The 57,671-nt window shown below is 54.3% G+C and carries 47 protein-coding genes, 1 pseudogene and 1 riboswitch (2 of these 49 only partly in view); of the genes and pseudogenes, 12 read left to right on the top strand and 36 right to left on the bottom strand.

Going from position 1 to position 57,671, the window contains the following annotated elements:
• Positions 1-446, bottom strand: the 5' portion of a protein-coding gene (locus NST44_RS07250) for a molybdopterin-containing oxidoreductase family protein (RefSeq protein ID WP_340898589.1). It extends 1,618 nt beyond the left edge of the window; only the first 446 of its 2,064 coding nucleotides appear in the window; it begins with the start codon at positions 444-446; its stop codon lies beyond the left edge, outside the window.
• Positions 447-1,020: 574 nt separating this feature from the next.
• Positions 1,021-1,203, top strand: a riboswitch (cyclic di-AMP (ydaO/yuaA leader).
• Positions 1,204-1,371: 168 nt separating this feature from the next.
• On the opposite strand from NST44_RS07250, the pseudogene NST44_RS07245 reads away from it, so the two are divergent.
• Positions 1,372-3,199: pseudogene (locus tag NST44_RS07245) on the top strand (APC family permease).
• Positions 3,200-3,493: 294 nt separating this feature from the next.
• On the top strand, positions 3,494-4,909 hold the full coding sequence (locus tag NST44_RS07240) for an amino acid permease (protein ID WP_245255799.1): 1,416 nt from the start codon (positions 3,494-3,496) through the stop codon (positions 4,907-4,909).
• Positions 4,910-5,057: 148 nt separating this feature from the next.
• On the opposite strand, the gene NST44_RS07235 is transcribed toward NST44_RS07240, so the two are convergent.
• From NST44_RS07235 to NST44_RS07215, 5 genes are all read right to left on the bottom strand, one after another.
• A complete protein-coding gene (locus tag NST44_RS07235) occupies positions 5,058-6,311 on the bottom strand; it encodes an MFS transporter (protein ID WP_340898586.1) in 1,254 nt (417 codons plus the stop codon).
• A gap of 112 nt (positions 6,312-6,423) precedes the next feature.
• Positions 6,424-7,020, bottom strand: a complete 597-nt coding sequence (locus NST44_RS07230) for a TetR/AcrR family transcriptional regulator (RefSeq protein ID WP_144877945.1) — start codon at positions 7,018-7,020, stop codon at positions 6,424-6,426.
• Between the two features lie 269 nt (positions 7,021-7,289).
• Positions 7,290-7,892, bottom strand: a complete 603-nt coding sequence (locus tag NST44_RS07225) for a DUF4352 domain-containing protein (protein ID WP_007128834.1) — start codon at positions 7,890-7,892, stop codon at positions 7,290-7,292.
• Between the two features lie 139 nt (positions 7,893-8,031).
• Entirely contained in the window at positions 8,032-9,393 is a 1,362-nt protein-coding gene (locus NST44_RS07220; protein ID WP_144877944.1) for an FAD-dependent oxidoreductase, read from the bottom strand.
• A 475-nt stretch (positions 9,394-9,868) separates the two neighbouring features.
• Positions 9,869-10,348: a glutathione peroxidase gene (locus NST44_RS07215; protein WP_007128836.1), complete on the bottom strand. Its 480-nt coding sequence runs from the start codon at positions 10,346-10,348 to the stop codon at positions 9,869-9,871.
• Positions 10,349-10,653: 305 nt separating this feature from the next.
• On the opposite strand from NST44_RS07215, the gene NST44_RS07210 reads away from it, so the two are divergent.
• On the top strand, positions 10,654-11,184 hold the full coding sequence (locus NST44_RS07210) for a hypothetical protein (RefSeq protein WP_144877943.1): 531 nt from the start codon (positions 10,654-10,656) through the stop codon (positions 11,182-11,184).
• Between the two features lie 198 nt (positions 11,185-11,382).
• On the opposite strand, the gene NST44_RS07205 is transcribed toward NST44_RS07210, so the two are convergent.
• From NST44_RS07205 to NST44_RS07195, 3 genes are all read right to left on the bottom strand, one after another.
• Positions 11,383-12,624, bottom strand: coding sequence for a hypothetical protein (locus NST44_RS07205; RefSeq protein ID WP_007128838.1), 1,242 nt, complete (start codon positions 12,622-12,624; stop codon positions 11,383-11,385).
• 224 nt (positions 12,625-12,848) lie between these two features.
• On the bottom strand, positions 12,849-13,190 hold the full coding sequence (locus NST44_RS07200) for a DUF3243 domain-containing protein (RefSeq protein ID WP_007128839.1): 342 nt from the start codon (positions 13,188-13,190) through the stop codon (positions 12,849-12,851).
• A gap of 78 nt (positions 13,191-13,268) precedes the next feature.
• The gene (locus NST44_RS07195; protein ID WP_007128840.1) at positions 13,269-14,843 is read right to left on the bottom strand and encodes a DEAD/DEAH box helicase; all 1,575 of its coding nucleotides are present in this window, start codon (positions 14,841-14,843) and stop codon (positions 13,269-13,271) included.
• Between the two features lie 122 nt (positions 14,844-14,965).
• Between NST44_RS07195 and NST44_RS07190 the strand changes: the two genes are divergently transcribed.
• The gene (locus tag NST44_RS07190) at positions 14,966-15,529 is read left to right on the top strand and encodes a hypothetical protein (RefSeq protein WP_007128841.1); all 564 of its coding nucleotides are present in this window, start codon (positions 14,966-14,968) and stop codon (positions 15,527-15,529) included.
• A 22-nt stretch (positions 15,530-15,551) separates the two neighbouring features.
• Here the strand turns inward: NST44_RS07190 and NST44_RS07185 are convergent, their stop codons facing one another.
• The 12 genes from NST44_RS07185 to NST44_RS07130 all read right to left on the bottom strand — a co-directional run bounded on the left by NST44_RS07185 (position 15,552) and on the right by NST44_RS07130 (position 28,774).
• On the bottom strand, positions 15,552-17,222 hold the full coding sequence (locus NST44_RS07185; RefSeq protein ID WP_028404110.1) for an ABC1 kinase family protein: 1,671 nt from the start codon (positions 17,220-17,222) through the stop codon (positions 15,552-15,554).
• A complete protein-coding gene (locus tag NST44_RS07180) occupies positions 17,223-17,540 on the bottom strand; it encodes a phasin family protein (protein WP_007128843.1) in 318 nt (105 codons plus the stop codon).
• A 365-nt stretch (positions 17,541-17,905) separates the two neighbouring features.
• Positions 17,906-18,613: a PepSY domain-containing protein gene (locus NST44_RS07175; RefSeq protein WP_340898578.1), complete on the bottom strand. Its 708-nt coding sequence runs from the start codon at positions 18,611-18,613 to the stop codon at positions 17,906-17,908.
• A 189-nt stretch (positions 18,614-18,802) separates the two neighbouring features.
• Positions 18,803-19,480, bottom strand: a complete 678-nt coding sequence (locus NST44_RS07170) for a PepSY domain-containing protein (RefSeq protein WP_340898575.1) — start codon at positions 19,478-19,480, stop codon at positions 18,803-18,805.
• 94 nt (positions 19,481-19,574) lie between these two features.
• On the bottom strand, positions 19,575-20,930 hold the full coding sequence (locus tag NST44_RS07165) for a sensor histidine kinase (protein WP_340898573.1): 1,356 nt from the start codon (positions 20,928-20,930) through the stop codon (positions 19,575-19,577).
• Positions 20,927-21,628: a response regulator transcription factor gene (locus tag NST44_RS07160; protein ID WP_340898571.1), complete on the bottom strand. Its 702-nt coding sequence runs from the start codon at positions 21,626-21,628 to the stop codon at positions 20,927-20,929. Before NST44_RS07160 ends, NST44_RS07165 begins: the two co-directional genes overlap by 4 nt.
• Before the next feature lie 32 nt (positions 21,629-21,660).
• On the bottom strand, positions 21,661-22,299 hold the full coding sequence (locus tag NST44_RS07155) for a ThuA domain-containing protein (protein ID WP_340898569.1): 639 nt from the start codon (positions 22,297-22,299) through the stop codon (positions 21,661-21,663).
• A 107-nt stretch (positions 22,300-22,406) separates the two neighbouring features.
• Positions 22,407-23,225, bottom strand: coding sequence for a uroporphyrinogen-III synthase (locus NST44_RS07150; RefSeq protein ID WP_340898567.1), 819 nt, complete (start codon positions 23,223-23,225; stop codon positions 22,407-22,409).
• 201 nt (positions 23,226-23,426) lie between these two features.
• Positions 23,427-25,412 (bottom strand): methyl-accepting chemotaxis protein, encoded by a 1,986-nt coding sequence (locus tag NST44_RS07145; RefSeq protein ID WP_340898565.1) that lies wholly within the window; start codon positions 25,410-25,412, stop codon positions 23,427-23,429.
• Positions 25,413-25,921: 509 nt separating this feature from the next.
• The gene (locus NST44_RS07140) at positions 25,922-27,391 is read right to left on the bottom strand and encodes a catalase (protein WP_340898563.1); all 1,470 of its coding nucleotides are present in this window, start codon (positions 27,389-27,391) and stop codon (positions 25,922-25,924) included.
• Between the two features lie 196 nt (positions 27,392-27,587).
• Positions 27,588-28,403 carry a winged helix family transcriptional regulator gene (locus tag NST44_RS07135; protein ID WP_007128852.1) on the bottom strand — a complete coding sequence of 272 codons (816 nt, stop codon included), beginning with the start codon at positions 28,401-28,403 and terminating at the stop codon, positions 27,588-27,590.
• Positions 28,379-28,774 carry a Fur family transcriptional regulator gene (locus tag NST44_RS07130; protein ID WP_007128853.1) on the bottom strand — a complete coding sequence of 132 codons (396 nt, stop codon included), beginning with the start codon at positions 28,772-28,774 and terminating at the stop codon, positions 28,379-28,381. The genes NST44_RS07135 and NST44_RS07130 overlap by 25 nt, the downstream gene beginning before the upstream one ends.
• A 199-nt stretch (positions 28,775-28,973) precedes the next feature.
• Here NST44_RS07130 and NST44_RS07125 point away from each other — a divergent pair, with 199 nt between their 5' ends.
• The 4 genes from NST44_RS07125 (at position 28,974) to NST44_RS07110 (ending at position 33,133) form a co-directional block, all read left to right on the top strand.
• Positions 28,974-29,984 carry a D-alanyl-D-alanine carboxypeptidase family protein gene (locus NST44_RS07125; RefSeq protein WP_340898561.1) on the top strand — a complete coding sequence of 337 codons (1,011 nt, stop codon included), beginning with the start codon at positions 28,974-28,976 and terminating at the stop codon, positions 29,982-29,984.
• Between the two features lie 129 nt (positions 29,985-30,113).
• Positions 30,114-30,809 carry a response regulator transcription factor gene (locus tag NST44_RS07120; protein ID WP_340898559.1) on the top strand — a complete coding sequence of 232 codons (696 nt, stop codon included), beginning with the start codon at positions 30,114-30,116 and terminating at the stop codon, positions 30,807-30,809.
• The gene (locus tag NST44_RS07115) at positions 30,802-31,899 is read left to right on the top strand and encodes a sensor histidine kinase (protein WP_007128856.1); all 1,098 of its coding nucleotides are present in this window, start codon (positions 30,802-30,804) and stop codon (positions 31,897-31,899) included. The genes NST44_RS07120 and NST44_RS07115 overlap by 8 nt, the downstream gene beginning before the upstream one ends.
• Positions 31,900-32,020: 121 nt before the next feature.
• On the top strand, positions 32,021-33,133 hold the full coding sequence (locus NST44_RS07110; protein ID WP_340898557.1) for a GGDEF domain-containing protein: 1,113 nt from the start codon (positions 32,021-32,023) through the stop codon (positions 33,131-33,133).
• On the opposite strand, the gene NST44_RS07105 is transcribed toward NST44_RS07110, so the two are convergent.
• The 4 genes from NST44_RS07105 to NST44_RS07090 all read right to left on the bottom strand — a co-directional run bounded on the left by NST44_RS07105 (position 33,130) and on the right by NST44_RS07090 (position 37,731).
• Positions 33,130-34,074, bottom strand: coding sequence for an aldo/keto reductase family protein (locus NST44_RS07105; protein WP_007128858.1), 945 nt, complete (start codon positions 34,072-34,074; stop codon positions 33,130-33,132). The two genes, NST44_RS07110 and NST44_RS07105, sit on opposite strands and share 4 nt — an antisense overlap.
• Positions 34,075-34,158: 84 nt before the next feature.
• On the bottom strand, positions 34,159-35,268 hold the full coding sequence (locus NST44_RS07100; protein ID WP_340898554.1) for a Ger(x)C family spore germination protein: 1,110 nt from the start codon (positions 35,266-35,268) through the stop codon (positions 34,159-34,161).
• Positions 35,265-36,377: a GerAB/ArcD/ProY family transporter gene (locus NST44_RS07095; protein ID WP_340898552.1), complete on the bottom strand. Its 1,113-nt coding sequence runs from the start codon at positions 36,375-36,377 to the stop codon at positions 35,265-35,267. The genes NST44_RS07100 and NST44_RS07095 overlap by 4 nt, the downstream gene beginning before the upstream one ends.
• Positions 36,370-37,731 (bottom strand): spore germination protein, encoded by a 1,362-nt coding sequence (locus NST44_RS07090; RefSeq protein WP_340898549.1) that lies wholly within the window; start codon positions 37,729-37,731, stop codon positions 36,370-36,372. Before NST44_RS07090 ends, NST44_RS07095 begins: the two co-directional genes overlap by 8 nt.
• A 241-nt stretch (positions 37,732-37,972) precedes the next feature.
• Between NST44_RS07090 and NST44_RS07085 the strand changes: the two genes are divergently transcribed.
• The gene (locus NST44_RS07085) at positions 37,973-39,526 is read left to right on the top strand and encodes an FAD-dependent oxidoreductase (RefSeq protein ID WP_340898547.1); all 1,554 of its coding nucleotides are present in this window, start codon (positions 37,973-37,975) and stop codon (positions 39,524-39,526) included.
• Positions 39,527-39,730: 204 nt separating this feature from the next.
• On the opposite strand, the gene NST44_RS07080 is transcribed toward NST44_RS07085, so the two are convergent.
• The 10 genes from NST44_RS07080 to cidR all read right to left on the bottom strand — a co-directional run bounded on the left by NST44_RS07080 (position 39,731) and on the right by cidR (position 53,818).
• Entirely contained in the window at positions 39,731-40,183 is a 453-nt protein-coding gene (locus NST44_RS07080; RefSeq protein WP_340898546.1) for a hypothetical protein, read from the bottom strand.
• A gap of 126 nt (positions 40,184-40,309) precedes the next feature.
• Complete coding sequence (locus NST44_RS07075; protein WP_340898544.1) at positions 40,310-42,184, bottom strand: ABC transporter ATP-binding protein; 1,875 nt, start codon at positions 42,182-42,184, stop codon at positions 40,310-40,312.
• Positions 42,181-43,908 (bottom strand): ABC transporter ATP-binding protein, encoded by a 1,728-nt coding sequence (locus tag NST44_RS07070; protein WP_007128865.1) that lies wholly within the window; start codon positions 43,906-43,908, stop codon positions 42,181-42,183. Before NST44_RS07070 ends, NST44_RS07075 begins: the two co-directional genes overlap by 4 nt.
• A gap of 24 nt (positions 43,909-43,932) precedes the next feature.
• Positions 43,933-44,475, bottom strand: a complete 543-nt coding sequence (locus tag NST44_RS07065) for a MarR family winged helix-turn-helix transcriptional regulator (protein WP_007128866.1) — start codon at positions 44,473-44,475, stop codon at positions 43,933-43,935.
• A gap of 174 nt (positions 44,476-44,649) precedes the next feature.
• Complete coding sequence (rsgA, locus tag NST44_RS07060) at positions 44,650-45,777, bottom strand: ribosome small subunit-dependent GTPase A (RefSeq protein WP_034272399.1); 1,128 nt, start codon at positions 45,775-45,777, stop codon at positions 44,650-44,652.
• Positions 45,778-46,214: 437 nt separating this feature from the next.
• Positions 46,215-48,503 carry an ATP-dependent DNA helicase gene (locus tag NST44_RS07055; protein WP_340898536.1) on the bottom strand — a complete coding sequence of 763 codons (2,289 nt, stop codon included), beginning with the start codon at positions 48,501-48,503 and terminating at the stop codon, positions 46,215-46,217.
• Between the two features lie 318 nt (positions 48,504-48,821).
• Entirely contained in the window at positions 48,822-49,625 is an 804-nt protein-coding gene (gene pdaA, locus NST44_RS07050) for a delta-lactam-biosynthetic de-N-acetylase (RefSeq protein ID WP_007128870.1), read from the bottom strand.
• Between the two features lie 167 nt (positions 49,626-49,792).
• Positions 49,793-50,836 (bottom strand): oxidoreductase, encoded by a 1,044-nt coding sequence (locus NST44_RS07045; RefSeq protein ID WP_340898535.1) that lies wholly within the window; start codon positions 50,834-50,836, stop codon positions 49,793-49,795.
• Between the two features lie 207 nt (positions 50,837-51,043).
• The gene (locus NST44_RS07040) at positions 51,044-52,678 is read right to left on the bottom strand and encodes a catalase (RefSeq protein WP_050954007.1); all 1,635 of its coding nucleotides are present in this window, start codon (positions 52,676-52,678) and stop codon (positions 51,044-51,046) included.
• A gap of 249 nt (positions 52,679-52,927) precedes the next feature.
• Positions 52,928-53,818, bottom strand: a complete 891-nt coding sequence (gene cidR, locus NST44_RS07035; RefSeq protein WP_007128873.1) for a cidABC operon transcriptional activator CidR — start codon at positions 53,816-53,818, stop codon at positions 52,928-52,930.
• A 334-nt stretch (positions 53,819-54,152) separates the two neighbouring features.
• Here cidR and NST44_RS07030 point away from each other — a divergent pair, with 334 nt between their 5' ends.
• The 3 genes from NST44_RS07030 (at position 54,153) to NST44_RS07020 (ending at position 57,389) form a co-directional block, all read left to right on the top strand.
• Positions 54,153-54,524 (top strand): CidA/LrgA family protein, encoded by a 372-nt coding sequence (locus tag NST44_RS07030; protein WP_007128874.1) that lies wholly within the window; start codon positions 54,153-54,155, stop codon positions 54,522-54,524.
• The gene (locus NST44_RS07025; protein ID WP_007128875.1) at positions 54,521-55,210 is read left to right on the top strand and encodes a CidB/LrgB family autolysis modulator; all 690 of its coding nucleotides are present in this window, start codon (positions 54,521-54,523) and stop codon (positions 55,208-55,210) included. Before NST44_RS07030 ends, NST44_RS07025 begins: the two co-directional genes overlap by 4 nt.
• A 322-nt stretch (positions 55,211-55,532) precedes the next feature.
• A complete protein-coding gene (locus NST44_RS07020) occupies positions 55,533-57,389 on the top strand; it encodes an LTA synthase family protein (RefSeq protein ID WP_340898530.1) in 1,857 nt (618 codons plus the stop codon).
• A gap of 244 nt (positions 57,390-57,633) precedes the next feature.
• Here NST44_RS07020 and NST44_RS07015 read toward each other — a convergent pair whose 3' ends face one another.
• A protein-coding gene (locus NST44_RS07015; protein ID WP_251535782.1) for a hypothetical protein crosses the window boundary here: on the bottom strand, positions 57,634-57,671 show its 3' portion. 214 nt of this gene lie beyond the right edge of the window; only the last 38 of its 252 coding nucleotides appear in the window; its start codon lies off the right edge, out of view — the gene reads right to left on this strand; its stop codon occupies positions 57,634-57,636.

The raw sequence follows: 57,671 nt of genomic DNA, 5'->3' as shown, positions 1-57,671 counted from the left end.
TCGTTTCCGGCCGAATTGCAGATGGACTGCTTCAGCTTGCTGGCCCCCAGCCTGTTGAAGAAGCGGCGGTCCATGCCGTCTACGCTCAAGATGCCCATGTTCCCGTAGAAGCTGTAAGGCAGGATGCTTTCCGGACCATCCGATGCAATCAGCGCCTTGTACCGGTCCGCGATTTCCCGGATCGCCTCGTCCCAGCTGATCCGCTCAAATGAGCCGGCACCTTTCGGGCCGGTCCGGCGCAGCGGATAGAGCACACGCTCCGGATGGTATACCCGGTGAGCCATATTGCGCACTTTATTGCAGATCGCGCCTTGCGTGATCGGATGGTCGGGGTTGCCTGTAACCTTTACGATTTTCCCGTTCTCTTTATGCAGCAGCAGGCTGCAAGTATCCGGACAATCCAGCGGGCAAACCGCCGGAAATACGCCGTGTTCCTGATGAATCAATTTGTCCTCTCCCCCTTGTGCTCCAGCCTCTTTCGTATCCCCTTATCTTAAAAAAAATCAGCCTTATCGTAAAGTCATACATTTTTTTCTAAAGATGTGATTCACCCCTCGAACTCCCGGGTATATTTCTATCAAGAGCAAGGATGAGAAACCCAGACCCTTTCTCCTCCTCGCCATATCATGGACCACTCCCAAAAATTCGCCATGCATGTATCTCCTCCCCCGAGATACGGCATGGCGAATTTACATTACGGCCGGCTCAAGAAGCGGCCGCGAATGCTCTCTTCGGCTTGCTTCTTCGATAGGAGCATCCTCTTTTATCTGCACGCCTACCTTTTCCCCTCACCGCGTTTTCTGCTTTCCCTACCGCGCTTTCAGTTTCCAAATCTTCGCATTCAGCGATTTATTGCGTAAATCTGCAAAATAATGATCCCGCGAAAGTCCGTATCCCATGTAATCGCTTACTTATGGATCATTCGGTTCCTTACTGCCGAAAATAGCGGCAAAAGGCCGTTTTACAATCGAATGCCGCAGGCGTAATATACTATTCAGATTTCAAATCCAATATAATCTCACAGTTGATTCGCCGAATTTCCAGAGAGGAAAATGGGGGAACCGAAGCGTATGCCTGCCGATGCGGCAGCCATACTATGGGGTGAATCCTGAATAACCGCGGCCGGTCCCGCGCGGCATCAGGTAGGGCGACTCTCGCGCCCGAATCCGACAGCTAACCTCGTAGGCGTTAATGGGAGGGTTGTGAACTTGTGCAAAAAACACAGGCTCTAACCTGTGTTTTTTCTATGCCAAAAATCGAAATGGAGATGCATCCCATGCCCGGCCCTTGACCATTCACCCAAGCCACATAGCTTTATGCTTTTTTGGGGAAAACGACCCAAAATCCAAATCGAATCGGTGGTGAAACACGATGCTATCTTCCATCAAGCGCTTCCTCATCGGAAGACCGCTTAAATCCAATGAATTAGGCGATCAAAAATTGAATAAAACCAAGGCCCTGGCGATTTTGTCATCCGATGCCCTGTCATCCGTCGCCTACGGCCCCGAGCAAATCCTGCTGGTGCTGATGACTGTCGGCGCGGCTGCCTATTGGTATTCCATCCCGATCGCCATCGGCGTTCTCGTCTTATTGCTGGCGCTGATCCTATCGTACAGACAGATCATCTTCTCTTATCCGCAGGGCGGTGGAGCCTATGTCGTGTCGAAACGGAATCTGGGCATGTATCCAGGCCTCGTTGCCGGAGGCTCCTTGCTCGTCGACTATATCCTAACGGTGGCGGTCAGCGTATCGGCCGGTACGGATGCGATTACGTCGGCTTTTCCCGAGCTGCGTCCCTATAATGTCGGAATCGCCGTACTGTTCGTCCTGTTTCTTACCGTGCTGAACTTGCGGGGCGTGACGGAATCCGCCTCGATTCTGGCCTATCCGGTCTACCTGTTCGTACTGGCCTTGTTTATTCTGATTGGCGTCGGTCTCTACGATATTGCAACCGGCCACGCTTCGCCGGAGCTGCACACCAAGATCGGCACGCCCGTCGCCGGACTGAGCCTGTTTCTGCTCCTGCGGGCGTTCGCTTCAGGCAGCTCCGCGCTCACCGGGGGTTGAAGCCATATCCAACGCCATTCCGAACTTCAAGGAGCCTGCACCGAACAACGCCGCCAAAACCCTGGCCGCGATGGGCTCCCTGCTCGCCCTGTTATTTTCGGGAATCGTCTTCCTGGCCTATTATTACGGGGTCAGTCCCAGCGAAGAGGTGACGGTTGTCTCCCAAATCGCCGAGCATACCTTCGGCCGGAACGCGCTGTATTATTTCATCCAGGGGACCACGGCGTTAATTCTGATCCTGGCGGCCAACACGGGGTATTCGGCATTTCCTCTGCTGGCCGTCAACCTGGCGAAGGATAAGTTCATCCCGCGGATGTTCACGGTCCGGGGGGACCGCTTGGGGTATTCCAACGGCATCATTATCCTCGGTCTTCTGTCCATCGTGCTGATCCTGGCCTTCGAGGGCAAGACCGAGCATCTGATCCCGTTGTACGCCGTCGGCGTATTCATTCCGTTTACCTTGTCGCAGACGGGGATGATGGTGAAGTGGCTTCGCGAGAAGCCTCAAGGCTGGCTCCCCAAGCTGGTCATTAACACGACGGGAGCCGTTATCAGCTTTGCGGTAACGTTGATCTTTTTCCTCACGAAATTCGCCCAGGTGTGGTCGGTGCTCCTGTTTCTGCCGCTCATCATCTGGATCTTCACCCGGATTCGGAATCACTATGAAGCGGTCGCCGATCAGCTCCGGATTACGACCTGCGAGCCGGCAAAGCCGATCGAGGGCAATATTATTATCGTACCGGTAGCCGGCATTACGCATGTGGTGGAGAACTCGCTCAATTATGCCAAATCACTGTCCGCTGACCAAATCATCGCCGTTTACGTGAACTTCGAACGGGAAGACCAGATTGCTTTCGAGGAAAAATGGAAGAAGTGGCAGCCGGACGTCCGGCTGGTGACGCTGCATTCGCCATACCGCAGCATCATCTCGCCGCTCACTAAATTCATCGACACGGTACAGCGCAAGGCCAGCGAGTCCGACTACCAGGTGACGGTCGTCATTCCACAGTTCATTCCGAAGAAGGGGTGGCACAACTTCCTGCACAATCAGTCGAGCTTGCTCATTCGCGCTCATCTGCTTTACCGGCGGGATGTTATTCTTACAACGGTTCCTTATCATTTGAAGAAATAGCTGCAGCCCGGACCCATGGCGGGGACGGGCTTTTTCTGCCTTTGCATCCGGTTCGCTTCCCACATCCGCTCCCAAGCGGCTGATGCTGATTCTTCTGAGATGGATTGGGAAGAGACTGGTAATTTACCGAAGGAAAGCGTACGCGCATGGCCGCCAACACCTTCGACATAGGCTTTTTTCTGGGGACAGGCAGCCTTAGGCTTTCAAAGCGTCTTATTTTTCTTTATAATGTCGGAATGGATGGGTCATGCATCGGGGAAATCTATCTAAATAAACATCTAGGAGACTCCATTTATGAGCTTGAAACACAATCTGCTTCGCAAGAAGCCGATTCCGTCTTTGACAGGCGGAGAAGTGCGTTCCGCATTGAAGAAACAGCTCGGCGTCATGGACTTGATCGTCCTTGGCGTCGGTTCTATTGTGGGAACGGGAATTTTCGTATTAACCGGCGTGACGGCCGCCACCCATGCCGGTCCGGGACTGATCTTGTCATTCCTCCTGGCAGGGCTGGTATGCGCCTTCTGCGCACTATGCTATGCCGAATTCGCCTCCACCGTGCCGGTAGCCGGCAGCGCGTATACGTACAGCTACTCCGCCTTTGGGGAAGGCCTCGCTTGGCTGATGGGCTGGGATTTGCTCCTGGAATACGGCTTTGCAAGCGCCCTCGTATCCAGCAGCTGGTCGGGATATGTGCAGAGCATTCTGTCCGGGTTCAATATTCATCTTCCTGTTGCCATTACAAGTGCCTTCAATCCTGCGAAAGGCACATACGTGGATGTGCCGGCGATCGTCATCGCGCTGTTGATTACATGGATCGTATCCCGGGGAGCGAAGGAATCCACCCGGCTCAACACCATCATGGTATATCTGAAGATAGCCGTCATCGTTCTGTTCATCGGTGTCGGAGTTTTCTACGTGAAGCCGGACAACTGGACGCCGTTCCTTCCGTTCGGCATCGAAGGGGTCATGACGGGGGCGGCCATCGCCTTCCTCGCATATATCGGCTTCGACGTCATCGCCACAGCTGCGGAGGAAGTGAAGCAGCCTCAGAAAAGCCTGCCAGTCGCCATATTAGGCTCTCTGCTTATCGTTGCCATCCTATACATTGCCGTTACGGCGGTATTAACCGGCCTTGTGCCGTATCATCTCTTGAACGTGAAAGACCCTGTCGCCTTCGCGCTGCTGTATATTGAGCAGGACTGGATGTCCTACTTCATCTCGCTCGGAGCCCTCGCCGGCCTGACCACCGTCCTCATGGGGGTATTGTTCGGTCAATCCCGGCTGCTGTACGCACTCGGTCGGGACGGCTTGCTCCCGAAACGGATGAGCTCGGTCAATCCGAAGACGAAGTCGCCCGTATTCAGCACTTGGGTATCCGGCATCTGCATCGCGGCGCTGTCGGGCTTCGTTCCGCTTGGAAACCTGGCGGACCTGGCCAGCATCGGCACGCTGTTCGCCTTTATTACCGTTTCTCTCGGCATCATTGTCCTGCGCAAGACGCACCCTAACCTGAAGCGGACCTTTCGCGTGCCGCTGGTTCCATGGCTGCCCTTAATCGCCACGCTCAGCTGCTTGTACCTGCTCACGACGCTGCAGCGGATCACCTGGATCGGGTTCATCGTCTGGATCGGGCTCGGCATCATTATCTACGCCGTGTATGGTTACAGGCACAGCTCGCTGCGCCAAGACGCAGCACCAGACGAATCCTGACTTCGAGTGAACGTCTTGCGCGCTACCATAGATTAAACCAGCCTTGACCTCATCATTAACGAAGAGAAGAAGGGACTCTCCCGTAAGGTCCATTGACCTGGGACAGTCCCTTCTCTTTTCTTATAAGTAAGTTGTTGAGCTGAGCGCTCTAGGATTCCATCACGCCTTTAGGGGCAGCCGTCGGCCCGGCAGGCATGCCTTCAACCGGCACCTTGGCGGCGGGAAGCTTTATGCTGACGAACGAGGATACCAGGAATATGGCTCCTGCCGTGAAATATACCGCAACGATCGACGATGCCGCCATATACCATCCCGTCAGTCCGGAGCCGATCAGCAGCATGCCGGTAAAGACCGGCGTCATGACGCCATTGAGACGCCCGATATATTGTTCATCAACCTGCCGCATCATCAGTGCCATCAAGACGGTTTGCGCCAGCGCCATCAGCACGCCCGTAACAAAACGCATGGCACCGGTCAGGAGCGGCCACTTCGACAGTACTTCGATGCATGTGGACACCCCCAGGAAGGCAAGACCAGCAAACAGAAGATACGAGCCTTTCACCCTCCCGGCGATGACGGCAGCAATAATCCCCCCGATCAGCATCCCTGCACCCTCAAGCGCGGTAAACCACTGCACGCTGGTCATATCCAGCATCAACCGCTCGGTGATGACAAAGATATCGAGCGGCTGGACAAGTCCCGCCCCGAGCGCCAGAAGAACATAAACCACCAAAAGAACCTTCAGCCATCCGGTACGACCGATGTAGCGGAAGCCCTCCTTCAGTTCTTCTGTAAAAGAGCTTGCAGAGTCGGCCCTATCCGCTGCTTCATCCACATGCGAGGGGAGGAATGCCAATACGGCGGCAGAGCCGGCAAATATGACAAGCAGGCTAATCAAAGACGCTTCGAGGCCGAAGGCTTGATAGATCGTCGTCCCGATCATCGGCCCTAGAATAATGAACAGCGACATGAGCGCCTGGGACAATGCCGTCGCCGACGAGACATGCTCATCCGGCAAGCAGCGCTTGATGATCTTGAACGAGGACGGCTGGGAGAATTGGGAGACAACGGCCGAGATCAGCGTCACGGCGAAGGCCGCCTGCCAATATCCTGCAAATACGACGAACAGGATGAGCAGCACGGATAAGAAACTCAGGATGTCCCCCCAAATCATCGTGCGCTTCGGCCGCCAGCGGTCGGCTAGTACGCCGCCGATAATCGAAACCAGAAAGATCGGCGCATATTCAATAACGGTCAGAAGCGATATGGCTACCGGGTTATGATGGCTTTTCTCCATAATGAAGTAGAGCAGCGCCATGTTGCGGATCCAGATGCCGATGTTCTGCAGGACATCCGAAATCGTGAGCAGTACAAATGCTTTGTTGCGAAACAGATGCTTCATTGTTCATGCCCCCTTAGTTGAAACCGACTAGTCGGTTTATTTATATTCATAAAAGCACGGAGCATGCCTTCGCATGTTCCTATGCTTTATCAAAAGAAGCTTGGTCATCCGGTCAGTCCTCGGCTCGCCCAGTCATCACCCCTTGCAGAAAAATGCTGACGCCCTTCCGGTACAGCATGCGCAATTCCTCTTGTGACCGTTCATAGAACGTGGTCGACAAGCCGTCGAGAAGGGATCCGAATATAACGGATACTTCCTCGATATCCTCCGGAGAAATGATTCCTTGATCGGCACCCTCCTCCAGGATTTCCAGGTACAGGGCCCGCGGCCCCTGCAGGATCGCCAGCAATTTATTCAGCAGCGTATTGTCATTCGGCTGGTTGATGTAAAATTCCTCTGCAACCTTCGTGAGCGGGTTTTGAAAATCATCGACCATATGATCAGCGATCCCATACAGCTTCTCTTCAAAGCTTCCGTACTTCGCCTTCTTCTCGTGCCATGCTTCCATCCATTCCTGATTCTGTTTGGCAAGTAGCTGGATAAAGAGATCCTCCTTGCTGTCAAAATGGTAATAGATGCTGCCCTTGCTGGCACCGGTAAACTTGACCAATTCGTCCATGGACGTTGCCGCATATCCGCGCTGGATGAAGAGCATCTTCGCTTTCTCCAGAATAAGGTCCCGCTTCCGTTGAGCTTTCTCTGTTGCCATCGAAAAGCACTCCTTGCTACAATGAATTGCCGTTACGGACAAGGTCCTGCAGCCCTTCTTGGGTGGAACCAGAGCCCGATTTATCGCCATTGTTCAAACCAATTCGTTGATTTCAGAAAAAAACCGACTATGCGGTTTAATTTCATCCATCATACCCCAACCCTCCCGCAATGTAAAGGAAAGGCCTGAATAACTAGAACAGGAGGGCTTTCGTTTTATCGAAAACCCTCCTGTCATCGTGCTGCCTACATTCTTAGCTATGATTCGTCTTATTCCAAATTCCAGACAGCTCTGTCCATCTTCATCGGATCCCCGAAGCTCAGCTGCAGACCTTTGGCATCTTTAGCTACCTCATAGGAAATTTCACCCTTCAGCTCCTCCCCGGGTGCTATGGTTCCATCGAGGGTCTGCACATCCGAGGAGATCGCCGGCGTATAGTGCACCTCCTGGTCATCTGTCAGCGCAAACGATAAGGCGGACGAAATGACCACCGGCTCGGTTCCGTTATTTTTAACGGTTAGATCGACAACCTTGAACATATTGCCATCCTGGGGCTTTTTATAATCGTCCCCTTCCGATTCCCGCAATCCGTTCAGCGTAATCACGATTCCGTAATAGTCGATCGTATCGCCGACAACGCCTGTCTCGCCGGCACTCAGCTTCTTGCCACCGTCCGGCGTAGCGGTCTGATCCTCTTGGGGCTTGGCTGAAGGGTCTTCAGCGGATCCTGAGGCATTGCCTGAATCGCCGCCTCCGCTTACGGCAGGGGGCTGTTCCGCCGGCGGAGCAGCCTGATCATTCGAGCAGGCTCCAATAAGCAGCATCGTCAGTATTGCAGCCGAAATTTTTATCATCATCGGATTCATCCTCATTCATATTACCTCCTATCGCAGTCATGGCTTGATTAGAATCTTTCCTTAATCCTGAACTTAAATAGTTTCGCCATGCATTCGCAAAATCCTGCATAAACACGAAAAAGCCCCCTGGAAAGGGGGGCTTCGAAGGGATGAGTTATACGTGCACAGGTGTCTCGGTTTGGATTTCAGGCAGCGCCTGCAATCCCGCCGTATTCAGGAAGTTCCACGGCTTGTTGTAATGCGGCTGGAAGAAGAAATCGATAAAGGCCAGCTGGTCAATCGTCATCCGGTTCTGGATGCATACCGACAGCGTGTTGATCGACTGGGTCAAGTCTGCCTTGGAAATCACTTGGGCACCGATTACGCGGCGGGTTTCCGTCTCATATACGACCTTCAATGTTACCGATTCAGACGTCGGCATAAATTCCGGACGGTAATGATCGGTGATCGTTACGGCTTCGACCTGAAGTCCTTCATCCTTAGCGGCTCCTTCCGTCAGCCCAGTGGACGCGATGTTATGCTCATAAATTTTGAGGCCCGAGGTGCCTTGCGTCCCCATATAAGGGGTGGTGTGCTTCACCAAATTGCGGGCAACCAGCGTCCCCATCCGCACGGCGTTCGTCGCCAGCGGAATGTACATCATCTTGCCTGTCGGGTTATAGAGCACCGAGCAGCAATCGCCCGCTGCATAGACATCTGGCTTATTGGTCTGCATGTACGAGTTCACAACGATGGCTCCGTTGTCGAGCATGTCGACCTGTCCTTTAAACAGCCCTGTGTTCGGACGGAAGCCGATGCAGAGGATGACCAGATCCGTTTGGATTTCTCCCTTGTCGGTAATCACCTTGTTTACTTTGCCCTCCTCTCCCTGGAAGGAGGTTACCGTCTGACCGAGTGCCAGCTCAATTCCTTTTTCCCGGAAAGAATTCTCGATCTGATCACTGAATTCACGGTCCAAATATTTGTTCAGAATGCGGTCAGCGCTGTCGATCAGCGTAACCTGCTTGCCGTTTTGCTGAAAGGCCTCGACCAGCTCGACGCCGATATACCCGGCACCTACGACGGTGATATGCTTCGCATGACGCGCTTTTTCGATAATCGTATTGGAATGGCGGTAATTCTTCGAGAGCAGGATATTGTCCAGGTCAATGCCCTCAAGTTTCGGAACGATCGGCCAAGAGCCGGTCGTAATGATCAGCTTGTCGTACGTATCGTCAAAGGTTTCGGACGTGACCAGATTGCGCACCTTAAGGGTTTTGCGGTCGGTATCAACCGATACGATCTCGTGGCGCATCTTGGTGTCGACGCCCAGCTCTTCGAGCTTTTCCGGCGAGGAATAGAATAATCCATCCGGATCCTTCACGACGCCTCCGACATACAGTGCAATGCCGCACGATAAAAAGGAAATATTGTCATTGCGTTCATAAACGGTAATCTGTGCATCTGGATACAGCTTGGCGGTATTTACAATGGCAGACGTTCCTGCATGGGTACAACCAATAACGGCAACTTTCATGGTTTTTCCTCCTCCAAAGTAAAGCTTGTATTTGTTTAAGATGATCTGTTTGGCATGGAATCATGCTTGGTAACCGTTGATGCCATTTTGATCCGATGCCCAAGCTCGTTTGTGAATTAATTCACTTTTTACTATGGTTTCATTATAATGTGATTTTATTCACATTTCAATAGGCTTTTGAAATAGCCACACTTTGTTCACAAATTCACAATCTTGTTGTGACTCATTCCATTGATTCTTATGATTGCGCAAACGGCAGACTGTTATTCCGATTTTGAGACTGGATAAAAGGGAATGAACGAGCTGGCTTCAGAGCATACTAATTCGGTCGTTTCCGCCAGGTACGTTTGACACCGAAGCCAGATGTTTTGAAAGGGGCTGCACAGCAAAAAACAGGACTGCAGTGACCGGATCGTCCAGCTAGATCCCGGCACTTACAGCCCTGCTCTTCGCATTCGCAAAACTCTCGAAATCTTTAATCCAGCAGCGATTCAATTGCGCTTCTCATCGATTCAGGGGTCTCCCGCGGCTCAAACCGCTGCACGACTTGACCCTCCCGATCTACAAGAAACTTGGTGAAGTTCCAGGCAATCTCTCCGTTTCCTTCAGGACCTGGCTGCTGAGACTTCAAATATTGAAAGAGCGGATGGGCTTCTTCCCCGTTTACATCAATCTTCCCGAAAATCTTGAACGTTACGCCGTAATTCAATTGGCAGAACGATTCCGCTTCCTCGCTTGAACCCGGCTCCTGTCCTCCGAACTGGTTGCAAGGAAAGCCTAGCACCTCCAGACCTCTGGACTTGTACTGCTCATATAACTCCTGAAGCTCCCCGTACTGCGGAGTCAGCCCGCATTGGCTGGCCGTGTTCGCAATAAGCAGCACATTGCCCTTATAATCCTCAAGCGAAATGGCTTTGCCTTGTGTATCGACGGCTTGATAATCATAGATTGACATCATTCATTCCCTCCTCTATAGTGCGACCCTGTTTGGATTACGCTGATCCGGCGTGCACCATCTATTCCTCATCATACCTGAAATCATGGGGTGAAACCAAATTTCGATACCTCGGACTGATACCCAAATGAAAACATTTGTATTATGATAATTTTATATTTATCGGGGCAGGCAAAAAAACTAACAGTCTGATTCGCCGCGAAGGCTCGTCTGATTCGTCCTATCCCTTCCCGGGAATGGGATTGGATGGATGTGCCCTGCTGCAGCCGCACTGCTGCAATTTAACATGTAAGCGAGGAAAAAGCATGAAATTGTACCCAGAAATGTTTTTATCCCCTTGGCATCTCATTGTCCTCCTCTTTGTCCTAATTGCATGGGTAGGACTTATGATTGGCCGTTACGACCGGAAAACCATACTGCGCAGTACCGGCCTCACGGCTTTGGTATTTTATTTTATCGTGACGATTCCCGTGGGACTGATCACCCAAGACTCCTTGTATAAACAAGAAACGATGCAGGCGAAGCTCGATCAAAGATTCGAGGAAAAGAAGGAGAAATCCAGCCTGACGAGCGTCCAGGATCATATCATGGTTTATGTCGGAGCTTACAAAAATGATGATGGTGCCGATATTCTCGTCTATGCCGGCAATTACCACAGCAGCGAAACATTCACCGGCAATATAAAAGTTTCCGTTTACGATAAGGACAAAGAAGACGTATTTGCTAAAACTTACGAGCACGTGACGCTCGCACCCGGGGAGAAGAAGGAGCTCGACACGACATATACAAGTCAGCCGATGGATACCTACTACATCCAATACGAAGCGCAGCCCTAGGGCTGCGCTTCTGTGATCTCATATGGGGCGCAGCGACGACAGGTATTCTCGACACGTGCGATCATGTCAAACACCACACATGCAACCGACAAGCTTTATGCTCACTACTCACTAAAGAAGTTTATTTTGCGCGATCATCCATCCGTCAATTGGTGAAGCGTACGGGAACAGAATAGCTGCTTCCGCTCAGCATTACAGCTACTGACCCTTTGACAAATCGATCTCCGATTCCGGGGTGTGCTGGGCTGGTCTGTACGGTTCAGGCGCCGGTGGCAAATTCTTGGCATCGCGGTTCTTCCGCAATCGGCGAACCCCAAGATAGATCAGACCATATAGGGGCAGAAGCATGAAGGACATGGCTATGAGATTCCCGGACATCATGTAGGACGGATCGGTTTCGACATCCGAAAAGTCCACAAAAAAGAATGAAACAAGTGAAGCCAAGGAAAAAATAATCATCTGCAGCCAGTGCATCCATTTCACTAAGGTAAAGAACAATATGCACGAGCACCCGAATAATATAGTCGTGTACCCGTAATTATTCGGGTCAATCGAGCCGTTCTCGGCCAATCTTACCAGCCAAAAGCCGATGGCGAATTGAACCGGGAATACGAGCCAAGCCAGCTTGCCGACCCCGCGAAAGGCGGATTTCCTTTTTCTCAGCTCCTCCTCGTATTCCAGACGCTTCATCTCATGCTCAAGCTCTTCCAATTCGGCTTCCGTATACTCGCGATGCTGCTCCTCTTCGATAAGCTGTTCCATGTACGGACGGAAGTCACGCTCGATATTCCCGTCAAATTCCGCTGCCTTCAAATCCTCATCGCTCCGCAGCTGCTGCGGCACCGATGCATCACGGAAATCATGGATGACGAGCGAGGTAAGGTATAACGGTATATTTCTTCGGCCCATGGCCTCCAGCCAGCGGTTCGCGTCCATCGGATCCAGGAACGGAACGGCGATGGCCCGCTCCCCCATCCCGCTTCGGGCAATCAGGTACAGGACCGGCATCAATTCGAACATCGCGCTTTTTTCCATCATTTTGGTTTTCTTATAAGCATAGCTGTATTGGAGCACGTAACGGCCATAGTACATCTCCACCACATCGGTCAGGAAGACGCTCCCTTGCTCCGATTCTCCCGTAGCCGAATCCCACAGCTCGTATTCAACGCGATCCTCATACAGCGCGAATCGGTCCAGATGCGTATTGGCCCACACCTGTTTTCTCAGGCTTTTCAACAATTTGACCAACATGATCATTCCGACAGGCACGGCCAGCAAGCTAAGCCAGGTCCAGACGGAAGGCCAGCGAAGCAGAAGGATTACCGGGCCGACGATCAGCCCAAGGCCGATCAGTATGCCGATCGTATACGCCTCAAACGTCAGCACCCAGTAAAAGGGCTGCATCTTGGGCTTTTTCTGCTCATGAATCAACAGCGACATGCAGGCAACTCCTTTGTCTTCAACGATTGACTATCATCCTTTATGTATAAATGCTCTAACCTTTATAATACGGCAAAATCCTTTCCAAGAGGAGATGAATTTAGGCCCTATTTTAGGAAGCTCCATGTATATCTATCGGACAAAGATGGCGGTAAATCAAAAAAAGCCTTCCCCGGCATCACCTGCCGGAGAAGACCTATGACGCTCTTTGAAAATGCCTAAGCCTAGCGTTTCTGGGCCAGCTTGACGAGGAGATGAGCCAGCTTGTGCTGCTCCTCTGGTGTGCCCACCTTCCACAATTCCTGAAGAAGCTTCTCCTCCGAATTTCTAGGCTCTTCGTTTGCAGCCAGATAGCCGGCCACCTTTTCCGCCGCCTGGGCAAGCTGCTCCTCATTCAATCCGATGCTCTCGGCCAGCTGAATTCGCTTGTTCAAATAGGCCTGAAACGAGTCGAAATCAGCCAGGATCCGCTCCTTCTCCTTATCGTCAATCCGATCTATCGCGTCATCGACCTTACTTACATCGAGCTCACCGTTCTTGTTCACGACATGATTATGTTCAGACATGATAACGCCTCCTTGTGATTGGATTAGATAACGATCAGTTATTAACCGCAAGGCCTGCAAATGAACCACCGGATGGCGTTAACGGCCGCGCCGTCCACCGCTCCGGCCGCTCCCTCCCCGGCTGCCGGAGCCGCGGCTGCCGCCCTGGTTGGCCTGGCCCCGGGCGGAGCTGCCGCTGCGGCCTCCGGATCTTGTCGATCCACGGCCGGCACCGCCTTGGCTCTTGCTCTGCCCGCGGCTGCGCTCTTCCGCGCCTGCACGTCTCCCGCGCCCGCCGCTCTCTTCCCTGCGTGGCTGCTCCGCTCTCCCCTTGGCTTGGGAGCGGCCTCCCCGGCCATCGGCGCTGCCGCCTCCTCCCCGGGAGCTGCGGTCCGACTGGCCGCGGCGTGCCGAGCCCGTTCCGCCTTCTCTTCGCCCGCCGCCTTGCCCCCGCTCACGGTCAGACTCAAGCGAAGAGACATGTCTAGCTTTTCTCGGACGGCCGGACTCCATACCCGCATTGTCCGCGCGCTCCTCCTGGACGTTCCCCTCGTGTGCGTCATAGCGCACCCGCTTCAAGCGAAGCGAGATGCCCTCCTCGATCCGCGCCAGGTCCGAACGGTCCTTGGCAGCCATAAAGGTCACTGCCATTCCGCTGCCTCCCGCGCGCCCGGTCCGGCCGATCCGGTGGATGTAACTTTCAACATCATGGGGCATATCGTAGTTAAAAACATGGGTAACCCCTTCCACATCCAGCCCCCGGGCTGCCACGTCCGTGGCGACCAAGAGCTGAAGCTTGGCTTCCCGAAACCGTTTCATGACCGCTTCACGCTTGGCTTGGGACAGATCGCCGTGAAGCTCGTCCGATTCGTATCCGGCAGCGAGCAGGGCTTCGTTTAGAGCCGATGCCCGCCGCTTGGTACGGCAGAAGATGATGGCAAGAAACGGCCGGTAGCGCTCGATCATGGCCCGAAGGGCGTCCTGCTTGGACCGGTCGGTGCACTCGACAACCACCTGCTTGATCTGCTCCAACGGAATGGGGGATGCCCCTTTTATAACAATATCTTCAGGTTTATTCATGTAACGAGCCGCAAGCTGCTTCACCCCTGCAGGCATCGTAGCCGAGAAGAGCATCGTCTGGCGTCGGTATGGAAGGGCATCGATCAGCGCCTCCACTTCGGCCAAAAAGCCCATATGCAGCATTTGATCCGCTTCATCGAGCACGAGCATTTTAACCCCGCCGAGCTCCAGTGTGCCGCGTCGCAGATGATCCAGCAGCCTTCCCGGCGTGCCGATAATCAAATGCCGGCCGCCTTCCAGCTTGCGCAGCTGCTTCTCGACATCCTGGCCGCCGTACACGGCCAATATTTTAATCCCGTCCGGTTCCCCTGCGGTCAGCTTCCGGGCTTCCTCCGTGATTTGGAGGGCCAATTCCCGGGTTGGCGCGATGATGAGCGCTTGCGGGAAAGGACGATTCGGATCGATATGCTGCAAAATCGGGAGCATAAAGGCCAGCGTTTTGCCGGTTCCGGTCCGCGCCCGGGCAATGACATCCTTCCCTTCAAGCAGCAGCGGAATCGTCTCCTGCTGCACCGGCGTCGGTACCGCGATTCCCTGCTCCTTCAATTTTCTCACTCTCTGCTCGTCAATGCCCAGCTGTTGAAAGTTCGGCAAACGTTCCACCTCATTTAAGTATTTTTCGCTATTGAATCGTATTAAGAAACTGACAAACGACCCTGTCTTTGGTAATGTCAATATTAGAAGATTCATCCCACCACGGCAAGGAGGTGTCCCGAATGAATCCGCTCCAGCTCATAGTCACTGTACTCGTTCTGCTGATCCTGCTCACCTTGATTAACATGATGATGAATTATGTTTCAAGACGGGACGGGGAGCCGCCCGTCCCCCTTAAGAGAAAGCTGTGGCTTGTTCCGCTTCTCGCAGCCTTTATCATTGTACCGATCGAGCTGTTCTCCATCCTGTATGCACTCCTGTTCCGGGTGACCGATTCTGCGGGACAGATGCTTGCCTATAACAGCGGCGGCGTGCTGCTAAGCCTGCCCCTGCTGCTCTTGATCGGGTTTCTGATCTTTGAAGGCCTCGTGCACCCGATCATGATCACCCTGCTGCGCCTATGGCTGCGGCGGGACGCTTCCGTATACGTCAAGCAGACCGTCACCGTGATCACCGATTCGATCCTGATTTACGCACTGGCGTCGGTGATCCCTGCCGTTCCGGTCGGCAGCTGGCTCCATGCGCTCATCATCGCCGTTTTCTATCATCTCATAGAATGGGTCCTGATCGGCATTCAGGCTTGGATCCAGCAGCGTAAACGGGCCAAAGCCGCGGCCCCTGGCTAAACAGCCTTGATAAGCCCACGAGCTAGAAACGCCCCGATTTAAAGATCGAATACAGCAGCCATGCCACCATGAGCAGCGCCACGATGAACCCGACCTCGATCACCGGGAAATTCCATAGCATCATGGGCTCCCGGCTCAAGGAGGAACCGATGATAAGTCCAACCATAATGATGCTGAAGGCCAGCAAAACGATGCTGAATGAGAGCCGGTTGCTGATCTGGTCCAGCTTCCGCATCAGCTGCTGCAGCTCCGGCACGCTGATTTCCACCCGGAGCTTCCCTTTGCTGATCAAGGCCGACAGCTGCCTGGCCTGTCCGGGCAAATCCAGCAGACTTTCTGCAAGCCCCGCCAACCCGTCCAGCACCTTCCTTCCAATCCTGCGCGAATTATAGCGCTCCTTCAGCAGCTTCCGTCCGAAAGGCTCCGCCATGTCGATGATGCTGATTTCCGGATCCAGCATTTCGATGACTCCTTCCAGCGTCAGCAGCGATTTGCCGAGCAGCGTCAAATCCGGCGGGAGCATAATCCGGTGCCGCTGGGCAACGGTGAACAGGTCGGTAAGCGCCTTCCCCAAGCGCACTTGAGAGAACGGCACGTCATAATATTCGCTCCGCAGCCGATCCATATCCGACCGCAAGGCGTCCATATCGCAATCATCGGGTATGAGTCCCATCTTGGAGATCGCGCGGATCATCCCTTCCGAATTTCGGCGCATCAAAGCAATGATCAGCCCCGAAAGATGATCCCTCATGTCCTCGCTCAACTGCCCGACAAGTCCAAAATCCAGGAAGACGAGCTTTCCGTCCTCGGCGACAAGCAAATTGCCCGGATGGGGATCAGCATGGAAAAAGCCTTCGATAAAAATCTGTTGAAGCATGCCGTCTATAAGATGCTCCGCAATCTCCTTCAGGTCATAACCCTTCGCGGCCAGCTCCTGCCGGCGGCTAAGCGTAATGCCCTCCGCGAACTCCATCATCAGCACTTTCGAGGATGTATATTCCCAATATATCCGCGGAATACGGATATACTCATGGTCATCCAGCCGGGATGAAATCTTCTCCGCGTTACGTGCCTCGTGACTGTAATCCAGCTCCGCCATCATCGCTCTGGCAAATTCATCCACAATCCGGTCGACCCGGTACTGCTTCACCCAATCCCAGTGGCGCTCGGCGATCGAGATCATGTCCCGCAGGATTTCCAGATCGCGGCCGATCATCCTGGCCACACCCGGCCGCTGTACCTTGATCGCCACACGCTCGCCGCTCTTCAGCCGGCCGGCATGCACCTGTCCGATCGAAGCGGCGGCAAGCGGCTTCTCTTCAAATTCCTGCAGTACTTCATGTATCGGCATGCCCCATTCCTGCTCGATCAGCTCCCGCGCGCTGGCGGAAGAGAACGGAGGAACCCGCTCCTGCAGCTTGACCAATTCCTGGATAATATGGTCAGGCAGCAGATCCGATCTTGTGCTCGCTAATTGGCCCAGCTTCACGAATGCCGGTCCAAGATCCTCCAGCACCCTCCGAATCCGTTCCCCGAGCGTAACGGTCTCCGGCTGCTCCCTGGAGCTCCAGCGGACGGGCATCGACAGGACATGGAACAGTCCCATCTCCTCCACCATATAGCCAAAGCCATGGCGCATTAGCGCCATGGCGATTTCCCGGTAGCGTCCGGCATGCCTCATTCGGACCGCCATCTAATCCTGCTGCGGCCCTTCCAATTCCACGATTTTCCTCTCAAGGACAGCGATGCGCTGTTCCAGGCTCGCGACATCGGTTCCTTTCGGCACGTCCAGTTCGGACAGTACGCGCTGCACCTGTTCATAAATATACGTCTTGATCTGGGACTGCTCTTCCTCGCCGCGTTCAATGAGGCGATTCACCAGCGCTTTGGATTCTGTGGGCGCCAGCTCCCCGCGCTTAACCAGATCGTCCACGATTTTCTCGACTTTTTCTTTGCTGACAACGGTAAGGCCCAATCCTAACGAGATTGCTTTCTTAAAAAGATCACTCATGATTTTATCCCTCCCGATCTTGTCTGGTTCCATTATAACCGTTCGCGCTGGTAAAAACATCTATCCGCAAAGCTTCAGTACCCATGTCCTGTGAGCGCTCCCGGTTTATAGGCCGGCATTGTGAAAATTTAGATTCCAGCCGCTCCCCGGGTCAAATCTAGAGACGAACAAAGCCGTTTCGCTCTATAACTGTGCTGATGGGAAGTCGATCTTTGGATTTTGCAAAATCCCATATACTTAGAATTACCCGGATCCGGCCGTAAATATGAGGGCATGGATACCGATCTGTTAACGCCTAGTCGAGGAAAAGAAAACAGACCGACAGGGCATTGCCCCACGGTCTGCACGAATAGGATCACTCAATCTTAATCGTCGTAACGATCATCGTCATCGTCGTCATGATCATTATCGTCATGATCATTATCGTAACGGTCGTCGTGATCATCGTCATGATCGTCATCATGATCATCATCGCCGTGATCGTACTCGGACTTTACGATTTTCCCGCTCAGGGCGTTGACCTCGACTTCCATGCTGCCTTTGGAGGTCTTCACTTCAACGTCATAGATCCAGCGGTTATCGTCCTCATCCAGATCGACGTCAGTCACCGTGCCGCCTCCCGCATGCTTCAATGCAGCTGCAGCGGCCTGTCCTGCGCCGATCAAGCCGCTGGGATAACGATCGCGGTCATCATCAAAATCATCATCTCCATCATAGTGGTGGTGATAATCGAAAGTCCGCTTCCCGAGCGTTTTGCCGGTTGATGCGTCAATCCATAGCTTGGTGCCCCGATCACTTTGTTGGATGTACACCTTATAAGCGAGCTGTCCTTTATAGTGTACCAGATCGATATCTTTTACCGTTCCTTTAGCGACAGCCAGAGCAAGCTGCTCCGCCTTCTCGACACTGATCAGCTGCTTGCCCGCTTGCGCTGCAGTCGTCGTACCGGTGCTTGCACTTCCGTTCGAGCCCGCAGCCTGCACGGCATTATATCCGTATACGCCGCTTGCCGCTATAGCCACGGACAGCGCGCCGGCCCACAGTATTTTTTTCTTCATCTTGTTCTTTCCCATCGTAATTACCTCCTCATGTCTTATCGATCGTTCTCTTTACAATTTCACTATAACGCTCCAATATGAGAGCATTCAGAGAGAAAGATTAGAAAACGATGATAAATGATAAAAGAGGTTGTTCAAATTTATCACGAAGTGAAATCAAGCAGTAACTCGGCATCGAATCTTGCTTACGTTTCATCCATTGTCTTAATCATCCCACGTTACGGTCATAATCTTGCCGGTAATGGCATGAACCTGGATCGTGGCTTCCCGCCCGTCGCTCTTCTCAATTTCGACCAGGTAATAACGAACGCCGTCATCCTCGCGGTATTCGATATCCTCGATCGTCCCGGGAACCTTAGCAAGTGACACCTTCTCGGCGTGCTCCCTTGTGATCATCCGCATCGGCGGATTCTCTGGTTCGTTGCCTTCGCCATCGTCAGAGTCTTCCGGGGTTCCGCCTGATCCCTCCCCGTTCGGCGCAGGTGGAGGATTACTCCCCTGGCCTTGTCCCTGGCCCTCGCTCTGACCCGTCCCGCGGTTATCCGGCTCAGAAGTCTCGGGCTGCTGTCCGGTCGGATCCTGATTGCCAGACTCGCCCTTTCCCTTCTCCAGCTGTTCGATCGACACAATGCTTCCCTCGCGGGCATCCACAGCCAAATCATATTTGCCTTGATCGGACACCAGCTGAACCCGGTACACATCGCCGTCCAGCGCTGTATCCGTTATCGTCCCATTGGGGTAGAGAGTTTCCACTTTACCTATAATTTCATCCTCGCTCATACGCTCCGACGAAACACTGAACGGCTTCCACAACAACGTACCGGCCACCACGACCACGACCAGCAGAAGAGCGCCCATCAGCATCCCCATTTGTTTACGCATCCCAATCACCTCGGGTATATTTTGTTCATTAACGCAAGTATACCGCAGCAAGGTTAGAAATCGATGAGAAACAAGAGGGCGTTTAACCTTAACCTCAGGTCTCGGGAGGCTGCAGCCGGATCGTGGCGGTGGTGCCGACTCCCGGCAGGCTTTCGAGCTCCAGCTCTGCCCCGATGGCCTCCGCAATCTCCTTCGCCAGCGACAAGCCGAGGCCCGCGCCGCCGGTCTTCCTGCCGCGAGCTTCATCGACCCGGTAGAAACGGTCAAACACATGCTCCAGATCTTCCTTCGATATGCCGATCCCCCGGTCAATGACCCGAATATATACCCCGGGCGGCTTCCTTCCGACTTCGATGACGATCGACTCATCGCTGTACTTGCGGGCGTTATCAAGGAGGATGAACAGCAGCTGCTTCAGCCTGCGGCTGTCCGTCCAGGCGTGCACCTCGCCTTCAGCGCGGACGTCAACCTTCCGCCTGTAGGCATCCCGGATCGCACGTGCCGATCCGTTTGCCAGCTCGGAGAGCTCCACGGATTCCATCTCGATCTTCCATGAATCCTGATTCCTTGCCAGCAGCAGCAGCTGCTCGGTCATCTCCTTCATTCGGATCGCTTCCGAATGGATCGCTTCCACCGATTCCTGAAACAGCTCCGGCCGCTCAAGCCCTCTGCGCTTCAGCAGGCTGGCATAGCTCTCGATAATCGTCAGCGGCGTCTTCAGCTCGTGCGAGGCGTTGGATACGAACTGCTCCTGCTTCTCATGATTGCTCTCGAGCAGCGTGATCATATCATTGAATGCCGCACCCATCTCCGTCAGCTCGTTCTTCGGCTGCTCCCCAAGCTCGATCCGGCGGAACCGTCCGCTCTCGCGGATATCCTTCATCGTGCGGGTCAGCGCCGTAATCGGCTGCATGATCAAGCGCCCCAGCACGCGGGTCGACACAATGATCGGAAGCAGTCCTATGGCCGTCACGGCCACGAGCACGAGACGAAGCGCCTTCAGAATATCCATCGTCGGAGCAAGCGTACGCGCAAGCTGAATATTGTTGACCGAGCCGTCCGGCCAAATAACCGGGATCGAGGCGAATGCGTACTTTTCCCCTTGAATCGTTATCACCCGCACTTGCTCCCGGGTATCATACGGCTCATCCAGGCCGTCCAGCTCCACGCCCGGTGCCGTCGTCAACTGTTCGGGGCTGCTGTTATCGGGCATGACCACCTTGATTCCAGCGCCAGCCGGAACATAGCTGCGCTGCAGGTCGGCGAGCGGTACGGATTTCGCTGCCTCCACCATATTACCGGCAATCTGCACGGCTTCGGCCTTCGTCTGCTTAAGCTGGCTATCCACCGTCAAGCGGCTGAATACAAAATAGACCAAAATATTCATGACGATCAGAATGACAGCCACAAGTACGGATGAATAGAGATGAATTCGGCTGCTCAGCTTCATGGACTGTCCTTAAGCACATAGCCGACGCCGCGGACGGTATGAATCAGATCAGGCAGGCCGTCAAGATCGATTTTCTTACGCACATAACGTATGTAGACATCGACGACATTCGTATCGCCGTAATAGTCATATCCCCATACCGCGGCCAGAATTTGCTCGCGGTTCAGCACCTGTCGTTGATTTTTGAGCAGGTAAACGAGCAGATCGAATTCGCGGGGCGTCAGCTCGATCTTCGTTCCGGCCCTGACGACCTCGCGCGTTCCTTCATGGAGTTTAAGGTCTCCCGCGGAAAGCCATTCTCCTCCCGGTTCAATGTCGTTCTGGCGCGTCCCCTGAAGTCGAAGCGCTGCCCGGATTCTGGCGAGGAGCTCCTCGATCTGGAACGGCTTCGTGATATAATCGTTAGCCCCCAGATCAAGACCCGACACCTTATCCTCAACCGAGCTCTTGGCGGTGAGCAGCAGCACCGCCGTGTGCGTATCCTGGCTCCGGATGCGCCGCAGCAGCTCGATGCCGCTCATGCCCGGCAGCATGACGTCTAACAGAATCAGATCGAAGGACCCGCTTCGATATACGCTCAGCGCATCCGGTCCGTTATCCGCTTTGGCAACCTCATAGCCCTCGCTCTCCAGCTCAATTTCCAGCAGGCGGGATATTTTAGCTTCATCTTCGACGATTAAAATCTTCCCGTTATTCATCCATTCCCTCCTACAGGCATGCTCCGTATGATTTAGCCCGGAACGCGCGCCGCCCATTTGGCGGCCTGCGTGATGAGCCTCCGAAGCTGCGGCTGAAGGAAGCTCGGCTCATGATGGCCCGGCATCACAAAGACCACCCGGCCGATGCCGTACGTATGGCACCAAGCGGCCGGCCACTGCTGACCCTCATATTCATAGTGAAGCAGCACCGTTTTTTCCGTAAACGGGCTAAAGGTGAAGCGATACGGCTCCTCATCCAATACAAACGGCTCCACGCCTTCCGTAATATCATGATCGGTCTCGGCGGGAACGAAATACAGCTTATCCATCGGCGGATGGCCGTCAAAACGCGCTCCGATGAGCTGGGCCAGCTCATACCGGTTAGCCAGCGTAATCCCGTTATGAATGACAAGCAGGCCTCCGCCGCCGCTGACATAGGACAGCAGGCCCGCCGTCTGCCGGGGAGATACGCGTTCATCCCACAAGTCGCTGTAGGCAATGCACAGCTCATAGGGATACAGATTGCTCTCGTGGAGCATTTTATGATTTTCGGTGCACTGCACCGTGAACATGTCGTTTAAAAGATGGGTCACCTGTTTATCGATCCCTTGGAGCGGGTGAAACTTGGGGTGGGTGTAGCTGCCTAGCAGCAGTGCTTTTCTTTTATCCATGGGGCATCCTCCTATTTACTACTTACAATATTACACACGATGGTCCATTACATGCACGAGCCTAAGACTCTATCCGGAAGACACCGTCTCCCTCCCCTATCATGCCATTAATTCGCCGATTGGGCAAAATATCGGCCGAGCTCGACCATCATGCTGCCCATGCGCTCATCCTCGGGGACAAGCAGGCGCGTGATCCCTTCCTCGCGCAGCCCCTGCGCCGTTACCTTGCCGACGGCAACGGCGATCACCGGTCCGCGGAATGCCTCCAGCACCGCTTCGAGCTTGCCGTGATCCTTGGCGAAATCAGCCAGAAACCGGAATTGCGGCGCACTGGTGAACGCAACGGCATCAACCTTGCCCTGGATAATTTCGTCCACCAGCAAGGAGATGTCTTCCTCCCGCGGCGGTATATGCTTATACGGCAGGATCGGCTCCACCTGAGCGCCCCGGCTCTCCAGCCATTCCACAAGCTTAGGCGCGGATTCGCCATGCAGCTGGAGGATGACGCGCTTGCCTGCCAGATCAAACGGCGCAAGCGCCCGAATGAGGCCGGATGTGCTACCGTCATCATCTCTTACGATAGGCGTAAGTCCTCTTTTTTTCAACGCGTTCACCGTTTTGTAACCGCGCGCCGCAATGGTTGTTTGCGTAAGCGTAACATTCAACCGGTCCAAAGCGCCCATCTGCTCCGCCATATCATAGATGGCCTCTAGGCCAATGCCCGTCGTAAATATCGCCCACGGCGGCGCGGGCTCTTTAAGCCAATTCTCAATCGATTCACGCAGTACCTCATCATCCAAAAAAACCGTTCCCTGTGCCGGACGAATCAGCGGGGTTCCTCCCATCTTCTCCACCAGCTTAGCCATTTCCGCCGCTTTGCGGGGGCCGGCCAGGGCTACAACCCGATCTTTCATATGCTGTGCCATTATTTTGCCTCGCTCTCCTAGAGTGTGCAGGTTCTGCCATTTGACTCCAGTATACTGGCCCGCTCCCGAGAGTGAAAGTCACTTTGGTCTTAAACTTGAGCAGCATTCATCATAAAAAAAGCAGCAAAGGGAATGCATCCCCTTCGCTGCTTGAACGTTCAGCTCGAAGCGCTGAAAACCACCCCGCTTCTTCTATAGCTGCTAAACCTTGAAACGCCGGACCAGCTCCTGAAGCTCCTCCGCCTGCCGGCTCAAATCCGTCGCCGACGCGCTTACCTCTTCCATCGAGGCAAGCTGCTCCTCGGAAGCGGCTGATATGGATTGCGTCCGTCCGGACGTCTGCTCCGAAATATTGCGAATCGCATCAATAGCCGTTCTCGCTTGATTCGCATCGCCCGCCAGCTGACGCGCAGCCTCGGCGGTTTCGCTTACTTGCCCGGTCACCTTGTGAACCGCCTTCTTAATGCGGGAGAAGGAGCGTCCGGTCAGGTCAGCCGCGCCGACGCCTTCGGAAACGTTCTCCTGAGCCGATGCCATTACCGCATTCGTCCGCTTCACCTCTTGCAAAATGGCGGCGATGAGCTCGGCGATATGCTGTGCCGATGCCTCGGAGCGATGCGCCAGGCTGCGAATTTCCGCAGCCACGACAGCAAAGCCTCTGCCGTGTTCTCCCGCTCTCGATGCTTCAATCGAGGCATTAAGCGCAAGCAGGCTGGTCTGCTTGGCAATCTCTCCAATCGTCCCGACGATGCCGCGAATTTGCTCCGACCGCTCGGACAGCTGGCTGATGACGCCGCCGAGCTCTTCCATCGAATGGTTGATGTCCTGCATCGTAGCCGCGGCCGTGATCACGGCCGTATTCCCTTCCTGGGCCAACTCTTCCGTCTGGTTCATGGCCCCTCTCATAACCTCGAGGAGAGAGGCAATGGAATCGGCATGCTGCGAGACTTGATTCATCCGCTTTACGATTTCCTCCACGGCGAAGAGCTGGCTCTCGCTGCCTGCCGCCACCTCCTGAATAGAGGAGGTCACATGCTGAACCGCCGCGGTATTTTGCATCGCGTTAGCCGATAGTTCCTCCGACGATGCAGACACATTCTCCGTCATTCCCATGACGCCATGCACCATTTCACGCAGATTATCCACCATGACCTGGAAATGGTCGGCCAATTCCCCGATTTCGTCCCGCTTGAATCCGTTCATCCGATAGGTCAGATCCCCATCGCTGATCACCTCGGTAGCCTTGCTCAGCTTGCGAATCGGCTTCAGCACCGAGCGGATATTCCATAAGGCCAGCGCAAACGCGCCAAGAAGCGACAACGCCATCACCAATACCATCGTATTCCGGATGCCGCGAACGGAATCTTCTACCTCCGAGAAATACATCGTACCGGCAATCTTCCATCCGGTCCTTTCATTGGTAAGGTAATTCAATTGCTTATCCTCGCCGTTATGCTCGTAATGGAAGTGCCCTTCCGGCTCCTCATACAAGCGGGATATCCAAGCCTCTTGCGCCAATGCGTCCGTCCCTGCCGCGTATTCCGGGTGGAATAAATAGTTTTGCTTCTGATCCAGCACCATGGTATAGCCTTCGCGTCCAACCTTGACTTCAACCAGATCACGGATCTGGGTAAGGTTCAGATCAATGCCGACCACGCCGGATCCATCCGGGAGCATCTGCGCAATCGTCACAACGATCATCGATCCGGCCTGTGATGCATAAGGCGTCGTAATAATTGGTTCGCCCTTGGCGGTGATGGCCAGCTTGTACCACTCGCTCTGTCTCGGGTCATATCCTTCAGGAAGCTCCTCTGTAGAGGCTCTCAGAATGCCGCCCCGGGCTGTCCCGGTAAAAATATCGACCGTTTCAGGGTGCAGCCCTAAATATTGCCGGAGCACCGCAGCGAGTCCTGTTTCGCTGCCCGATGCCAGCTCCTGATCGACCGCAGCCCCTTTGATCTTCCCGCTGAAATAGCTCAAGTCATGAATCTTATTTTCGATCGTCTGGTTGATGACATCATTCGCCGTCTCCACGCTGCGCGATGCGCTGCGCAAAATTTCCTCCTCCACGGTATGACTGGCATCGCGATAAGTAATATAACCGATCGCAAAGCTTGGAACGAGCAGCACCACAAGAAACGTGATGATCATGTTTCGCCGCAGCCGGTTGGTTCTCTTTGTCTTCATATGGTTCCTGTCCTTTCAATCCGCAGGGAGAACGCTCCCTCGTAACTAAAATCTTCCCTTCAACTTATCGGCATCCGGTAAAGGAATCGTTACATCCTACATGTGGTAATTATTTACAATTAAGATTGGGAGACTTGAGTTGGACCATGGTCCTCCGTGCGAGCGGCGGGTTACGGACAAGCGAAGCGGTCCTTGAAACACCCTGTTTGAAGCGGCTCACGGTTGACCTCAAGAAATTGGGATAACGGCAAGATGAGAAACGATTCATGCTAGAGCGTACTCCTCCCAAGGAAGGAGCGATCCTCCCGGCAAGATCCGAAACGATACGCTAGCGCCCCTTAACTAAAAAAGAGGCGCCCCAAAGATCTCATGATCTTATCGGCACCTCTTTATATATGATGGCTTCACGGCCTGCACAGCGGAAGAAGCAGACCGTTAGGCTCTGGCTCTTTGGCGGACAATCGACCAAGAAGTTATTCCGTAATGCCTTCCTTCGTTAAAGACGCGGTTTATACAGACTCCGGCTTATTTGCTGCCGGAATGAAGCCGCTCAGATCTACGCCGAGTCCCTCGGCCAGTCTGGCTCCGTATTCGGCATCCGCCCGGTAGAAGTTGCATACGGCCCGCAGCTGGATGTCCTGCTTCACCTGGCTCAGATCGGCAATCAGGTTGCGGAGCAGATTGTCTTTCTGCTGCTGGGTGAAGGAGCGGTACAGCTCTCCGGCTTGGGTGAAATCGTCCGTCTTCTCGATACGCTGGCGAACGACATGACCGCTAAGCGGCGCTTCGCTCTCCTGAACGGATGGATCCTCGACCGGTCCGGTCGTATAGCTGTTCGGCTCGTAGTTGACCGGAGACGGATCCTGCTTGACGTTCATCAGGCCGTCGCGCTGATGGTTGCGCACCGGTGCATACGGACAGTTGATCGGAATTTGCAGGTAGTTGGCGCCAAGCCGGTGACGCTGCGTATCCGGATAGGAGAACAGACGTCCTTGAAGGAGCTTATCCTCCGACGGCTCAATGCCGGGAACCAGCGCGCTTGGCGAGAAAGCGGCCTGCTCAACTTCCGCGAAGAAATTTTGCGGATTGCGGTTCAAGGTCATGGTGCCTACCGTAATGAACGGGAAGCGGTCCTCCGGCCATACCTTCGTTGGATCCAGGGGATCAAAAGGCAAATCGTCCATCTCCTCCGGCGACATCAATTGCACCACCAGACGCCATTTCGGAAAGTCGCCTTGCTCGATATGCTCGCGCAGATCCCGCGTAGCATGGTTGAAATCCTTGCCCTGCACTTCAACCAGCTCATCCGCATCCAGGGTTCGTACCCCTTGCTGCGATTCCCACTTATATTTCACATAAGTCACTTTGCCTTCGCTGTTGACCCATTTGAATGCATGCACGCTGAATCCGTCCAGCTCACGGTAGTTGGCCGGCGTTCCATGATCGGAGAACACCCAGGTCATCATATGCGTGGATTCCGGGGACAGCGTCATGAAATCCCAATACCGTCCGGGCTCTTGAATGTTGCTGTCCGGAGCCGGCTTCAAGGAGTGGACCATATCAGGGAATTTGATCGCATCCCGGATAAAGAAGACAGGGATATGATTACCAACGATATCGTAGTTGCCTTCCTCCGTGTAGAACTTCACGGCAAAGCCGCGCGGGTCTCGTGCCGTTTCCGGGGAACCTGTTCCATGGATGACGGTAGAGAATCGAACGAAGACCGGTGTCTCCTGCCCGATCTCCTGCAGGAAGGCCGCTTTGGTGTACGGCTTCATGTCATTCTCCACGACGAAGATGCCATGCGCCCCGGCTCCGCGGGCGTGAACGACGCGCTCCGGAATCCGTTCACGGTCAAAATGCGCGATCTTTTCAATCAGATGATAATCCTCCAGCAGCGTAGGACCGCGGCGGCCCGCCGTCTTCGAATTCTGATTGTCTCCTACGGGAGCTCCTTGGTTCGTTGTCAATCTATCCATGCGGAAAACCTCCATCATTTCTATAATTGATTTTAGACTGAATCTAAATCTATGAAATGATTGTATCATCCCGGAATTTGTCCGGTCATGAGTGTCGCATGAGCCTTCGATGAGCGTTGCGTGATTGACCAATGAGCATTCATGTTCATTCGATGAAGTTCTTATGAATGATCCGTGGCAGAAAAAAAGGAGGAGGTTAGTCCGCCAAGCGGTAACCTACTCCACGTACCGTCGCGATATAGCGTGGTGCTCCCGCATTATCGCTCAGCTTCTTGCGCAAGCTCTTGATATGCACGTCAACCACATTGCTGCCGCCCATAAAATCCGTGTCCCAAATCTTGCTCATCAGCTCCTCGCGGGTGCAGACGGCCCCCTTGCTATCCATTAGCAGCAGAAGCAGCATGTACTCCGTCTTGGTGAGATGAATCGGAGCTTGCCCGCGATGAACCGTCATTTTATCCCGATCAATGGTCAGATCCTTAAATACGAGACCTTTAGCTTCCTCATCACCGGCAGGAGCGGAGACGGGGGCGAACAGGCGGATCGTCCGCTGCACTTGGTACATCATCGTATCCTTGGAGCGAGCCGGCCAGACCATCAGCTCCTCGTTCATCAGACTAGCGCCGGCATTGCTCATAAGCTCCTCGCCAACAAGATAGAGGACCGGGATCGAAGGATGCTCCGGCAGCAGCAGCTCCCGTTCTTTGCTGAAGGCAGCCATGTCCCTGCAGCCGGTCATGTCCGCAATGATCAATCCGGTGTTCAGAGCCGTTTGGAGACGCGGCTCCCACTTCCGGAACATCATCACCTCGAAGCAGTTCTCCGTCAGCGTCATGAACATTTCATGAACCCGTCCAGGTGACCGGCTTAACAGCGCCGCGCGCATCGTCGTAGGACAAGCATCGCCGATCGCCATACCCGCTCCCGGATGCTGGTACAAGCTGGTCGTCTTCCAGTCCGGAAACGAATATACGGTCGCCATCTCCATTATTTCTTCCGTTTGGTTTGACATTCTGGACACACCCCCCCGAATACAACGTGAGCATGATGGATGACGTAGCTGGTTTCGCTTGCTACGGTGTCCGCCCAATCCTTAGGCACCTCCGTCATGACCTCGTCGACTTTGCCGCACACTTCGCAAATGATATGCTGATGCTCATCCGTCCGGGCATCGTACCGACTTGCGCTTTCGCCAAGCTTCAGCTCCCGGATCAGCTGCTTATCCGTCAAATAGCGCAAGGAGTTATAGACCGTCCCATACGCAAGATTATATCCTTTCTCCACCAGGCGGTTCATGATCTCCGCAGCCGTCGGATGGTCATGCGACTCCCGCAGCACATCGTATACCGCTTGGCGCTGTGTGGTTAGATTTAATGATTTCAAGGTATTCACCCTTTTAATTTATTTTTAGATCAAGTATAAATCTTATTTTGGTCAGGGTCAACCTTATAGAGATACTCAATTGCTGGTAATCTTTATGTTTTCTTAAGAATCCATTTACAATTCCTTTAGCTCGCGCGGTTACACTGGTTTATATCAATTTTCGGTACATATCCGCTAAAAAGGAGACGATCCATCCGTCATGGCAACGGTATCCAAGCCGCGTTTCTCTTCTTCAAGGCAGAGCGCTGATAACTCTTTGCCGTATCGTTCCCCGCGTCGGTCGAAGCCGGCGGAAAGACGTAAGGGACAAGCCGGCATGGCTCTGTGGTTCCTGGGTCTTTGCGTCAGCCTGCTCTTCTTTTACATTGTAAAAGTCTTCATTCCGCCTGCGATCGAGGCCCGTTCGGCCATTCTCATCCATGCCGAGACCGGAAGGGTGCTGTATGCCCAGCGGGCCGATCTTCCGCTTCCACCTGCAAGCATGGCCAAGATGATGACCGAGCTCATGGTCATGGATGCCGTCTCTTCAGGACGGCATGATTGGAACGAGACGGTACCCGTCAGCCGTTATGCCGAAAAAGCTCCCGGCTCCCAAGTCGGCATGAAGTCCGGGGAGACCTATACGCTTAGAGAAATGTTCGAAGCGCTGATTATTCATTCGGCTAATGATGCCGCCATCGCCATCGCCGAGCATCTAGCCGGAAGCGAGCGCGAATTCGTCGATAGCATGAACCGCCGCGCTAGGGAGATCGGCCTGTCAGGACGGACGGTATTTGCCAATGCATCCGGTCTTACCGCCAAAGATTTGAGCGGCTTTCCCGAAGCGGCCTCCGAAGGCGAGACGGTCATGACGGCAAGGGATGCAGCCATGCTCGCCAGGTGGCTGCTTCAGAACTATCCCGATGTGGTGGAGGTAACGAGCAAGCGCGACCTTTCGATCCCGCAGAAGGGAATCTCGCTGCACACGACCAATCTGATGCTTCCCGGCGAGCCGTATGCCTATGACGGCAGCGACGGCTTTAAGACCGGATACACCCGCTCCGCCGGCTATTGCTTCACCGGAACAGCGGCCCGGAACGGGGTCCGGCTTATCTCCGTCGTTCTTGGAACCGGCCATGCCGAACAGAGATTTACGGAGACTCAGAAGCTGATGGATTACGGATTCAGACGGCAAAACGCAATATTAGGCCTTTTTTCCATCCATATTTAGGGTAAACTGTTGCTAGGAGATACGACGCCGACCGAATACCTGCCTTAGGGGCAGCGACTCCATCGACGGAATGGTACATATATAGGATGAGCTGCCGTATCTAATGTGGATTTACTGGAGGATTCAAACGTGAGAAGCGTATTAATCGTTGACGATGACAAGGAAATATCGGGATTGATCTCGATCTACCTGGAGAATGAAGGATACCGGGTGATTCAAGCGCATGACGGGGAAGAAGCGCTGCTTGAGCTGAAGCTGCATCAGGGATCGGTGGATCTCGTCATCTTGGATGTTATGATGCCAAGGCTGAACGGGATCGACACATGCCGTAAAATCAGGGAAACCTCGTCCATCCCGATTCTGATGCTGAGCGCCAAGAGCGAGGATATGGACAAAATATTAGGCCTGATGACCGGCGCCGACGACTATATGATCAAGCCTTTCAATCCGCTGGAGCTGACCACGCGCGTGAAAAGCTTGATCCGCCGCTCCACCCAATACAACACGGGGCTCGCCCAGATGGACAGCGACCGCCTGCAAATCGATGGCCTGGATATCAACCGCACGACCCATGAGGTCAAAGCGAACGGCCGACCGGTCACCTTGACCGCCAGGGAGTTTGACATTCTGTACCTGCTCGCCCGTCAGCCGGGAAGAATCTTCAGCGCCGAAGACATCTTTCAGCAGGTGTGGAAGGAGAAATATTATGTCTCCAACAATACCGTCATGGTCCATATCAGCAACCTGCGGGACAAGCTGGAGAAGGAGCTCGGCTACAAGCTCATCCAGACCGTGTGGGGCGTAGGGTACAAAATCCATGCATAAGCTGCAGTGGAAGATCATCACCCTGTTCTTTGTGAGCGGGGCTTTGACGCTGTCCATCCTGTTCGGCTTCCAAAAGATCATGCAGGTGATCGGCCGGGAATACTGGCGGGAGCCTTGGGTAACCTCACTGTTCAACATCAGCCGCAGGCTGGAAAATATGTTCGGCTTTCCCGTCGCTGCCACCATCATCGGGATCATCATCTTCATCTTTGTCGTGCTGCTCATGAGCCAGAGCACCATTCGGCAGATCAATCAATTGATGCAGGGCACGGAGCGGCTGGCGCGCGGAGAGCTCGATCAGGAGATCAAGGTAAGCTCCGGGGACGAACTCGGCCAGATGGCCCTCCAAATCAACCAGATGGCCAAGCAGCTCAAGCTGTCCCTGGAGGAAGAACGGATGGCCGTCCAGTCCAAGAACGAGCTGATCAGCAATGTGTCCCACGACCTCCGCACGCCGCTGACCTCAATCATCGGCTATTTGCGATTAGTCAACGAAGACCGCTACAAGGACGAGGTCGAGCTCCGCTACTATACCGATATCGCCTATAGTAAGTCTTTGCGGCTCGGCAGGCTGGTCAACGATCTGTTCGAATATACCCGGATCGGTTATTCGCCTGTGAATCGTACCGATATTAACCTGGTTGAGCTGCTGGGCCAGCTGGCAGTCGACTTTTCATTAACCGGGCAAACCGTGAGGGGAGACGTGCAGGTACAGTTTACGCCTTCCGAGGAGAAGATCAGCCTCTCCGCCGACGGCGACAAGCTGATGCGAATCTTCGAGAACCTGCTGTCGAACGCGGTACGCCACGGCAAAGATGCCGGGAGGGTCGACCTGAAAGCGTTCCGGGACGGAAAGAGTGCCGTCGTTCAGGTGATCAATTACGGACCCCCTATTCCGCAGCATGCCCTCTCCCACCTGTTTGAACGGTTTTATCGGGCGGATGAATCCCGTACGGACCAGACCGGAGGCTCCGGTCTGGGGCTTGCCATCGTGAAATCTATCGTGGAGGCCCATGAGGGAAGCATCGAGGTGACCAGCAATACGGATCAGACCATGTTCGAAGTGCGCCTCCCTCTAAACGGTAGCTGAAAGCCACAAAATTTGGATTTTGTTCGACAGAATAATCTATTTTCCGATAAAATAGGGATGACTGTCCTTATCGCTCTGGGCGCATTTGTTCAGGGTTACGTGAAAGGAATGACTCCCTTACATGATCAACATCCTGTTTACCAACTTCTGTATTCTCGTAACTTTTCTATACGTATCGGGCCTGCTGTCCAGGCAATACGTAACGGGCTTCGATTCGCCCTCCCGCTCCGTTAAACTCTGCGGCGGGGTGCTCTTTGGAATCTACGGGATCATTCTGATGTATTACTCATTTCCGATCGATCCGAGATTTTTCGCCGATTTACGACATCTCGCCATCATTGTGATCGCCAGCTATCTCGGGTGGCTCCCGTCCCTGATTGCCGGATTGTTAATGGCCGTCGGGCGTGTGCTGCTCTTTGGCATGACCGGTTACTCCGCTGTAGCAGGCGCCGGAATGCTGGTGATTGGTATGATCTGCGGGCTTATCTCGTTAGCCCGATGGGACCGCCTGACTAAAATGATGACCATGTCCATCGCGAGCATGCTCGTGCTGTTCTTTGTGATTGCGTCGAACATTCCGGATCGCGATAAAGTGTTCAGCGTATTTACCCAACACCTGATTATCTCCCTGCTGGCCACGCTGGTCATCTACATGCTGACCGAGTATATCCATACATCCAATAAGCTGTTTCTTCAATTGAAAACATACGCCGAGACCGATTATTTGACCAGCCTGAACAATCTCCGTCAATTTGAGCAGCTGCTGTCCGAGCGCTTTCTGGAAGCCCAGCATTTCAGCGAACGTCTGGGGGTGCTCATGATCGATATTGACCATTTCAAAAAAATAAACGACACCTACGGCCATGCGGCCGGAGATGCCGTTCTGCAGCAGCTGAGCAAGGTGCTGAAGGATAACGCCCGCTCGTTCGACGAGGTATCCCGCAACGGCGGGGAGGAGTTCTCGGTCCTCGTCCCGGAAGCCACCATCGCCGAGACGACGGCCATCGCCGAACGGATCCGGGCCGCGGTGGAGCGTCACGCCTTCACGCTCGATAATGGCACGAAGCTGCATATCACGATATCGATCGGCGTTGCGGTCCATCCGGACACGATACGCTCCAGGGAAGCCCGCCAGCTGATGGAGCAGGCCGACCAAGAGCTGTACCGGGCCAAAAACAACGGGCGGAACCGCGTGTGTTCCGCCCCCGAAATCCATGACTATATGCTGGGTTAAGCGTTACTAAGGATATCCTCGATCGCGGACAGCGTATCCGGCGTCAGCTTGATGCCGGATGCTTTGACGTTCTCCTCCACCTGCTCGGGACGGCTTGCGCCGACGAGCGCGCTGGATACGTTGTCCTGGCGCAAAATCCACGCCAAAGCCAGCTGACCGACGGTGATGCCGAGCTCGTCCGCGATGCGCCCAAGCGATTGCACCTTCCGAATGCGGTCCTCGCTGATCTTGAGGCGATCCGCTCCCAGCTTGGACGCCCGGCTCTCTTCAGGCACATCCTGCTTGGCGTTGTACTTGCCCGTGAGCACCCCTTGAGCGAGCGGGGAATATACGACCTGGCCGATGCCTTTCTTCTCGCCGAGCGGAATGATTTCTTCCTCGATCTTGCGCTCGAACATGTTATACAGCGGCTGGTTCACCACAATCCGGTCCAGCAGGTAACGGTCGGCGATCGCCAGAGCGGCTTCCATCTGGGCGGCCGTCCACATGCTGACCCCGACATAGAGCACCTTCCCTTGCCGAACGAGGTCGTCGAGCGCCCGCAGCGTTTCTTCAAGCGGCGTCTCCTCGTGAAACCGGTGGCAGTAGTAAATATCAACGTAATCGGTGCCAAGACGCTTCAGGCTTGCATGGCACTGCTCCATAATGTGCTTGCGGGATAACCCCTGATCGTTGGGCCCGTCGCCCATTTTGCCGAATACCTTCGTTGCCAGCACGTAGGATTCACGCGGGAATGCTCGCAATGTCTCGCCTACGACGACTTCGGCCGCTCCCTGCGCGTACACATTTGCCGTATCAAAAAAGTTCACGCCGAGGCCGTAGGCGGTCTGAATCGACTTCACCGCATTATCACGCTCTACATACCCGCCGTACGTGAGCCAGCTTCCAAGACTGATTTCGCTTACCTTCAGTCCGCTTCCGCCCAATCTTCGAAATTCCATATCCAAGCCTCCTCTTCTACAGAGATTGATGCCTACATCCGTATTGTACCATTTTCCGGTACGCTAGAGGGAGGGAATCCCTGCTTACCGTTTGTAGCCGGTGGACTTGATTGTCATTTTGACATGAACATTGAACTTGGCCCTCGGGTAAATTTCAGCCCACTTCTCCATTTCGGTATCGTTATTCCAGTGGGTACCCCCGTATCGCAGCCCGAAGCCCAAGGGATCCAGTCCCGTCTTCTGGATCTTCTCCAGCAGCTTGGTAATCGACTCGGTCAGGTCCTTGTTGAACTCCTTCTCAATTTTGCGGAGTCCTGCAGGGGTCATCGGCGCCTTATCCTCTTTCTCCTCCAGGATGGCCGTGATGCTGACCTTATAATCGATGGTCTCCGCTCCCTCTTTGGATTCGTTGATTTTATAGCGGCTTCGGGTCCGGTCCGTGTTCACCTCGAACAATTCCCCTTCGATTTTAATACCGAAGTTGGTGCTTAAGTGCCGTTGGTCCAGCAAGTTATACAGCCTTGTCTCATCCCGCGTCAAGATCGTCTTCACCCGGCTCTTGTCCAATAAGGCAACCTTGTCAATGTTCAAAATCTCCTTCCCGGTCGCTTCAATGACCGGCATGACGGGATCCTCCCCGGTTTCCGTCATCCGCCTGCTTAAATCGAAGGAGTACGTCTTTGCAATGAAAGGCGATTCTGTCCCATCCTCGCTAAGCGCCAGAAAAATAGCGTTCCCGGCGATCCGCTCCGTCGCGGGCTGCACCTTCAGGACCGCCTCGGCCGTCGGAATGGCAACGGCCGGATACATCAGGAGCTGCATATCCCGCCTTCGGACGGTCCAGTCCTGAATTTTGCCGATATCCTGCCGGGCATACGCCTCCCCGTACAAGACCCCTTTGCAATGACCGAAGTCCAGCTCCTTGTCCACTTTGGACTTCGCCTCCCGGATCGCCTCCGCGATGCTGGTGGATTCCTGCGTAATCAGCACGGTTTTGACGTCCCCCGATTTCGGATCGCCTGTAGGGATCGCGATTTTAAAGCTGAACCGGTTCATGTCCGGATTCGTCTCCGAGACGTCGATGCCGATCGCTACGACGAAGAGCCGAAGATCGATATCCCGAAATTCGCACCCGCCGAGTATCATAATCGAACCGCAGATAAGGAGCGTATACCACGTTTTCAAGGATTTCACGCCCTCCTCCTCCTTCCTCTTCTTATTGCGGCGTAGATCAAAAGAATGACGAGCAGGATTTCACCCGCAAACCGGACGTCCAGGAACACAATCGCCATATCATTGAGCGTATACTGATTGATAACCGTGGCCAGCACGAAAATAACGACGGCGAAAAGGGCCAGAACCCACCACTCCGCCTTCCGTTTCTTAGGCAGCAGCGAGGGCTTCTCGCCTTCCAGCTTAAATCCTCCCAGAACCAGCTCTTTCCCCACATGCCAGTGGATAATCGAGTTCATCAGAGACAGGATCATATAGACGACAAAGAACACATAGATCATCCGCTCAATAATAAAATACCGGATTCGGAGCGCATCGACCGTCGAGAAAGCGGGATAGACATGCTCGCCTGCTCCATTGGCTCCCAGAATCCCGATCGGCCCAAAGAGCGATATGAACAGAGATACGATGCTTACCAGGATGATCGAGAACATGTACCTGACTTTGAATCGGCGGAAGATCCGGTTGAAGACCACCATGTTGATGTAGCCGGTATAAATATAAGTCGCTGCGGCTACAGTGCGGTAATTCGGCATATTCCAGGCGTAAGTCATAATTTGCCTTACGGAATCCCAGCTGAAATACGGATTACTGTAGACTCTCCAAGCCATATAGGCAATCAGCGGCATCGTTATGTACAGCACCATTTCCAGCGCGTAGAGCAGCGATTCCGAATCCAGCCTTGCGCTTAGACCGACAACGACGAGAAATCCGGTCAGAACGATATAAGGCGATACGTCCGGGCTGATGTAGCGGGACGTGATATCCATGAAACTAATCAGCGTAATTGCGCTGGAAAAGTACCATCCCAGTCCATACAATACCAACAGCAAACCCGAAATCCAAACCGGAAACACCGAATGGAAGATTTCCGGCAGCCCTTCTCCCGGAAATCGTTGTAGTATCTTGGCGAAGACATACATCAGGATCGATCCGGCCGGGACCGCGATCAGGATGGACATCAGCACTCCGTCGAACCGGTCCTGGATCAGGATGCGAGGCACATAGTTGATCAGGTTGATCGAAGCATTGAGCAGAAAGAGATAGTAGAAGTATTTGTTCCTAACCACTCTGCTGATCTCCCTTCCTTCTCCACTCGATCGCAAACATCTTCAGATACGGCTTACCGAAGGAGCGCAGACTGGTCAGGTACATGATCAGCGAGACGATCCCAAGGACGATGCCGACCAGGCCGAAGAAGGTGGATAGGACAATGAATAAGTATTTAGTAACGCGGATCCCCATGCTCATCATCGTAATTGGAATCACGAAGTTCGTAATAGCCACCGCCGCAACGAGAATAATCATGACGTTGCTGACCAGGCCGGCTTCCGTAGCGGCCGTGCCCAAGATAAGACCGCCTACCGTTGTGGCCGACTGGCTGACCGCTTTCGGAAGGCGGACGCTCGCCTCGACGAGAAATTCCATCGCCAGCAGCATGAAGATGACCTCGAAGGAGGACGGATAGGGTACCGTTGCCCGGCTTCCCGCAATCAGCAGCGTAATCTGCATCTTCAGAATTTCCGGATTGTACGATGTAAAAGCTACGTACAAACTCGGCATCATGACCGTAATGAACAGGGCGATATACCGGATAGCCTTCAGGAACCAGCCAATGGGCGGCAGCTGGGTCTTGTCGTCCATCGCCGTGAAGAAATCATTAAAGATGGCCGGGAGCACTAAGACGTACCCGGTGGAGTCCATAAGCACGCATATCTTCCCCTGCGATATGTTCAGCACGGCCCGGTCCGGACGCTCGGTGAGCATCAATGTCGGAAACAGCCGCAATTTCGGATGCATCGTATGCCGCTCAATCTCAGAAGCAGACTGAATGATATCCGTCTTGAGCTCGGATAGCCGCTTCTTCAGCTCCTTCAGCACCGAGTGATCTACTTTCGCTTCGTCATACATAATAATGAGCCGGGTTTGGGAGATCCGACCGACCGTCATGAACTCCGTCTTTAAGTCCGTCGTCTGATAACGGTGACGGATCAAGTTGAGATTCACCTCGATATTTTCCGTAAAGGAATCGTCCGGTCCCTGCATTACATTCTCCGTGCTTGCCGGTTGGACGGGTCCAGCATTGACCAGCACGGCATCGAGCAGCAGCACCCGGTCGCGGATGAAGATCGCAACGCAGCCTCTAAGCATATTGCGCAGCAGCTCCTGCTTATCCTTAGGCTCCAGGCTTGACGGGAACGACCGGATAAATCGCTCGAACAGCTCCATGGAGTTCAGCTCGTAGAATCGGTTGATCAAATTGTCGTTAACTAGGATGGGGTCGCACATACTTTTGAGATAGATGAGATGCGCATGCCCTTCCTCATTCTTCAGCTCACGCTGCTCAACATCCCCGATATTCTTCAACTGCTCCTGCAGGCATTTCCTTGCTTCTTCGGCTTGCAGCTTTTGGTCGGTGGCCATGATCGATCCCTCCTTTATCATTGACAAGCAAACCGCTCATGTCCTTCTATTTTCTGTACAAATGTCCCAAATTATTAACAATCAACCAGAAAAGTTTGCCGGGATTCGCAAGCTTCGGGAAAGCACCCTATTTTTCACGCCGGTCTTCTCGTTTCTAATTGGTCTATTGTGGTAATAATGGGGACAAGCGTATTGGAGAAACAGCAGCTGAAATTATAGAGAGACTAAAGGAGGAATCCAGATGAACCCATCGGGCACATCTTATCATCAATTGCCCCGGTATCCGGAATCGCTGTGGAGAGCAACGACCGAGCTCCCTTCCTTTCCGCGGCTCGCGGAGGATATTGAAACGGACGTCGCGGTAGTCGGCGCAGGCATAACGGGCATTACGACCGCCTATTTGCTCGCAAAGGCCGGGAAGGATGTCGTACTTCTTGAGGCGGGGAAAATCTTCAACGGAACGACCGGTTATACGACCGCGAAGGTTACGGCTCAGCACGGACAGATCTACCATGAGCTGATCCAGCATTTTGGAGAGGAACAGGCGCGCCTCTATTATGAAGCGAACCGGGAAGCCATTGAGTTTATAAGAGATATCGTAGGCGGAGAGGAAGACAAGTTCGGACTGAAGCTGGAGGATGCCTACATCTATACAGAGCAGGATGGCAAAACGCTCGAGAAGCTGGAGCAGGAATACCGGGCATACGAGAAGCTGGACATTCCAGGCGAATGGACGGATCGGCTTCCATTGCCGATTCCGGTAACAGGAGCTGTGAAAATGCCGGGACAATACCGGTTCCATCCCCTGCACTATGTCAAGCATCTGACCGAGGAGTTTCTGAAGCTTGGCGGGCGCATTTATGAAAATACGACCATTGGAGGAAAGATTGAGACCGATGGTCCGCTGTCGCTGCAGACCAAACGGGGCAATCATCGCATCACGTGCAAATACGCGGTGTCCGCCTCGCATTTCCCTTTTCATGACGGCAAGGGCCTCTATTTCTCCAGGCTGCACGTCGAACGTTCCTATGCCATTGCGGTTAAGCCGGAGACCGCGTATCCGGGCGGCATGTATTTGAGCGTGGACAATCCGACCCGTTCCCTTCGGTCCGCATCGTACCAGGGCGAAGAGCTCGTCATTGTCGGCGGGGAGAATCATGCGACAGGCCGCAGCATCTGTACCCATCAGCATTATGAGAACCTGGAGGTGTTCGCAGGAAATCTGCTGGGGGCAATCTCCATCCCTTACCGCTGGTCCGCACAGGATTTGATCACGCTGGATAATGTCCCGTATATCGGGCCGATCACAGCGGACGAGGACCGAATCCTGGTAGCAACGGGATACCGGAAGTGGGGCATGACGACAAGCACGCTAGCGGCCCACATCATCAGCGATCACATCCTTGAAGCCGACAACCGGTACGCCGAATTATTCAGCCCGTCCCGGTTTAAGGCGGATCCGTCCATTAAAACCTTTATCGTTCAAAATGCGGCCGTTGCGAAGGATCTGGTGTCCGGCAAAGTGGATATGTCCGATGCGGATATGTCCACGCTTCAGAACGGAGAAGGCGCCGTGGTCCGCCATAACGGGCAGCGCGCCGGCGCTTATAAGGATGAAGAGGGCAAACTGTTTCTGGTGGACACCACCTGCACGCATATGGGCTGCGAAGTAGAGTGGAACGAGGGCGAGCGTTCCTGGGACTGTCCTTGTCACGGTTCCAGATACGGCTATAACGGCGAAGTGCTGGAGGGACCGGCGACTGAGCCGCTCAAGCAGCTGGACCCGGAGAGCTGATCCATAACGCAGAACCAGATGGATAAGCAGGTTCAACGCTGGCTAGGTCATTTGCAGTTGATGGGGCAAATGGCTGTCTGTCCACGTGTTGCGTTCTGTTTTTCTCATTCAAAAGCATTCAAAAAAAGGCACCCCTTACGGGTGCCTTCATGTATTTGTAAGACGTCCAGCATGGAATTTCGGCCGACGACAGTTCAGCATGAATTAGGCGCTAACGGTTGCCGGTTCTTCCCGATATGCCTCGAGCGATTGATCCACGATAACCTTCACCAGGGACGAATCCACGTCGCTTATCCAAGGCATCGCAAGATTCCAGGCATTCTCCTCAATTTGCCGCAGGATCCGCATGTCTTCCCATTCATCAACCGATGAATCCAGCAGATCGCACAGCTCGGATAATTGGCCGTCCATCGAATGACCCAGTTCATGCGCGAAGACGACAGCATAATAAGCGTACACCTGTTCAAGCGATCCGAACAATTGCAGGCACTGCTGGCGAATGACCTCCGTATACATGGTCACGCTGTGATCGCCTATGGCATATTTCCCTCCGACTAACCGGCCCCCCGGGAAATAGCCGTCCAGCTGTACGGTAACGCTGCTGCCCGACCGACGTAGAAGCTCTTGCGTAATGCGGTTCAGTTCAGACTTATTCAATAATGATCATGGCTCCCTTAAAAAGTATAAACAACATTATAGTAGAACCCTATGAAATTGCAACAAGAAATATGCTGTTCAGCTTGCTGTTACGGGCTTTTTCGCCGGCTTCCATGCCTACGAAAATCATCCCGCTTCGGGCTGATCGCTGAACTGGCTGTTGTACAGGTCCGCATAAAATCCGCCTTGCGACAGAAGCTCATCATGCGTCCCTTGTTCGATAATGCTGCCCTTGTTCATCACCAGAATGAGGTCCGCATCCCGAATCGTCGACAGCCGGTGTGCGATAACGAAGCTGGTCCGATTCTTCATCAGCTCCTTCATCGCCTTCTGGATATACAGCTCCGTCCGCGTATCGACGCTGCTTGTCGCCTCATCCAGAATCAGAATGGCCGGATTGGCCAGAATCGCCCGCGCAATCGTCAGAAGCTGCTTCTGCCCTTGCGAGATGTTGGATGCCTCCTCGTTCAGCACCGTGTCATACCCGTCCGGCAGCGTCCGGATAAAGTGGTCCGCATGCGCGGCCTCCGCCGCCCGTATGATCTCTTCTTCGGTTGCGCCTTCGCGGCCGTATCCGATATTATCCCGGATCGTGCCGTTAAAGAGCCATGTGTCCTGAAGCACCATTCCGAACAAGCTTCTCAAGTCGCTTCGCTTCATGGAGGCAATATCCTTGCCGTCGATCATAATGCGGCCGCCGTTAACCTCATAGAAGCGCATCAGCAGATTGATCAGCGTTGTCTTCCCGGCTCCCGTCGGGCCGACAATCGCGACGGTCTGGCCCTGCCGGACATTCACGTTCATATCTTCGATAAGCAGCTGATCCTCCTTGTACCCGAAGCTGACATGCTCGAAGGACACGTCCCCGCGAGGATGCCGGAGCACGGCAGGTGTGGATGATTCGGCCACTTCCTCCTCTTCGTCCAGCACCTCGAATACCCGCTCCGCCGAAGCAATCGTCGATTGAATGACATTCGCGATATTCGCCAGCTGCGTAATCGGCTGCGTAAACTGGCGCGAATATTGAATGAACGCCTGAATGTCCCCGATCTTGATCGCCTGTCGGGTAACGAGCACCCCGCCGACAACGCTCACGATCACGTAGCCGATGTTCCCAACAAACCCCATCAGCGGCATAATCGTGCCTGATATGAACTGCGCGCGCCATCCGGCCTCATACAGCTTGTCGTTGACCTCATCAAACCGCTCCACCGACTGGCGCTCCCGGCCGAATGCCTTCACGACCTTGTGGCCGGTGTACATCTCCTCGACATGGCCGTTCAGCTGCCCCAGATGCTTCTGCTGGGCTACAAAATGCTTCTGCGACCGCTTGGCCACCATCATCGTCACGATCACGCTGAGCGGCAGCGTCAGAATGACGACCAGCGTCAGCAGCGGACTGATGGTCAGCATCATCACGATCACCCCGAGCAGCGTGACGGCCGAGGTAATCATCTGCGTCAAGCTCTGCTGCAGCGTGCCGGCAATGTTGTCCATGTCGTTGGTTACCCGGCTGAGCGTCTCCCCGTGGGTACGGGCATCAAAATATTTAAGCGGCAAACGGCCGAGCTTATCGTATACCGCCTTCCGCAGATCGTATACCGTTCTCTGCGCTACGCCAGCCATTACATACTGCTGGACGTAGGCGAACAAAGAGCTGAGGAGGTACAGCCCGGCCAGCCACAGCAGGATGCGCTGGATCGCAGCGAAGTCAATGCCCGCTCCCGGTTCGCCTTTCATTTTCGCCAGGAAGCCTTCAAACAGGATCGTGGTCGCATCGCCCAGAATCTTCGGGCTTACGATGCCAAAGATCGTGCTCAGCATCGCCGCAGCCAGAACGATCAGCAGCTTGCCGGTGTGCGGCTTCAGATAGGTCGTCAGTCTCCGGAAGGTTCCCTTGAAGTCCTTGGCTTTCTCCGCAGGCATGCCCGGGCCGTGCGGGCCGCCGAAGGGACCGCCGCCATGACCTCTTGGATGTCCTCCGCGCTTCTTCTCGCTCATGCGATCTCCTCCTCCGAAAGCTGGGAAATGACAATCTCGCGGTACACTTCGCTCGTATTCATGAGCTCCTCATGGGTGCCCATGCCCGCGATCCGCCCCTCATCCAGCACAATAATCCGATCGGCATCCATCACCGTGCTGACCCGCTGAGCGACGATCAGGACGGTGGCGTCACCGGTCTCCTCCCTTAATGCTGCACGTAGCTTCGCGTCCGTCTTGAAGTCCAGCGCCGAGAAGCTGTCGTCGAAAATATAGATTTCCGGCCGGCGCACGAGTGCCCGGGCAATCGAAAGACGCTGCTTCTGTCCGCCTGACACATTGCTGCCTCCCTGCGAAATCTCGGCATCATAAGCGCCTTCCATCGCTTCGATGAAGTCGGCGGCCTGGGCAACCTTCGCCGCGTGCCGGATCTCCTCGTCCGTCGCGTCCTCTTTACCGTAGCGGATGTTATCCGCGATGCTGCCCGTGAACAGGAGCGCCTTCTGCGGAACGAATCCGATCCGCTGCCGGAGCTCTTCCTGCCGCATCTCCCGGATATCGGTTCCATTGACGAGAATACGCCCTGAAGTTACGTCATAGAAACGCGGGATCAGGCTGATCAAGGTCGATTTGCCGGATCCGGTTCCGCCGATAATGGCCGTTACTTCACCCGGTCCCGTACGGAAGGAGAGATTCGATACCGCCGGCTCCTCCGCTCCGGGATAGAAGAACGTAACATCCTGGAACTCGACAGCGGCCTTCTGAAGCCCCGGCTTTCCAGGCTCTTTCGGATCATGAATGTCCGGCTGCATATGGAGCACTTCGTTGATCCGGACGGCGGACGCTTGCGCGCGCGGAATCATGACGAACATGACCGACAGCATAATGAGCGAGAACATGATCATCATGGCATATTGAAGAAACGCCATCAGATCGCCGACCTTCATATGGGCATCGTTGATGCGATGCGCCCCGAACCAGACGATCGCAATCGTCGCAAAGTTCATGACCAGCATCATGACCGGCATCATCGCCCCCATGATTTTGTTCACCTTGATCGAGGTCGCCGTCAAATCCTCATTCGCATCGTTGAAGCGCACGGTTTCATGCGCGGCACGGTTGAAGGAACGGATGACCCGGATCCCCGTCAGATTCTCCCGCACCACGCGGCTCAGCGTATCGATCTTGACCTGAATCGCTTTAAAGAGCGGAATTCCCTGCTTCGCAATAAGGAAGATCGCCAGTGCGAGAATCGGCAGCACGGCGAGGAGAACGGTGGTCAGGCCCGGATCCCTCGAAATGGCCATGACGATGCCCCCGATGCACATCATCGGCGCAATCGCCATCATGCGCAGGATCATGATCGTTACCTGCTGAACTTGCGTAATGTCATTCGTCGTACGGGTAATAAGCGATGCGGTTCCGATCTTGTCAAACTCCTGGAGCGTAAAATTCTCAACATGAGAGAACACGCGGCCCCGCACAATACGTCCGAACCCTGAAGCCGCTTTGGACGCCAAATAACTGGCTGCGATCGCGCAGACCATTCCTCCGGAGGCGACCAGAAGCATAACGCCTCCCACCCGCCAAATATATGGCACATTGCCAAGCGTGATGCCTTTATCTACAATGTCCGCCATCAAGGTCGGCAGATACAAATCCGATAAGCATTGAAAGAATGTAAACAATAGGACCAGCAGCACCGCAGTCCGGTACGGTCTCATATAACGAAACAGCTTAAGCAAAGCGAACCACCCCCTGATCGTGACTTATGTTTCCTGCGATCGTTGTTGCTCCTGATAATGGTATACCTTCATGAGGAGGTCCGCGAGTTTAACGCTGTCCTCTTCGCCAAGATATTCGACCAGGCCGTTAAAACGGCTTGCGACGTCTTGATACACCTGCTGAACGACCTGGACCCCCTCCGCAGTTAGCTTCACGCGGACAGCCCGGCGATCGTTCTCATCCATCACCCGCTCGACGAGTCCTTTCCCCTCCAGACCGTTGATGAACTGCGTGATGGTTGGAGAGGTGACATTCATCATGCTGCTGATCTCCGACACCTTCATGCCGGGCCCGCCAAGCCTGTTAAAATGCATAAGACCCATCAGCACACGGACTTCACCCGGTGTGTAGCCCGAAATCATGTGCCGATCCCACTCCTGCTTGTGAAACATACGAATGCTGTGCAGAAGCCTTCCGGCAATACTGTCGTCAGGCAGTCTCCCTGGGTGATGACAGCCTTCCGGCGAGTCCGGGTCTCTCCCGGCTTGATGACGCTTATGTAAATCTGGATGAAATTCCTGTGACATCGTCCACCTCCTGCGCATAAAACCGTAACCATCCGGCCGGGATGGCCGGGCGGTTACAATCCAAGCATGCAACGAATTAGTTAGCCTGCCTATTAATTAGGCAACCTAAATATAATCCCTGGCGAAGATCGATGTCAAGTTCAGTTCAACCCGCAGCTCCCATGAAGGCCCGAGTTACTCATCCATCAGCTCGAAATACGATCCGGCATGCGCGTTACGGCTCCTGGCCGCATGCTTTCCGCCAGGCTTCTTGCCTTGCTTCTTCTGGCGCCGCGTGTTGGCCTGTTCCTTGCGGGCCTGATGGGCCAGCTCTCTCTCGGTTTTTCTATAATTCGCGTACCGATCGGCATCCAGCGTCCCAGCCTGGAGTGCCTCCTGGACCGCGCATCCATCCTCCTTCTCATGCCGGCAGTCGTGAAATCTGCACTGCGCCGCGAGCGAGGAGATGTCTGCGAATGCCGCCTCCCAGCCATCCTCCGATTCCCACAGCTGAAGCTCCCGCATGCCCGGCGTATCAACCATGATCGCCCCGCCCGGCAGCACAAACAGTTCGCGGTGCGTCGTCGTATGACGTCCTCTGGCGTCCTCTTCGCGGATGCCCTGAACCCGCTGAACGTCTTGGCCGGACAGCCAGTTCAGCAAGGTCGATTTTCCGGCGCCCGACGAGCCCGTTACGGCCACCGTCGTGCCAGGGGTCAAATAGCCCTGCAGCTGCTCCTTTCCCTGATCCAGCAGCGAGCTGACGGCGTGAACCGGCACCCCCGGAGCCGCAGCTTCGACGAGGGCGGCATGCGATTCCGGAGAATCGCATAAATCCGCCTTGGTCAGCAGCACGACCGGCTGGGCTCCGCTCTCCCACACGGCGATCAAGTAACGCTCGATTTTGCGGATATTAAAATCCTTATTAAGCGCATTGACGATAAATACGGTGTCGATGTTGGCGGCAATGACCTGTTCGTCCGGCACGCTCCCGGCCTCCCTGCGGGAAAACGCCGACTTGCGCGGCAGCAGCTGGTGAATCACCGCCCTCGGTTCGCCCTGCAAGGGCTCCACCATAACCCAATCGCCGACAGCCGGGAAATCGCTCTTGCTGGCTGCCTCATATTCATATTTTCCCGTTACGGCGGCCGTCATCTCTCCATCTGGCGTGACGATCCGGTATTGCTTCGAAAATTGGGCGACGATGCGCGCAGGCACCAGGCGTTTGTCCCGCTGGATCGATTGGAGCGCTTCCTTCGCCGCCCGGTCCCAATCTTCATTCCATCCATAGTCGTTTAATGGCTTCATGTTTTGATTTGTCAAAATGGTTGTTTTCTCCTTATCTTGTTTAGGTTTAGGTGTTTCTGAACAACAAAAAAACCGCAGAATCATATTCTGCGGTCCATCTTGAATACAGCCTAAGAAAGACGCCCTCCCGGCCAAACGGGCTAAAAAATCCCCGTTTATGCCGGTGACGTTAAACCTATGCATATACCAAAAAGACCCGCAGAATACCAATCACGGTCTCCTGAGGGTCTTAATCTTAGCGAATCATGCAAGGAGCAGTCCTTAAACCTTTAGCGCCCCAAGCCTATTCAACTTATCGATAACCCGTTCGAGGAGACCTAGCGCCGACAATTTGTCATCATTCATATACATCATCATGGTCATCAGCCTCCTTGTGCTCGTAAATATATCCGTATTATAGATTCCGCCGCAGCGGCTGTCAACTTTTTCCTGACGCTTGTACCGCGCTCGGGCTAAATCCGCTTATAATGCCGCCATTCCTCTGGCAAGAGCATGCTGTACTGCCGGTTAAGAAACCGGTCATCAACCAGCGTCAGCGTGCCGGTGTCATGCTCGGAGCGGATCAAGCGGCCTCCGGCCTGCAGCACCTTGTTCATGCCGGGGTATACATAAGCATAGTCATAGCCCCTTTTGCCGGTACGGTCGAAGTAATCCTTGATAATATCATTCTCGAAGGACAGCTGCGGCAGCCCTACGCCTACAACCACAACGCTGGAAAGCCGCTCTCCCTTCAGATCAATGCCTTCCGAGAAAATGCCGCCCATCACCGCGAAGCCGATCAGCGGCTCCGCAGCATCGGCCTGAAACGCCTCGAGGAAGTTCTCCCGCTCCTCCTCACTCATGCCATGGCCCTGAAGCAGCGTCCGCCATCCGGGATTACTCTCGGTAAACGCCTTGTGAATATCCTGCATATAGGGATAGGACGGCAGAAAGATCAGCGTATTGACCGGCTTCTCCCGAACCAGCTCGCTCAGCATGCGCACGATCGCATCCTTGCTCTGCTCGCGGTCCTTGTATCGGGTCGAAAGCGGCAAGATCCTCACATCCAGCTGCTCCCGGGAAAAAGGCGACGGAATGGACAGGCTGTAATCCTCCTCTTCCGCCCCCAGCATATCCCGGTAATAACCGAGGGGCATCAGGGTCGCCGAGAAAAAGACGGCCGACCGGTAGTTCTTGCCCGCCTTCTGCAGCAAATCGGACGGATCCAGACAGAACAGCTTCAAATACACCTCGCTTTGACTGATCTCGGCGTACGTGACGAAGCGGTCGTCATAAAGCTTGGAGATCCGCAAATATCCCTGCGCGGCAAAATAGCACTCCAAGAGCGCATCCGCCTCTTCGCCGCTCTTCCCGGTCATCAGCTCGGCCTCGGCCTGCAGAACGAAATCCTCCAGCAGCTCGTCCATCATTTCCGGCTGCTGCGAGCCGACGAACCGCTCCTCCTCCCCGCTGACCTTGCGAATGACGATAAACCGGTTATTGACCCGCTTCGCGGCATGGTACAGTCCCGGATTACTTTCTTTATACGCCCGCTGAATGTCGAGGAAAGCCGATTTGTACAGCTCCGCCGAGAACATCCCGCGCGCCCGGTCCACCAGATTATGCGCTTCGTCGATCAGGAGAACGCTGCGCTTCTTCACTTCCTCGGGCATCCGTTTAAAGGATACTCTCGGATCAAAAACATAGTTATAGTCGCAGATCACGACATCGGCCGCATACGAGGCATCCAGGGAAAATTCGAACGGGCAGACCTGATGCTTCCGCGCATACGTCTCAATGACCGACCGGGTGATCAGCGTTTCGTTGCCCAGCAGGTCCAGAAGCGCGGCATTGATCCGGTCGTAGTAGCCTTCCGAGAAGATACAGCCCTCCTGACCGCAGCCTTCGGCCTCGCTGAAGCAGATCTTATCCTTAGCGGTCAGCGTGACGGCATGCGTATGCAGTCCCTGGCGTTCCATCAGAGCCATGGCCTCCTCCGCTGCCGTACGGGTAATCGTCTTCGCCGTCAAATAAAAGATGCGCGACAGCAGGCCCTCGCCGATCGCCTTTACCGACGGGAACAAGGTCGATATCGTTTTGCCGATGCCGGTCGGCGCTTTGGCGAACAGCCGCCGGCCCTCTTCAATGGTTTTATAGACCGAGCCCGCCAGCTTGCGCTGTCCCTCCCGGTAAGCCGGAAACGGAAACGCCAGGCTCTTGATGCTTCGGTCCCGCCGCTCCGCATGATCCCGGAGCAGACGGGCATAAGGGGCGTAAGCGGCTATGACTTCTTCGACGAAGGTCACCAGCTCATCGATGCTGAAGCTGCGTTCAAACTGCTTTCGCTCGCCGCTCGGCACCTGGAAGTACGTCAGTCTGACCTCCATCGTTTCAATACCATGCTGCTTCGCATACATATAGGCGTACATCTTCGCTTGCGCCCAGTGTACGGGATAGCTGTCCTCCTCGATTTGGGAAAGGTCTCCCGAGGTCGACTTGATCTCATCAATCATGATCCGATCATCCTTCCGGATCAATCCGTCGCATCGTCCCTCTACGACAAACAGCAGCTCCTCATATGCAATTTCGGCCTCCAGCTGGACCTCTTTCTGGTCGTTCTCTCCGTATTCGCGCTGAACCTGCTGATGCGCCCTTGTCCCTTCCGTGAGGGAAGCAGCGCTGCGGAACCCCGAAACGATGCTGCCGCTGCGAAATACATACTCCACCAGCGGCCTAACGGATATTTGTATCGTATGCGGCATGTCGGTCTCCTTCGCTCCCATAGTGTTTGGTGCTGTAATTATACCAAACATCCGTTCCTCACGGGTAGCGAGATGCACCGATTTAAGGTTGGCCAACCGAATGGAAACCGATGTGTGACGTAAGTGACGGATACGCTGTAAAATCCTTTTTTCCGGAACTCGTCTAAGCTCCCAGCGTGCGGTGATCGCGTCACAATGACGGCAGCCGACCCTATGCCGGACACTTGCGCTCATGCCAAAAAGCGCAGTCCCTCCAAGCGGAAAGGACTGCGCGCAATATGCAGCCGGATCGAAAATGCCAGCCAATTTTTTCTTGAGTTACGGCGCTTTCTTCTGCATTTGGTCCAGGCTCTTAAACTCGTACCCGCGGCTGCGGGCCTCATCGATAATCCGGCCGAGCGCCTCCGTGTTATCTTTGGAGATCGAGTGCAGCAGAATGACGGCCCCCGGATGCAGCTGTGCCGTTACCTTATCAAAGGCGTATTGGGCGCCCCGCTGGGATTTCACATCCCAATCCATATACGCGAGCGACCAGAATACGTTGGTATATCCGAGCTGCTTGCTTACCGCAAGGGAACGCTCGTCAAAAATGCCGCGCGGCGTGCGCAAATACTTCATCTCCTGCTGTCCGGTAACGCGGGCCACTTCCTTCTTCACCCGCTCCAGCTCCTCCGTCAGCTTCTCCGCGGAAATCGTGGTTACGTCCGGATGATTCCAGGAGTGGTTGCCGATAATATGCCCTTCCGTCGCCATCCGCTTGAGCAAATCCTCCTGCGTTTTCACATAATGCCCTGTAACAAAAAAGGTAGCCGGTACCTTCTTCTCCTTGAGCGTATCCAGAATACGAGCGGTATACCCGTTCTCGTACCCGTTATCGAACGTAAGGTACAATTCTTTCTGGCTGGCATCGCCCATAAAGATGGCATCGTATTTTTGCAGCAGCTCCTTAAAGCCTTCTTGATCGATCGAAGGTAGCTGACCGTTGACGCTTCTCTTAAAACCGAAATGAAATGGACCGCTGCCGGCCGCAGCTGCTGCCGGAACTGCCAGGGCCGCTGACAGAAGCACGGCAAGGGCAATTCCAAGCAGCCATGCCGGCCGAAGAGCATTGCGCTTCTTCATTCCTGTTCTCTCCTTCTTGAATGTGGTGTTGGGATCCTAATCCCCCATGGCAAGGCATGCTAAGGGGTCATACACCCTACTATCCCACAAACCGGAGCAAACTATGTGCCGTGGCATGCCAGCCAGGCTGCCACATACCGTCACCCTCGCCGGACGGCTCTCGAAAATTAGATGACCTCCACCGTGCAGCCTTTACGATGGCTCTCCGCGGCATATTCGATCATCCGGATCACATCCCGCGCCTCTTCCGGCCGAACAGGCAAAGGACCGCCCTCGAGAATCGCTTCCGCCAAGCCCTGATAGAATGCCTGGTACCGCCCGGGCAGCGTCTCGATCTCGCCTTGAACCGCGAGGCCGCTCAGCTCCGTTGACAGCTCGCCGTACATATCCGGCTGATCCTCTCCCCAGCCGGCATCCCCCGGCCGCATGCCTTGCTTCAATTGACCTTCCTGGGGATCCATGCCGTATTTCAAGAAGCTTCCCTTGTCGCCATGAAGCTCGAATTTCGGCCCGGCTTGCCGGACCAGGGAACCGGCGTGCAGGATGACGCGATGGGATGGATAGCCCAGCACCAGATGGAAGTAATCATGCGCCTGGGAGCCCTCGCGCTCCTGCCGTAGATCCGCCCACAGGGTCCGGGGCTTGCCGAACAGGAAGAGCGCCTGATCAATCAGATGAGAGCCTAGATCATACAGGATCCCGGAGCCGGGCAGCGCCTGCTCTCTCCAGCGTTCCAGCTGCGGATCGGGGCGGTAGCGGCTGAACTCCGATTGATAGATCGTCAGCTTGCCGAGCGCGCCGGTCTCAAGGAGATTGCGGACGGTTAAGAAGTCATTGTCCCAGCGGCGGTTATGGTATACCGTCAGCAGCACGCCTCTCTCGGCAGCCAGCGCAATCAGCCGGTCCGCTTCCTCCGAGGTTACGGTAAACGGCTTTTCCACCACAACATGCTTCCCCGCCTCAATCGCAAGCTTGGCGTATTCATAATGCGTTGTATTCGGACTCGTGATGATGACGAGCTGAACTTCCGGATCCGCCAGCAGCTCATCCACGCTGTCGACCACTTCGGTATCCGGCAAGTCCCGATGCACCTTGTCAGGATCCGACGACACGACGGTCCGTACATTAAAATCCGGCACGCTTCGAAGAATCGGTGCATGAAACACCGAGCCGGATAACCCATAACCGATGATTCCCGTCTGTATTGCCATAACGCATATGCCCCCTTTTCATTAGTACTAGGTTCTAATTCGAGATTTGCCGGGTCGATTCCTTGCGCACCTCCTAAATTCCATGAAAAACCAGGGAACGCATCACGCCAAAAGCCGCCCTCCACGATTCCTCGTGCGAAGACGGCTTCTTGTGCTTATTCGCTTTCGCGTAATAAAACCAAATCGTTACGATAGGTTGCTGTCCGCTTAGTAAGGATCCGCCTCGTGGCCCATGCGCTCGGCATCCTCCACCGCTTGATCCCGCGCGCTTTCTGCGGCGCCTGCCTTCTTCTTGGCGTCCAATCCTTCCCTCACCCGACGGCCGTAATCCTCGTCGGCGTTCGTAAAGTATTCCACCATTTTATCCTGAATGCGGACGTCGCACTGAATCAGCGCATTAACCAAGTTGTTGATCAGATCGTCGCGCTCCCAATCCTCGAACGCTCTGTACGTATCGCCCGCCTGCTTGAAGTCGAGCGTCCGGTCCAGCTTCTCGCGGACCAGGCTGGCATCGTAATGCGGCTGATGCGGCTTTGCGGTCTGCGACGCCTCCTTCAGGCCGTCCGTCATCGACGGTTCATAGTCGACATGCGGGCTTTGCCCTGGGGCCTTATCGACGAAGTAAGACATTTGCCCGCCGCGCTGGTTCGTCGCCACCCGCTTCTTCGGCGCGTTAATCGGCAGCTGGAGGTAGTTCGTTCCTACCCGATACCGCTGCGTGTCGGAATACGAAAAGGTCCGTCCTTGAAGAAGCTTGTCGTCGGAGAAGTCGAGGCCGTCCACGAGCACGCCCGTCCCGAATGCCGCTTGCTCCACCTCGTTATAGTAATTTTCCGGATTGCGGTTCAGCACCATTTTGCCGACCTTCAGGAACGGGAACTGGTCCTGCGGCCACAGCTTGGTCGGGTCAAGCGGATCGAACTCCAGCTCCGGATGCTCATCGTCGGTCATGATCTGGACGCACAGCTCCCACTCCGGATAGTCCCCGCGCTCAATCGCTTCATACAGATCCTGCGTCGCATGGCTGTCGTTCACGGCCTGGATTTTGTTCGCTTCCTCTTGCGTTAAGTTTTTGATCCCCTGCTTGAGCGGCTCCCAGTGATATTTCACCAGCACGGCTTGGCCCTCGGCGTTCACCCATTTATATGTATTGACGCCGGAGCCCTGCATTTGCCGGTAGTTGGCGGGGATTCCCCATGGAGAATAGACGAAGGTAATCATGTGCGTGGCTTCCGGTGAGCGGGATACGAAATCGAACATCCCCACCGGTCCCGGAACGTTGGATACCGGATCCGGTCTGAACGCGTGCACCATGTCCGGAAACTTGAGCGGGTCGCGAATGAAAAATATTTTCAAATTGTTGCCGACCAGATCCCAGTTGCCCTCCTCCGTGTAAAACTTGACGGCAAAGCCGCGCGGATCTCGAAGCGTCTCCGGGGAACCGGCGCCGTGAATGACGGTCGAGAATCGGACGAACACAGGCGTGCGCTTTCCCTCCACCTGGAAGAGCTTCGCGCGCGTATACTTGGATACCGGCTCGTCACCCACCTTGCCATAAGCCTCGAAATACCCGTGCGCCCCTGCCCCTCGGGCGTGGACGACCCGCTCGGGAATTTTCTCCCGGTCGAAATGCGTGATTTTCTCCAAAAAATGATAGTTCTCCAGCGTCATCGGTCCACGGTTGCCGACGGTTCTTACGTTCTGGTTATCCGAGATCGGATGCCCCTGCCGGTTCGTAAGCGTGTCCTCGCGCTCGGTTTCCCCGCGGTTCTGGTCATAGCTCCGGCGTCCGTCTTCAACCTGCTTTCCTGCTTCAAACTCCTGATCGCTCACGGATTTCATTCCTCCTTGGATATATCGCTTGCTAATGGCTTTCCTTACTAGAGGTTGTTCAAAAAGCCGTCTTTTGATCACGAAGCGAATCAAGAGGGAAAAACCGACTTTTTGAACTCACACTAATATGGATATTATGTCCAAAGCCTGAAAATGTATGAAAGGATCGAAAGGTTTGATAGGGCGGCCCACACCGGCGCTACCGGCCCTCTTCCAATCCATGGAAATATGCTGAGCGCTCCGGCAAATCACCGAATGCTACTCCTGCTCCCCCAGCAGCCCGCGCGTAAATGCAATCCACTCCCGCACCGCAAAGGACAAGTAACGGTCCTTCCGCCAGATCATCCCGAGCTGCCACGGAATCGAAGGATTGTCCAGCGGAATAATGGAGACGCGCGAGGAATCGATCTCCTTGCAGATCGTTTCAGGCAGAAGCGCGATCCCCAAATTTGCCGCCACCATCCCGCTGATCAGGTCCCACTGCGAGCTTTCATATACGACACGCGGCTCGAACCCGGCCTCCACGCATTCGCGGATAATCCGGTCATGCAGCGTGAAATCCTCCCGGAACAAAACGAACGGTTCCTCTGCAAGCTCCTTCAAATTCACGCTGTCCCTGCCGGCGAGCCGATGGGACGGATGCACGAGCAAATTCAGCTTCTCCTTAACAAAGGAATAATAGTGAAACACCTCTTCATTTACCGGAAGCACCGCCACGCCGATATCCGTCTGGCCGCTCTCCACGTCGGCCTCCACCTTCTTCGCCCCGTCTTCGATCAGCTGAATCGTGATTTTCGGGTAGCTCTTATGGAACTGACCGATCACTTCGGGGAAAAAGCTTGACCCGACCATCGGCGGCAGACCGATCCGCAGATGCCCGCGCCGAAGATTCATCAGATCCTCCAGCTCCGCGGACACGCGCTGAAAGGCCTCTACCATCTGCTGCGCCTGCTGGTACATGATATGCCCGGCATCCGTCAGCTCAATCCGCTTGCCTGCCCGGTGGAATAGCGTGACCCCCCACTCGTCCTCCATATTCCGGATCGTCTTGCTGATGGTCGGCTGCGTGATATAAAGCTTCTCCGCCGCCTTCGTAAAGCTCTGATTTCTCGCAACCTCAAGAAAATACTGCAGCTGCCGTATATCCATTCGCGCATTACCTCCATGCTCGTATGTATAGATATATTTTGTGTGTATAGATAAATGGAATAGTTGGCATTCGATATATGCATTTTACCTATGAAAGCAATCGCTGTAAAATTTCATTAAAATGAAAGTGCAAAAAGTCGGTTTTTCAGCACCGAGAAGGTTGGATGAAGTTAGGGACTGAGGAGCGGAGCGTACGTTTTGGGTACGTGAGCCCCGGAAGGCCCGGCTGAATTCAAGATTCGATGCCGAGCTACTTCGTGACTCACTTCGTGATCAAAAAACGACTTTTTGAACAACCTCTTAAAACATGAAAACAAGGAGGCGGAGGCCGGTCATGAAAAATATCATCAAGGGAAGCTTGCAAGTGGCCGGTTTCATGCTGCTGTCGATTCTGATGAGTCAGCTTGCCAAACTGGCCCATATTCCGATACCCGGAAGCATCCTCGGCATCGCCGTGGTCTTCATTCTCCTCGAAACGGGCGTCCTGAAGCTGGAGTGGATCGAACTCGGCGCCAATTGGCTCCTTGCCGAGCTCCTGCTCTTCTTCATTCCCGCCGCAGTCGGGGTCATGAATTACTTCACCGTACTTGAAGCCGACGGATTCCGGATTCTGGCCGTCGTCCTGCTCAGCACCGTTCTCGTCATGGCGGGCTCGGGATTGACGGCAACCTTAATTTCTTCAAGAAAGGAGCGTAAATCATCATGACAACTTTGCTATCCGTCCTGACGGGTTTGCTGCTGACCATCGGCATCTATGCCGGAGCCAAGCGATTATACCGCCGTGTGCCGAAGGTCTATCTGTCCCCGCTCCTTATTACTCCGCTGCTTATTATTGTGATCTTGACCCAGTCGGGCATATCCTATGATGCATATAATGAAGGTGCGAAGTGGATCAGTAAACTGCTGGAGCCGGCAACCGTCGCATTTGCCGTCCCGCTGTACAAAAACTTTCAAACCCTTAAGCGCCATGCGGCTGAAATTATATGCGGCGTCGCAGCCGGTTCCGTGCTTGCAATGGTGTCCTCCGGCATGCTGGCCAAATGGATGCATTTGAGCAGCCCGCTTGCCACAAGCCTGATTCCGCGCTCAATCACGACACCCATAGCCATGAATGTGTCCGAGGTCATCGGCGGCTTGCCCAGCATGACCGCCGTATTCGTCATCATGACCGGCATTCTCGGCTCCATGGTCGGGCCCTCGATTATGCGGATCTTCCGGATTCGGGGAGATATCGCACGCGGAATTTTGTTCGGGACCGCGGCACATGGGACCGGGACTTCAAAGGCGTTCGAATTCAGCTCGCTGTCCGGAACCATTTCCAGCATCTCCATGATCATGGCGGCGCTGTTTACCCTCGGTGCCGCGCCGATGATGATGGCATTTTTACACTAGAAGAGCTTTACTTCGATAAAATCGGCCTCGGGCCGGTTTTTTCATTGTTTAATTTCGGTTGTTATGCGAAGAATATGGACTTACTTTAACTCTTTGACAACCTCCTTCGAAGAGGTCATAATAAATTCTGTTCATAACTTTTGTAAAATTTATGGGTTAATTAGTTGTAAACGCAGCTGTCGGCAAGCCGCGTTTAACTCTGCTCTTAGCCGCTAAGGTATCGTATAAGCGGTACGAAGAACGCGCTTTGCGCCGGACTGATCAGAGAGCATCATCAACATCGTAAAATCTGCATGTGCGACATGAAAGGAAGGCGATACAGGTGTTTTCCATCTCACGGTTTCGTTTAACCATTAAGAAGCCATTTATATTTTTCTCCGTCATTATGCTGCTTAAGAGCTACTTGGCCTGGGTCGTCATATTTGACGATGTGCTTCCGTGGAGGCCGCTGATTACGGAGATCCCCTTTATCTGGCTCGTGTTCAGCTTGATTGAGTGGTTTGCCTCCAAGCGCAAGCTGGCTGTCTACATGGGCGTCAACCTGTTGTTGACCGCCATTTTCTTCGCGGCCATCATGTATTATAAATATTACGGCGTTATCGTCACTTATCATGCACTAGAGCAGGTGAACCAAGTCACTGCGGTGAGCAACAGCGTATTTTCGCTCATGGATCCGTACTACCTGCTGATCTTCACCGACATTATCGTATTGTTCGTGCTCCTTTGGCGCAGCGACCGCGTCAAGAACTGGAAGAACTGGCACACCAAGAAGGAGAAGCGGAAGTTTGCGCCGATTATGTTCGTGCTCTCCCTGATGCTCTGCCTCTTCCAGATTATGCCGAACCGGGCAAGCATGAACGAAATCGTGAAGGCACAGGAAATGGGCATCCTGAATTATGAAGCGTACACCATTTTCCAGCAGGAGAATAAAAAGCTCGAGGATGCCAAGGCGATTACACAGGCTCGAATCAACGAACTAAAGGGCCTTCAGCCCGCCGAGAAGCCTGTGTTATCCGGCGCAGCCAAGGGCAAGAACCTGATCATCATTCAAATGGAATCCTTTCAGAATTTCCTGATCGATTTGAAGATTGACGGCAAGGAAATTACGCCGAACATGAATAAGCTCGCCCGTGAGAGCCTGTACTTCCCGAACTTCTTCCAGAACGTTGGACAGGGCAACACCTCGGATGCCGAGTTTGTTGTCAACACGTCCTTCTACATTCCTCCGCGGGGAGCGGCGACGCAGCATTATGCGGACCGGGTTCTTCCGAGCCTGCCGAGACTGATGCAAAGCCAAGGCTACGATACGGCAACCTTCCATACGAATGTGGTGGAATTCTGGAACCGCGGCGAGCTGTACAAGGCGCTTGGGTTCAACCGTTATTACGATAAAGCCTTCTTCGGGGAGGATGATAAGCTGTTCTTCGGCGCATCGGATGACGCGCTGTATACCAAAACGGCGGCCGAGCTGGAGAAGATGCACGAGACGGGCAAGCCGTTCTATACGCAGATCATATCGATGTCGGCCCACCATCCGTTCACCATTCCGGAAGAGAAATACCGGATGACGCTGCCGGAGCGGTATGAAGGCACCTTCGTCGGCGACTATATCCGTGCGCAAAACTATGCGGATGACGCCCTCGGCAAATTCATCGAGCAGCTGAAGAAGGACGGCATATGGGACGACAGCCTGATTGTCGTCTACGGGGACCATCTCGGTCTGCCGATTTATTCCTTGGACAACAAGGATAAAGAGCTGATGCAGGAGATTTACGGCCGGGAGTACACATCAGCCGATATGATCAACATCCCGCTCATGATTCACGGCAATGGTCTGGAGCCGGCCGTGAAGGAGCAAGTCGGCGGGCAGATCGATCTGCTGCCGACCATTGCGAACCTGCTTGGCGCTCCGCTCGATGGCCAGCTTCACTTCGGTCAGGACCTGCTGAACCATGCGGACAGCAATCTGCTGCCGGAGCGGTACTATCTGCCGTCCGGGACGTTCATCAACAATACGACCATGTACATCCCGGGAATCGGCTTCGAGGATGGCACCAAGCATCCGCTGCCTCATCAAGATAAGGCGTCCACCCAAGCTTCGCGGGAAGAGTTCGAACGCGCCCTGCAGCTCCTCCATCTGTCCGACAGTTATGTCAGACAGCTCCCGCTCCATAAATAATAACAAGGCATGCAAGGACCTCACCCGTCTGTTTGGGTGAGGTCCTTTTTTCTTCGACAGATGCCGCCAAGGCAATCCTGAAGCGGACTTTCATCGGCTTAACCAGCTGACATTTGACATAGTGGCACACTTTTTCTTATGATGTATAACAATATACCTTGTTTTAAATATGATGATCGTGGTGAAATTAGGTACAACAACGAGATTCATTGAATCATATGAACGCATTTCAGCCATATATTTGTTAGAGCAAATCGATTACGAATTCTAGGAGTGACGATC

The sequence above is a fragment of the Paenibacillus sp. FSL W8-0919 genome, from assembly GCF_038003785.1.
Taxonomy (GTDB): domain Bacteria; phylum Bacillota; class Bacilli; order Paenibacillales; family Paenibacillaceae; genus Paenibacillus_AQ; species Paenibacillus_AQ lactis.
The sequence above is the reverse complement of the archived record's forward strand: the minus strand, read 5'-3'. Positions and strand labels throughout refer to the sequence as shown.

Bases quoted from the DNA above. Each gene is read 5' to 3' on its own strand.
- NST44_RS07240 (WP_245255799.1), top strand. From the start codon at position 3,494: ATGAGCTTGAAACACAATCTGCTTCGCAAGAAGCCGATTCCGTCTTTG.
- NST44_RS07235 (WP_340898586.1), bottom strand. From the start codon at position 6,311: ATGAAGCATCTGTTTCGCAACAAAGCATTTGTACTGCTCACGATTTCG.
- NST44_RS07230 (WP_144877945.1), bottom strand. From the start codon at position 7,020: ATGGCAACAGAGAAAGCTCAACGGAAGCGGGACCTTATTCTGGAGAAA.
- NST44_RS07225 (WP_007128834.1), bottom strand. From the start codon at position 7,892: ATGAGGATGAATCCGATGATGATAAAAATTTCGGCTGCAATACTGACG.
- NST44_RS07220 (WP_144877944.1), bottom strand. From the start codon at position 9,393: ATGAAAGTTGCCGTTATTGGTTGTACCCATGCAGGAACGTCTGCCATT.
- NST44_RS07215 (WP_007128836.1), bottom strand. From the start codon at position 10,348: ATGTCAATCTATGATTATCAAGCCGTCGATACACAAGGCAAAGCCATT.
- NST44_RS07210 (WP_144877943.1), top strand. From the start codon at position 10,654: ATGAAATTGTACCCAGAAATGTTTTTATCCCCTTGGCATCTCATTGTC.
- NST44_RS07205 (WP_007128838.1), bottom strand. From the start codon at position 12,624: ATGTCGCTGTTGATTCATGAGCAGAAAAAGCCCAAGATGCAGCCCTTT.
- NST44_RS07200 (WP_007128839.1), bottom strand. From the start codon at position 13,190: ATGTCTGAACATAATCATGTCGTGAACAAGAACGGTGAGCTCGATGTA.
- NST44_RS07190 (WP_007128841.1), top strand. From the start codon at position 14,966: ATGAATCCGCTCCAGCTCATAGTCACTGTACTCGTTCTGCTGATCCTG.
- NST44_RS07185 (WP_028404110.1), bottom strand. From the start codon at position 17,222: ATGGCGGTCCGAATGAGGCATGCCGGACGCTACCGGGAAATCGCCATG.
- NST44_RS07180 (WP_007128843.1), bottom strand. From the start codon at position 17,540: ATGAGTGATCTTTTTAAGAAAGCAATCTCGTTAGGATTGGGCCTTACC.
- NST44_RS07175 (WP_340898578.1), bottom strand. From the start codon at position 18,613: ATGGGAAAGAACAAGATGAAGAAAAAAATACTGTGGGCCGGCGCGCTG.
- NST44_RS07170 (WP_340898575.1), bottom strand. From the start codon at position 19,480: ATGCGTAAACAAATGGGGATGCTGATGGGCGCTCTTCTGCTGGTCGTG.
- NST44_RS07165 (WP_340898573.1), bottom strand. From the start codon at position 20,930: ATGAAGCTGAGCAGCCGAATTCATCTCTATTCATCCGTACTTGTGGCT.
- NST44_RS07160 (WP_340898571.1), bottom strand. From the start codon at position 21,628: ATGAATAACGGGAAGATTTTAATCGTCGAAGATGAAGCTAAAATATCC.
- NST44_RS07155 (WP_340898569.1), bottom strand. From the start codon at position 22,299: ATGGATAAAAGAAAAGCACTGCTGCTAGGCAGCTACACCCACCCCAAG.
- NST44_RS07150 (WP_340898567.1), bottom strand. From the start codon at position 23,225: ATGGCACAGCATATGAAAGATCGGGTTGTAGCCCTGGCCGGCCCCCGC.
- NST44_RS07145 (WP_340898565.1), bottom strand. From the start codon at position 25,412: ATGAAGACAAAGAGAACCAACCGGCTGCGGCGAAACATGATCATCACG.
- NST44_RS07140 (WP_340898563.1), bottom strand. From the start codon at position 27,391: ATGGATAGATTGACAACGAACCAAGGAGCTCCCGTAGGAGACAATCAG.
- NST44_RS07135 (WP_007128852.1), bottom strand. From the start codon at position 28,403: ATGTCAAACCAAACGGAAGAAATAATGGAGATGGCGACCGTATATTCG.
- NST44_RS07125 (WP_340898561.1), top strand. From the start codon at position 28,974: ATGGCAACGGTATCCAAGCCGCGTTTCTCTTCTTCAAGGCAGAGCGCT.
- NST44_RS07115 (WP_007128856.1), top strand. From the start codon at position 30,802: ATGCATAAGCTGCAGTGGAAGATCATCACCCTGTTCTTTGTGAGCGGG.
- NST44_RS07110 (WP_340898557.1), top strand. From the start codon at position 32,021: ATGATCAACATCCTGTTTACCAACTTCTGTATTCTCGTAACTTTTCTA.
- NST44_RS07105 (WP_007128858.1), bottom strand. From the start codon at position 34,074: ATGGAATTTCGAAGATTGGGCGGAAGCGGACTGAAGGTAAGCGAAATC.
- NST44_RS07090 (WP_340898549.1), bottom strand. From the start codon at position 37,731: ATGGCCACCGACCAAAAGCTGCAAGCCGAAGAAGCAAGGAAATGCCTG.
- NST44_RS07085 (WP_340898547.1), top strand. From the start codon at position 37,973: ATGAACCCATCGGGCACATCTTATCATCAATTGCCCCGGTATCCGGAA.
- NST44_RS07075 (WP_340898544.1), bottom strand. From the start codon at position 42,184: ATGAGCGAGAAGAAGCGCGGAGGACATCCAAGAGGTCATGGCGGCGGT.
- NST44_RS07065 (WP_007128866.1), bottom strand. From the start codon at position 44,475: ATGTCACAGGAATTTCATCCAGATTTACATAAGCGTCATCAAGCCGGG.
- NST44_RS07055 (WP_340898536.1), bottom strand. From the start codon at position 48,503: ATGCCGCATACGATACAAATATCCGTTAGGCCGCTGGTGGAGTATGTA.
- pdaA (WP_007128870.1), bottom strand. From the start codon at position 49,625: ATGAAGAAGCGCAATGCTCTTCGGCCGGCATGGCTGCTTGGAATTGCC.
- NST44_RS07045 (WP_340898535.1), bottom strand. From the start codon at position 50,836: ATGGCAATACAGACGGGAATCATCGGTTATGGGTTATCCGGCTCGGTG.
- NST44_RS07040 (WP_050954007.1), bottom strand. From the start codon at position 52,678: ATGAAATCCGTGAGCGATCAGGAGTTTGAAGCAGGAAAGCAGGTTGAA.
- cidR (WP_007128873.1), bottom strand. From the start codon at position 53,818: ATGGATATACGGCAGCTGCAGTATTTTCTTGAGGTTGCGAGAAATCAG.
- NST44_RS07030 (WP_007128874.1), top strand. From the start codon at position 54,153: ATGAAAAATATCATCAAGGGAAGCTTGCAAGTGGCCGGTTTCATGCTG.
- NST44_RS07025 (WP_007128875.1), top strand. From the start codon at position 54,521: ATGACAACTTTGCTATCCGTCCTGACGGGTTTGCTGCTGACCATCGGC.